The organism is Priestia sp. SB1 (assembly GCF_038898415.1).
The window spans coordinates 228,459-286,129 of the sequence record NZ_JBBJSS010000004.1 but is presented as its reverse complement, the minus strand read 5'-3'; the positions used below and the strand labels follow the sequence as shown (position 1 = coordinate 286,129).

The window sequence follows — 57,671 nt, the reverse complement described above, 5'->3', positions numbered from 1 at the left end:
CAGTTGTTACAAGCGTTTCTACAACCAATCATTCAAAATTGGTCGTCTCCACTCGTAATCAGCTGCTTTTAGTGGATAAAAACAAAAAGAATCATGAAGAGTATATCCGTTTAGATACTCTTGAAAAAAACATGCGTTTTAATGACGGGAAATGTGATCCATATAATCGCTTTTGGATTGGCACGATGAGTGAAGAAGATGAAGAAGGAAAAGCCCAGCTGTACGTAGTAGATGAAAAAGGTGTAATTAAGAGTGCTAAAGAAGGATTAAGCGTGTCAAACGGGCTAGCTTGGAATCGAACAGGAGACAAATTCTTTCTGGTTGATTCCCCAAAAAATAAAATTATGTCTTATTCATTTTCTAAAGAAACAACAAGGCTCGAAGATGAAAAAGTGGTGATTGACCTTTCAGATATAGACGGGTTTCCTGATGGAATGACAATTGATGAGCACGACCGACTGTGGGTAGCGCTTTGGGGAGGTTCGAAAGTTATTTGTGTAGATCCAGAGAAAGGAGAAATTATAGAATCTATTCATCTTCCTGTTTCCAATGTAACCTGCTGTACATTTGGAGGAGACGATTTACAAACTTTATTTATCACCACAGCTAAGGAAGAAGAAAAATACGAAGAAGCTGCCGGCTCTCTTTTTTCATGCCGAGTAGGAGTAAAAGGCTTACCGGCTTATACTTACGTATATTAGACCAGCACTTATCAAAATGTAATGATTCAGACCAGTAACGATAGATATTAAATGCAGTTTCTACAACTCCTTTGCACTGCGTTCATTCCCTTTACATTTTATTCATTATGAGGAAGAGGAATAAAACATGACGATAACGAATTCCCATAAAGAAGCCTTTCAAAGAATATGAATACTTGTATTGGGTAATAATGGTTAAAGGTACAAAAGGAGGAATTGTTTTGAAACAAACATTGTATGAAAAAGTGGGCGGACAAGAAGCGATTGAAAAAGTAGTAGACTATTTTTATTCTGAGCTTGTTTTAAAAGACGAAACAGTTAGTCACTTTTTCGAGCACACGGATATGGATAAACAACGTCGACATCAAGCTAAGTTTATAAGCTTTGCCTTAGGTGGACCGAATCAATATTCAGGAAAGTCGATGGCTAAAGCGCATGCAAATATGAATATTCAGCCCGAACATTTTAATGCAATTGCTAAGCATCTTCACGATGCACTTGCTCACTTTAATGTTGAAGAGCCTGATATTGACCAAGCATTAAGTAAAGTTGAATCCCTAAGAAATGATATTCAATATAAATAAATCATAAAAAAAGAAGGTTATTGTGACCTTCTTTTTTTTATGCGCAAAGCTGTGATGTATGAAGGAAACATGGAAAAGACATCGTAATATGATAAAAATGCAATAGGTGAAAATATTTATTGAAAGTCTGGGAGTGGGAGTATGTCAGCAATTAATGGGAAGCAATACGTAGAGAGAATCAATCAATTAAAAGCAAATGTATGGGTTGATGGCAAACTCGTAACAGGCAATATATCAGAACATCCGGCTTTTAAAGGAGCCATTAACAGTCAAGCTAAACTTTATGATCTTCAGCATGATAAAAAAATTAAAGATATCATGACATACCAATCTCCGGATTCCGAGGATTTTTTTGGTACATCTTATTTACAGCCTACAACAAAAGAAGAGTTAAAAAAGAGACGAGAGATGACTCAGGAGTGGGCTCGCTTAACTCACGGTATGATGGGGAGAAGTCCAGATTATATGAATACCGTATTGATGGCTTTTGCATCCTCTGCAGAACTCCTGAGAGGAGAAGAAAATTGCTTTCCTGAAAACATCATTTCTTATTATGAATATGTGAGAGAGCACGATTTATCGCTCACTCATACATTCATCGATCCTCAAGTCAATCGAATCCAATTTTATTACGAGCAAAACGATGAACCGATAGCAGCAAAAATAGTTGATAAAAACAATGAGGGAATCGTTATCCAAGGTGCGAAACTGCTTGCTACACAGGGCGGCATGACGGATGAGCTGCTCGTACTGTCTTCAGCGGGCATTCAAGGAAAAGAAAAAGGATTTGCTTTTTCGATTCCAAGTAATACAAAAGGAATTAAATTTATTTGTAGAGAATCATTTGCAGGAAAAGATTCGACGTTTGATTATCCATTAAGTTCTAGATTTGAAGAAATGGATACAATTGTTGTCTTTGACCATGTATTAGTACCGTGGAACCGCGTGTTTTTCTATGAAAATGTAGACGTATCAAATACATTCCTTGCTTCTAGTTCCTTCTCAGCTTTTGCACTGCATCAAGTAACTTCAAGGAGAATTGTCAAAACAGAGTTTGTATTAGGGATTGTACAATCTCTGATTGAAACCATTAACATTATAGACTATCCGCATGTACGAGAAAAAGCAACAGAGCTTATTATTGCGTTAGAAACGATGAAAGCTCTCGTGATGAAAGCAGAAGAAGAAGCGGAGATTGATACATGGGGATACATGCGTCCGAATGAAACTACACTTCGTATTGCCGCAAATATATTTTCAAAAACATATCCTACCTTTACAGAGATTATCCAGCTTTTAGGTGCAAGCGGACTAATGGCAATACCAACGGAAAATACGTGCCGCTCGTTGGTTAAAGAAGATATTACGCGTTATTTGCAAGCTAAATCGAGAGGTGCAGAAGATCGAATTAAGCTTTTTCGACTTGCATGGGATTTAACGATGAGTCCGTTTGGCACAAGGGAAACACTGTATGAACGTTTTTTCTTTGGAGAGCCTGTACAGTTAACCAGTTATCTGTACTTATCTTACGATAAAGAGCGCTATGTGCAGAGAGTAACCGATTTTTTGAAAAGTTAACGGAGAAAACGAATCTCCGCTGGATATGATAGTTTAGTTGCAAAAACAGCGGAGATGCTTATTGAATAAATTTGAAAAATCTGCAATAATTTTCAGGGAATCATTCTGTGAACACACTAAAGAATACTATAAAGATAGGATGTTACAATGAAGCAATTAATCTATTTTGGTTTAGAACAAGCAAAATCTTGTGTTTTTCCTGTTATTATTTTTCTTACATTGGCCATGACAAAAATAATTGAAGTACCGTTCATTTCTAGATATGACCTTATTTTATTAGTCTGTCTAGGAACTCAAGTTTTAATGGTGATGTTTAAACGAGAAACGCTTGATGAAGTAAAAGTCATTGCAGTATTTCATTTAATTGGACTAGCGTTAGAACTCTACAAAGTTCATATGGGCTCATGGAGCTATCCGGAAAAAGCTTTCACTAAAGTCTGGGGAGTTCCGCTGTACAGCGGATTTATGTATGCTAGTGTAGCCAGCTACATGTGCCAAGTGTGGAGAAGGCTTGAATTAAAGCTTACGAATTGGCCTTCTACGTGGATTGTCAGTATACTAAGTATGGCTATTTACCTTAATTTTTTCACGCATCATTTTATTTACGACTTCCGCTGGTTTTTAAAACTTTTTACTTTACTTATTTTTTATCGAACTTTTGTATATTTTACGGTTAACAAACGTACATATCGCATGCCTTTAGTATTGTCTTTTGTACTGATTGGCTTTTTCATTTGGATCGCTGAAAATATCGCAACATTTTTCGGAGCATGGCAGTATCCAGATCAACAGCAGCAGTGGACAATGGTTCATATAAGTAAAATTAGCTCTTGGCTTCTTCTTGTGATTGTTAGTTTCTTGATTGTTGCTTTACTAAAGCATTTAAAAGAAAATCAAAATCAATTTAAACAAAGTAAGAAATCAAAAGAAACAAACGAAATATATGAAAGATAGAAACATAACTATGTACATGCTGTTAATATAAGGTACAGAATCTTTGGAGGCTTATATGCAAGAATATATCTTTTATCTTCCCTATTTTAAATCAGCGGGAAAGACCGTAGCAGTTACAAATGAAAATGGAGAAAATGTCGGACAACTTAAGAGAGTGCATAAAAACATGTGGACTAAAAGTATTGATTTTTTAACTCGTGATGGACTTCCAGTGTTAGATTCTATTTCTTGGTTTCCTATCTTTTCCTGCGGCTTAAAGGTACATGTACAAGTTCAATGGGAAGGAAGAACGGTGTTTATTGATCACGTGAAAAAACACCGGTGGGTGATAAAAGAAAATGGAAAAATAATAGGGGATTTATTAGGTAAAGGAATAATTAAAAACGAAGGAGCACAAGAAATTAGATGGGGAAATAACGTCTACATGTTAAGCAGTCATGAAGCCGTAGAGGAAGCGTGTATTTTTAATCAAAAAAGAGAAAAAGTCGCGGAGTTTAAATCAGACCTTTTTCATTTTAAACAAGGAAAACACTCAATAAGAGTAACAGAAGAACTGCCCGTACCCATTTTTATCGCTTCTTACTATATAACTACTTTTATTATGCCATACATATAATCAGGCGCAGAATGATTCTGCGCCTGATTTTTATATCATGATTTTACAAATATCATTTGTGAATTCAACGGGATCACTAATAGATAAGCCTTCAATTAAAAGAGCTTGGTTATATAATAAATTTGTATAAAGGTCTAGTTTCTCTTTGTCATTTTCAAATGCATCTTTTAAAGAAGCGAATACATCATGATTTACGTTAATTTCTAAAACTTTTTCTGCTTTTACATGCTGATTATCAGGCATAGCACTTAAAATTTTCTCCATTTCAATCGTTACTTCACCATCAGCTGATAAGCAAACGGGGTGTGTTTTTAAACGTTTAGACGCGCGCACATCTCCTACTTTTCCCGCCAAAGCTTTTTTCATATAGTCAAATAGCTCTTTATTCTCTTTTTCCTCAGACTCATTGAGCTGTTCTTCTTCTGCTTCAATCCCTAAGTCACTACTTGAAACAGACTTAAATTCTTTTTCTTTGTACGTCATTAACATTTTAATCGCAAATTCATCGATATCTTCTGTAAAATACAGAATTTCGTACCCTTTATCTGCAACTAATTCTGCTTGAGGAAGCTTTTCAATGCGGTCGTACGATTCTCCTGATGCATAATAGATATACTTTTGATCCTCAGGCATGCGTGATACATACTCGTCTAGTGTTACGAGCTTTTTCTCTGTAGAAGAATAGAATAAAAGCAGGTCTTTTAATACATCTTTGTTGCTGCCAAAGTCACTGTAAACGCCGTATTTTAGCTGACGGCCAAATGATTCATAAAACTTCTCGTACTTTTCACGTTCGTTTTTAAGCAAACTTTTTAACTCATTTTTGATTTTCTTGCCGATGTTTTTGGCAATCAGCTGAAGCTGGCGATCTTGCTGCAAAATTTCACGTGAAATATTAAGAGATAAATCTTCAGAATCTACCATACCTTTTACAAAGCTAAAGTAGTCTGGAAGAAGATCTGCACATTTATTCATAATTAAGACGCCGTTTGAATACAGTTCAAGTCCTTTTTCAAATTCTTTTGAGTAGTAGTCAAATGGACTATTTTCTGGAATAAATAAAATGGCATTGTAGCGAATCGTTCCATCCACATTAATATGGAGGTGAGCGAGCGGTTTATCAAATCCGTAGCGTTTTTCTGAATAAAACTGCTCATAGTCTTCTGAAGTCAACTCATTTTTGCTTTTCTTCCAGATCGGTACCATACTGTTGATAACTTGTTCTTCTGTATAATCTTCTAGCTCGTTATCAGAACCTTCTTTAGGACGTTTTTCCGTTATGTCCATTTTAATTGGGTAGCGGATAAAGTCTGAATACTTTTTAATGATCTCTTTTAAACGATATTCTTCTAGATACTCATCATATGTTTCATCTTCTGTATTTTCTTTAATTTTTAAAATGATTTGAGTTCCAACCGTTTCTTTTTCGCACGGTTCGATTGTATAACCATCGGCACCAGTAGATTCCCATTTATAAGCCTTATCGCTGCCTAACGCTTTACTAATCACTGTTACGACATCTGCCACCATAAACGCTGCATAAAACCCAACACCGAATTGGCCGATAATCGTGTGCCCGTCCTTTGTTTCATTTTCGTTTTTAAACGCAAGAGAACCGCTTCTCGCAATTGTGCCCAAACTGCTTTCAAGCTCTTCTTGCGTCATGCCAATTCCAGTATCCGTAATGGTTAAGGTACGGTTAGTTTTATCTGGTGTTACTTTTATGTAATAGCTCTCTTTGTTAAAACGCAAGGAGTCGTCTGTTAAGGCTTTGTAATAAATTTTATCGATTGCATCGCTTGAATTTGATAGAAGTTCTCTCAAAAATACTTCTTTTTGAGAATAGATGGAATTAATCATCATCTCTAATAATCGCTTTGATTCGGCTTTGAATTCTTTTTTTGACATAAGAAGTTCTCCTTTCCAAATAGGGCTTATAAAATAATTAGCACTTGAGTGGATAGAGTGCTAATCACTCTTTTTATTTAACATGTATTAGGATATTTGTCAATATATTAGGAGATTCACTAAAGAGATTAAAAATTTGACTGAAAAAAGCAAACTTTTAAAAAAAGGTTGAACGTTCTGAAAGAGTTTGCTAGAATATACTTAATTTCAAAGACTATATGTGACTGGCGAAACGCGGATAACCGTGAGGAAGCATATAGTGACGTAGCCGTTCGCCTGGGCAGAGGTAAGGGATTAATACATATCTCTTACCTCTTTCTGTTTAGGGGGAGAGGATATAGAAGTTATCAGACATGTAGGCTAAAAAACCAGACTTTTAAAAAAATTAAAAATGAAGTTCCTTTATCCAAAGGTAAAAACATGTAAAACTACGATGATAATCAGAGGAGAGTACAAAATGAGCACATTAACATTAGAAAAAGTACAAACAATCAAAACATTAAACAACATTGCACAAAAAGGTCTAAATGTTTTTAATCAAGAAGGTTATCAAATTGACAACGACAGCGAAAATCCAGATGCGATTGTCGTGCGTAGCTTTAACATGCACAGCATGGCATTTGACCAAAATTTAAAAGCTATTGCACGAGCTGGAGCAGGGGTTAATAATATACCGGTGGACGCTTGCACAGAGCAAGGTATCGTTGTATTTAATACGCCAGGAGCTAATGCAAACGCAGTAAAAGAAATGGTTTTAACTACAATTATGGCTTCTTCTCGTAACTTATTTGCTGGAGTTGAATGGACAAAAGGATTAGACGGCCAAGGTGATCAAATTCCTAAGTTAGTTGAAGCAGGTAAAAAACAGTTTGTTGGAAAAGAAATCAAAGGTAAAACATTAGGCGTTATTGGTTTAGGTGCAATTGGTGCTCTTGTAGCAAACGACGCGCTTGATTTAGATATGGACGTAATTGGTTTTGATCCATTCATTTCTGTTAATACAGCTTGGAATTTGTCTCGCAACGTACAGCGTGCAATGTCTCTAGAAGAACTATTTGCAGCATCTGACTATATTACGGTTCACGTTCCATTAACGGACGACACAAAAGGTGTTTTCAATAAAGAAACGTTTAGCATCATGAAACCTGATGTTCATATTTTGAACTTCTCACGCGGTGAGCTTGTAAACGAAGAAGATATGAAAGCTGCTCTTGAAAGTGGAAAAGTTGGTCGATATATTACAGATTTCCCAAATCAAAATGTCTTGAACATGAAAAATGTTGTGCCAATTCCTCATTTAGGGGCATCAACTCAAGAATCAGAAGAAAACTGTGCGGTAATGGCAGCACGTCAAGTGAAAAATTTCTTAGAAACAGGAAACGTTAAAAATTCAGTGAACTTCCCGAATGCATCTCTACCTTACACTGGGAAAAAACGCGTAGCTGCTTTCCATCACAACGTGCCGAATATGGTAGGACAGCTTACGCAAGTATTCTCAAACTACAATTTAAACATCGCAGATATGGTGAACAGAAGCCGCGGTGAATATGCGTATACAATGATCGATATTGACAATCAAGTAAGTGACGAGATTGTGCCTGAGCTAGAAGAAAAAATTGGTCAAATTGAAGGGATTATTACAAGTCGTATTATCTAATTTGGTTATCATCATATTTTAGTGTTTCAGCCCTAACTTTTCTAAGTTAGGGCTGTTTTTACATGGTATTTATCCTCATATCATTTCCTTCAGTCCCATAGCATATAGAAATACCTTTAAAGAGGTGAACGTTTTGTCAGGAGAAATGATAGGGATTTTGATAGGGTCACTCATCGCGCTGGCAGGAACTTTCATTACGTCTGTCGTAGCTATAGCGATGTCGAAAGAGCAATACAAGCAAGAGCTTCGCAAAGCATTTATCCAAAAGAAAGTTGATGCCTATACTCATGTGTGTCAGGTTATTTTAGCTATAAAAAATGATTTACTGACAATAACCGTTTCTTCAGCCGGCTTAAACTGGACGGCCCAATCTATTAACAAACTAGCAGATGTATGTATTACGGAAGGACTGTGGATCGATGAAGAAGACAGCAAAAAGCTGGAGGTTCTGCAAAAGCAGCTTTCAAAGTTTGTATTGGATGAAATAGAACTGTCTAGACATGATATCCTCACAACCTGTTATGATATCGTTGAATATTGCGAAAAAAAGATTAAAATTCTTCATTTTATGACCGTAAAAGAATAGATGATTACTATGTTAAGAATAAGTGATTGTGGGAATATTAAATAAACATCGCAATATAAAGTCAAAAAAACAATCCGTTTATACACCAGCAGTCGACGAAGGCATTAGTAAGGAAAGGGCCAAGGGGAAATTTTTTGTAAAAACGATAGAAAAAGATAGGCTCAGTACCGGGTCTATCTTTTTGCGTTTATATAGAGATTAAATATATTTATATATGCATGTGTCCAAGCATTTACAGAAAAAACTCCTAAAATATAGTCCAGAAAGGAGACGATTGTATGTCAAATTACGAGTCGAGCAAACCGTATATTAAATCCGTTAATATACCTAATCCTTTATATCAATCGTTAAAAGGAGACTATTTTGTTGGACAAACTGAGCCTATTCGTTTTGATGGAAATAGAAACGCTTCGGGCGGATTAGTGAACCCTTCCGGCTCCGGAGTAGATTTATTTGTGAATGCTTTTACTATCACTAACTATTCAAACGAACCTTTTACTGCTGAAATTTGGTTTAATTCTATCCCCCCTGGAAAAGGAACAACTTCAGATAATGTGAGTCCAGCAAATACTACACTACGTTCAAAACCAAAAGGGAAAATTAAATTTGTAGAAATGGTAAAAGGCTTTCCTACTAAAGGGGTAAACGTATTTAACCGTGTTGTTCCGCCGAAAAGTACATTAGTAAGTGATGAAGACGGCAAATTTATCTTTCCAAACAACGGTTCATACGTTATTTTCTTAGTTTCTCCAGGAAATAAAGAAATTGAAGCTGAAATTGCATATGGATGGTTTGAGAAAAAACGTAAGAAGGACTGTTAACTGAATAGGTCTTAGCGATTGTATGAGAAGTGTATGAGCTATTTCATATTTAATACAGTTCTTAACAAACGGTAAGTGTTTATGAAAAGAACTTTGCAGTAGCATCCAAAGTTCTTTTTTATAGCTTGCGTTTTTTCGTTTGATTGTGGATATAACTAAAGAAAAACAAGCAAACGTATAATTCCGATTACGCAAGCGATTTGAACAGTATTTAAAGAAGTTGAGGACTCAAGAAGCAAAGCGATAATACATAAGTAGAATGAAGTAACTTTTTTGTCCAGGATATAAGCATGCTTAACATCTCACGTTCATGTCTACATTCACATTATCTTACGTTTCAATTCATACTGGCTTCATATAAATGAATCATACTGAATGTATTAATGAAAGATACGAGGTGAAACAATGTTAAACAAGGTTTTTAGACTATTTACACAAGAAACCGAGATATCTAAAGATAAAGAAGGAGATCTCCAAGAAGAGAACGATTTTAACGAAGTTTGTGATGATCATTTTATTATAGATGAGTATTAGAAACCCTATAAAACCCTGCAAAATTTAAAGAATTGATTGAGTATATCTGTATAAACAGTAATTGTATAAGGGTCGTAAAGGTATACTTTTACGGCCAATTAATATTGATAAATTGCTTTTTATATGAAACAATGCGAAAAAAATGGGCATCCTAGAAGCAAAAGGAGGGGATAAAATGAGCAAAGAACCAAACGATGAAACAAGTGAAGGGCTGAATCAGCTTTTTGAAATCATCAATGCAAAAGGCGACGAGGGCGAACTTAGAGAAATTGTAAGCAGGAGCAGTGAAAAGAATAATCATAAAAATCATGAGGATCAATCGTAAAAAGAAAATAAAAAACCTCTTCATGGAAATCATGAAGAGGTCAGATGAAATAGTATTACACCTATTCCATCCGGCAGAGTTTTAAAGTGTTTTAAACTCTTGATGCGACTGGTTTTATGGAACTGATGGGATTCGAACCCACGACCCCTTGTCTGCCAGACAAGTATTCTCCCACTGAACTACAGTCCCGCTTATGTAGAGTCTTTATTGCCTGTTGACTCTACTATATTTTAATACGTATGACGCGCGTTCGCAATAGTTATTTTCAGTGTTTTCTAATTTCTTCATATGAATATTAACTTCTAAAAAAATCATTTACTTCTTGTTTGTACGTATTAAAAAAACTTGGAATTTGGCTTGGTTCCAATCCTTTTTCAGCGTATTTGCTGATGGACTCGTAGTACCATTTCTGTTTTTCGAATCCTCTTTTGAAACTATTCCAAATTGTATCTCCTTGCTGATCGTAGCTTTCTTTTAAAGACCGTAAATTGTCTAATTTATCTGCTACAATTAAAGATTTCACTTCAAAAGAACCAGTTTTCACAATTTGAATTGTATGCTGTTTACGTTCTTCCCAGCTTTTGGATTTGTCTTCTGTATGAGCTTCAACAATCTCTGCTACCTCTAAGCCAAATCTTTGTACAATTTCTTCGAGTGTTACACTTGTATCTTCTACAGCATCATGCAGATAAGCTGCTGCTATTACTTTTTCACTAAAACCTGCTTTTTCTAAAATATTACCTACGTTAATAGGATGAACGATATAAGGTTTATCAGACAGCTTACGCACTTGGCCGGTATGAGCATGTTCTGCATACCTACGTGCTTCTTTTATTAAAGACATCATATTCCTCCATTTTTTATACAGTATATATTCATATTATTAGTATAAACGAATATAGCTCTCCTAACGTTATGAAATTGCACAAATTCATTTCTTATAATAAGGTAAGGCTACCAAAAGCCCTTCTTATTGTACGTTTTTTTATAAAGCCTAATATCTATTTAATAGGCCTGTATCAGTTGCCATTTCCTTTTTTATTCATAGTTTGTATGAAGGAGTGATAGCAATGCAAAACCGTAATAATCAAAATATTAAGGTCATTGATGTTTCTCATCACAACGGAACAATTGATTGGGCAAAAGTGGCGTCGGATGGGGTAAAAGGCGCGTATATTAAATTAACAGAAGGTACAACCTTCTTAGATAAAAAATCATATGATAATTATATAGGAGCAAAAAATGCAGGTCTACGTGTAGGCTTTTATCACTTTGCTCATGCTGATAATGATCCTATTGCGGAAGTTAATTTCTTTTTAAATAAATTAGGCAGCATGAAGGTTGATTTGCCTCATTGCTTAGATTTGGAAGAAAATAAAGGGAAAACAAAAGCGCAGGTCACAGCCTTTGCAGTTAGATGGATGGAATATATTGAAAGGAAAACAAGTATTACGCCTATTCTTTACACCGGGTATAGTTTTATTAAATCCAATTTTACAAGCGCCGTGGCAAGATATCCGCTATGGATAGCTCGTTACAGTGGAAGTAACCGTTCCAAGGGATTTACTAATCCAGGTGATACGGCCATTTGGGATAGATGGGCTATGTTCCAATATACAGATCAAGGAAAAGTAAAAGGAATTAACGGCAATGTTGATATCAATGAAATGGATCTGGACTTCTTTAATAGTATTAATACAGGCATTACGGTGGTGGATAATAATAATCCCTCAGCACAATTGCAGCAAGGTGATAGCGGACTAGCTGTAAAAGAACTGCAGCAAAACTTAATTAAATTAGGATTTGAGCTTTCCCAGCAAGGAACCGATGGCCAATATGGCAGTGAAACTGTTGCAGCTGTTAAAGCTTTTCAAGAAAAGTATGGATTAACGTCAACTGGAAAAGCTGATGAGAAAACATTAGCTAAAATGATGGAATTGCTTAAGGGTGTAAGTAATCCTATAGAAGAATCATTACCAAAGGTTACTTCACTCGGAGATAAATATTCTTTTCAAGTAAAAGCGAAGAAGGATATTGGAGTCTACAAGTATGCGAATGTAACAGAGAATTTCAGAACTATAAAAAAAGGCACGGTATTTAGCGTATATGGCTATACGAGTGCAGCATGGGCTGTTCCAGGCGGATTCGTGCAAATGAAAGACGTAGAACCTATCCCAGTTACAATTAAAACAGGCGGATTAAGTAAAGACATGGAAACAGAGTTTCGTGCTTTCTTAAAAAATGAAGGAATTGACAGTGAATTAAACGTACATGCAATAGGTAATCCGTCAGCTGAACTCACAGCAGCTGGACTGGATTTTGTAAAAGTTAAGCAATTTTTAGATAAAAAAGGCTGGTACTACAAGCAATAAACCCCCGCTCTGAAGAGTAGGGGTTTATTTTGAGGTTTTATAAAAAAGAAGAGCAGACATCAATTAAGTAATTAAAATATGTTCTAAATAACAAATCAGGTGGCAACAAAAAAGTTTTTATGTATAGTCGACCTCTAACAGTCATATTTTTAGTCAATGGCTCATGGAGGGTGAATGAATATGAAAAATACGCAGATTCGAATTGAAACACTATCCTATCACTATGAAAGCATTATGGTGAATAATGAAGTAGAGCGTGCGATAAAAAGTATTGAAGTGACGTATCGAGCATATAAACATAACCACGTTTTAAACGGGCACGTAGTACTTTCAGGAGAAGAGATTTACGATCTTCAGCAGCTGACTCACGCAGTGGCTGGGAAAATAAAAGCAGAATTAGAAACTATATAAAAAATCGCCTTTCTTTAAATTTCAAACATTAAAGAAAGGCGATTTTTTATATTAATTATTAATTAAACTGCAAAAAGAAGAAATTAAAGTATGTTCTAAATAAAATATATAAATAAAAAACATAGCATCTAAGAGAATTCCCTAAGCCCTACGCATTACCTTTGCATTGTGAACTTTCTCTCTTTTACTATGTGTAAGCAACACGCCGCATAACGTAATGATGCTTCCAACAATGGAAGCTGCACTCGGGATATCTTTTAAAAGCAGCCACGCTAAGAAAAAGGACAGCGCAGGAGTTAAGTAAAGAGAGATGGCAGCCTCAGCAGAACCTATACGCGATGTCAGATAAGCGAGTACCATATAGGGAATAACGGTTGGAAATAATCCTAAATATATCACGCTTATTGCTGATCTGACAGAGATATGTGCAAGTTCTGTTTCTAACCCAGGTAAAAAAACAAGCATAGAAATTGTAGCCCCCCAAATACTGTACGTCACAAAAGAAAGGAAACCATATTTTTTTAATAAATTTTTTTGATATACTATATAGACGCTTTCTGCAAGGGCAGCTAGCAGAACCAGTAAGATTCCATTAACTGAGTTTACAAAATTCTCTTTGCTGAAGGTTAAAAGTACAATACCCGCAAAGCTTACTGCAGATCCAATCCATTTTCTTTTTCCGAACGCCTCCTGAAAAAGAAAAATAGCTAAAAGCGAAGAAAAAATAGGAGTAGTCGAGATCAGTAAACTCGCAATACCCGCACTTACCGTTTTTTCTCCAATGTTTAAGGCCGTGTGATAGACGGCAAAACCTAAAAAACCGAGAGCTAAAAGAAATGGAATATCTTTTATGTCAGGCAAGGGCATGCGTGTGGCTATTGCAATAACTAACAGCACTACAGAAGCAATACTTAACCGAACAAAAGCGAGGTGCTGAGGAGAAAATGATTCCAGCCCTATTTGAATAACTGGAAATGCTGAAGCCCATAAGCTAATCATCAGTATATGTAAGAACACCAGACTAAACGTTAATTTCATACCTATTCATCTCCATTTTTCATTTTGAATCCAACCAGTATCTATTGTGGTTCCCATGTTAATAAACATTTGATAAAATGTCTTCAACCAGTTTGAAAGCAATTAACCCAACCACTTTAAAAACAGGAGTACGTGTATGAATCAAGAGAACAGTTCGAGTTATCCAAAATACAAGCAAATCATTGATTTTATGAAAGAGAAAATTGCGCGTGGAGAATGGCCGATTGGAAGTAAAATTCCTAGTCAGCGAAAGCTTGCTGCTATGTTTGATGTTAACCGAAGTACGGTCATCACCGCATTAGAGGAATTAACAGCGGACGGTTTAATTGAAGGTAAGATGGGAAAGGGAACCATCGTTATAAATAATACGTGGACACTTTTGGCTACAACTCCGCCCGATTGGGATGTTCATGTGAAATCAGGCATGCATCATCCGAGTCAAGCAATGGTACAAGATATTAATGAATCCGAATTTAACTCAAACCTTATTCAATTAAGCAAAGGAGAGCTTTCACCTGACATATTTCCTAAAAATAAAATGAAATACGCCGTAGAAAAAGTAGCAGAAAATATGGAGGTTCTAGGATACGAAGAACCAAAGGGGTATTTGCCTTTACGAAAAGAGTTAAGTGCATATATGAAAACAATAGGGATTGAATCTTCTCCAGATTCTATTTTAATTGTTTCCGGCGCTCTTCAAGCTCTTCAGCTTATTTCAATTGGACTGCTGCAAAGAAACTCTTCGGTTTTGCTCGAAAAACCTTCTTATCTATATTCCTTACATGTATTTCAATCAGCCGGAATGAAACTCAAAGGCCTTGCTATGGATGAGGAAGGAATAAAAGTAACAGCTATAAAACGCGCCGACCCTCAAGAAGGGCAAGCTATTTTATATACAAATCCATGTTTCCATAACCCAACGGGAACATTAATGTCACAAAATAGGCGTTACGATTTGTTGAAAGATTGTGAGGAACATCAGCTTCCTATTATTGAAGATGATTTATACCGCGAATTATGGCTAGATAAACGGCCTCCGCTGCCATTAAAAGCTTTAGATAAAAACGGACACGTGTTATATGTTAGCAGTCTTTCTAAAACATTAAGCCCGGGATTACGGATCGGATGGATAGTCGGCCCAGAACCAGTCATTGAGCGTTTGGCGGATATTAAAATGCAAACAGATTATGGATCTAGCTCATTATCTCAAAGAGTAGCAGCAGAATGGTTTAAAAATGGCTTATATCAACAGCATATGGAAACTGTACGAACGGAATTGCGAACAAGAAGAAAAGTGATGCTGAATGCTTTGGGAACATACGCAGGAGATATAGCAACATGGACGAATCCTGAAGGAGGCTTTTTTATATGGGTGCATATTCAACCTTCTATTTCAATGAAATCTTTATACTCTCGTGCTTTAAAAAGAGGGATATTGCTTAACTCTGGAAGTATTTATGCACAAGAAACCGGCAGTTATCTTCGGCTTTCTTACGCCTATGCCTCTTTACCAGATATCGATAGAAGCATTGAAATTCTTGCTGAACTGATTCGGGAATTGCAAGTAAGGAATAGTGGGTAATCCACTATTCCTTTTTATTTGTATCAAACTATTCTTCTCTTCTTATAAAAAACTTCAAGTAATAACTGACTATATATTACCATCTATAATACGTGTTATTTTTTATGGAAAAAATAAGTTAATAAAACTTTTAATTGACTTTCTGTACGTTTTACATGTAAATCGTGAATGGTTTTAACTACGTAATCATTATCAAACATTTCCAACACCTCAATTATTGTTAAGTTTCCTATTTGTTATAGTTTATGAAATCAGCAGACGCATATCATCGGCCATCAGCTGTAACTTTACGGTTTGTCTTTTACAACTAAAGGCTGAAACGTACGCTCATGATTGAACGCACGAATAACAGGATATGCAAAAAAATGAAAAGTGTGCACGTTTTGTTTTAAAAAAGCTATATCTTTAAAAAAAGAAAATTGTCACACACATTTATGAATATGTATCTACTAAGTAAGAAGACTTTTTTAGTTGGTGGGATTGAAGGTGAAAAAGATGGATGAATTATTTAAAGATCTTGATCTGTACAGAACGCAAGAAGAAATGAAGAAGTATTTTGAACATACGCAGCAAATGATTCATCAAAACAAAGAGTATATAAAATTAGCCAGACTTAAAAAAGGGCGTTTCAAAAAGTTTTTTGAAGAGTTTTATCCGCTTTATTGCTTCAGCCAATCTTCTTATTGTCCGAGGAATTCAAAATTGAAGCTTATTATTGGAAGTCAAGGATACGACGGATTAATTATTCAGCCGGATGGTACTGAAAAACGAATTGAAATTACCTCTTACAAAGATGGGAAACTGGAATTTGAAGATGCACAGAGGGTCAATTCAGGAAATTTTGCTCTACCCCGTATCCAGACGGAAGGTTCTGTGGAAGAGTATATAGAAAAAGTGCTAGAGAACATTCAAAAAAAGAGCAAAAAAGATTATAGTGGCGCATCCATTTTATTTGTTGTACACACGTTTCATTATTTTGAAGCCTATGGAAAAAGTTCAGCTGCCTTTATTCGTACCTTAAAAAAAGAAATGAAGAAGACAGATTTTCGAGCGGATGAAATTTATTTATTGGAATTAAATCAGCCAGAAAGTGAAAGTGTTAAGCAAAACATTCATTTCATTAAATAAGAAGACACGCTGTAGATGTTGAGGTGTGTCTTCTTTTCTGATAATAGAACTTAATGCAGGTGGATAATTTTGAAAATTACAACAATTAAGTGCTATAATTCAAGTGTGAATATGCATTCAGAGGAGGAAAACCAATGGATTTAGCTTATAGAGAGAAAGCGTACGAATATGCCAAAAGATTTGAATCTAGCTATGACGATTATGATGAACGCTATAAGGTGCACAATAATCCGACGGTATGGCGATTTATGCCGCTGGCTGATTTTCAAGATTTACTAGAAACCAATGCGCTTTTTTTCGCAAAACCTGATGCATTTTCGGATCCCCTTGAAGGATGCTCTTCGATGTGGAACATAGAAGAGTTAAGAAAAAAAGGCGAACGTCATAACCGTACCTCTAGAACCTATATAAGAAAAATCCATGAATTTTCTGCTGTTTCATCCTGGCATATCAATGATTACGAAGCCGCTGGAATGTGGGATCTATATTTAAAAGGGAATGATGGCGTAGCTATTAAAACCACCTATGAAAATTTATTGTGCAGTATTAAAGATTTACGCTATAAAATCTTCTCTGGAAAAGTGCAGTACATAGACTTCCAAAAAGAAATGATCAGTCACTCTGTATATGACACGTTATTTTACAAGCGCAAATCCTATCAGCATGAAAATGAATTGAGGCTTGTTATTGTAGCAAGTCGTATACACGCTTGGAAGCTGCAAAAGCTATTCGAAATTCAAGGTATTTCCGCAAATCAATGGCAAAAACGAATGGATATCCTCGAAAAAAGATCGTATGAGTTTTCTCACGAGCATGGCAACCTCCTTACATGTAATTTACATCAGCTTATCAACGATATTTACGTATCGCCAAGAAGCGCTCAAAGCTGTGTAGATGAGGTAAAAGCTCTTACTAAGAAACACGGTCTCGCTTATAAAAAGGTTATTCAGTCTGACTTGTATAAGGACTATATTTACTAAATGCTAGCGAAGTACACAAAGGCTTAATCAAAAAATGATTAAGCTTTTCGTGTTACACGTTTTATATTTCCATACATTTCCTCATATAAAATAAAACAAACCTCCAAAGCCTATATATACATATTAGACAAATCAGGAGTACAGTATGGTTAAAAAAATGCTGTTTATTTTAGTATGCGGGCTTTGTTTGTGTTTGTTTTTTCAATGGGACGTAAAAAAAGGCTATAACGCTTATGTTCGTGTACATCCGCTTATCGAAACGCCTGTTTACCAAGGCAAGATAGCGCTGTATACACAAGGAAGTAGTTTATATCCTACTTTATTTGAGGATATTAAAAAAGCAAAAAAGTACGTGTACATTCAATTTTTTATTATTCGAGCGGACAACATCAGCATGAAGCTATTTGAGCTATTGAAAGAGAAAGCAGCTGAAGGGGTAAAGGTTAAACTTTCTGTAGATCGTTTTGGAGGAAACGATCTCTCCCGAACACTCATAGATGATCTTAAGAAAAATGGAGTTGAGTTTACCTTTAGTCGAAAAGCAAGCAGGCAGCACTTTTTTTATAGCATTAATCATCGAAATCATCGAAAGTTTGTCGTAGTAGATGGCCAAGAAGCCTATCTCGGAGGTTTTAATATAGGAGAAGAATACTTAGGGAAGCATAAAAAATTGGGCTATTGGCGTGATTACCACTTGCGAATTAAAGGAGAAGGTATTTTTGAAATTGAAAAGCAATTTTTGAAAGATTGGGAAGAAGACACGGGACAACATATATCTCCTCAGCGAGTTCCTATCGCTCGCTCTCACGGAGCAAACTATCAGCTATTGTTTTCAACTGGAGAAGAACTTGAGCAAAAGATGATTGATCTAATCAACCGTGCCAAAGTAAAGCTTACCATTGCTACCCCTTATTTTATTCCAAGTGAACATTTAATGAATGCACTTATTTCAGCAAAAGAAAAAGGCGTTTTAATCGATATTATACTTCCGGACAATACCGATGCGTGGTTCACTAAACCGCCTAGTTACCCTAAAACAGAGCAACTATTAAACAAAGGTATTCGAATTTTCTTATATAAAAAGGGGTTTTTTCACGGAAAAGTAATGGTCATCGATCATACGATTGCCAATATTAGCACAGCCAACTGGGATCCCCGAAGTTTTTATTTAAATGATGAAGCGAGCTGTCTTATTTATGATCGCGAGATGATTGCACACATAGAACGAGAAATTAATGAAGATAAAACAAACAGCCGCAGATTAACCAAAACAGTAATAGATGAAATCCCTAAATGGGAACGTTCTCTTAAAAAAACACCGGAATGGATTTATTATTATTTTTGAAAAAATACCCAAATCAAGTTTTAATTATTTTTCCCCGGGTATATATTCTGTGTAAGGCCAATACAGGAAAGGAGAGACTGTACACATGCATTGTTTTACAGCGACTTCAAGAAACGTATTGAGCACCTTAGAAGGAAGATTTGCTTTAATTACAAAAGGAACATTGGTAAACAATCGTTATACTAAGTGCTAGGCTGTCTAATTCAGACAGAATACTCGACTATTCTATTCAAACATAACATTCAGTATAAAAAAGAAGATGCGTGCTAAGCGCATCTTCTTTTTTGTTGACTCTATTTTCTCTCTCTTTTGTACTTCGTCTTATTTTTACGCATAAAATAATAAAAAGGAGGGGGTTATGCTGTTTGATTATGAACGGGAGTTAACGATTGACCGAAAAGATGCTACTCAAAAGACTGCAGTCACTAATGCTGAGACTTATAAAAAAATAGACTGGGAACAAGTGAAATCAGAACAAAATCTTGCGGATGACCAAGCCCTTGTACGCGTACCTTTTCCGCTGATTTTCAAAAAAAATCAGCTGTATCCTGTATGGGATTTAAGAAAGTACGCTTTTTTATTTGAACAATCTACATCTGCTACTGTCCACCCTAAACTGTGGGAACAAGGAAAATTAAATGTACAAGCCGGTTTATATCAAGTAACTGAAAACATCTTTCAAGTAAGAGGCTTTGATATGGCTAATATTACATTTGTTAAAGGGAAAACGGGGTGGATTGTTATTGATTGCTTAACATCCAAAGAAACGGCAGAAAAAGCGCTTGAACTAGTAAACCAGCAGTGCGGTAAGCGTCCTGTTAGAGCTGTTATCTTCTCTCATTCGCATATAGATCATTACGGCGGAGTTCTAGGGATATTACCTGACTCAACACAAAATAAAACTAGTAAAGTTTATGCTCCTGCTGGATTTATGGATGCGGTTATTGATGAAAACGTCACGGCGGCAACAGCAATGACACGAAGAAGTCAATACATGTACGGTATTCGACTGCGACGCGATGAAAAAGGCCTAATTGACAACGGCATCGGAAAAGAAATTTCATTTGGAACAATCACGCTTATTAAAGGAATAGAAGAAATTCATCCTTCCGAACATCATTCTTATGTAAGTAAGAAAATTGACGGCGCCTCATTTCAGTTTCAGCTTACGCCAGGGACGGAGGCGCCTGCTGAAATGAACATCTATATTCCTAGTGAAAAGGCTCTTTGTATTGCAGAAAACTGTACGGCCACTCAGCACAACCTCTATACCCTTAGAGGAGCAAAAGTAAGAGACGCAGCAGCGTGGGCAAGGTACTTGCAGCAAGCAATCGATTTATTTGGCCAAGAACTAACAACTGTATTTGGGGTACATAATTGGCCAAGGTTCGGAAATGAGTCGTGTATTACCTATATCGAAAATCAACGAGATGTTTATCAATATATTCATGACCAAACATTAAGGCTGGTGAATCAAGGTTATACCATCGACCACGTCGGTCGAATGATGAAGCTACCGGAAACCCTATCTCACGAGTGGTATACAAACGGCTTTTATGGAACGGTTAACCATAACGCAAAAGCGGTTTATCAGCGCTATATGGGCTGGTATAACAGCAATCCTGTAGATTTAAATAAACTGTTTCCTGAAGAGTCAGCTAAGAAATATGTAGAGTATATGGGCGGAGCGGACAACATTGTCCAAAAAGCACAGCGCTGTTTTCAACAAGGCGACTATCAATGGGTAGCTGAAGTGACCAAACAAGTTATTTACGCTGATCCTCACCATGTGAAGGCAAAACTTTTATGCGCAGACGCGCTTGAACAATTAGGGTATATAGCTGAATCTGGTCCTTGGCGAAATGAATATTTAACAGGAGCCAAAGAACTTCGTTTAGGTAATATACCGCTGCCAGTCAACATTATTACAAAAGAAGTATGGGATACACTTCCTTTGAAAAATATTTTAGAACTATTTAGCATTCGCGTAGATGGATTAAAGGCGGGCGCATGTAACTATCGTATATTGTTTGTGATACCCGATCGTAATGAAGTAGCTCTCACAGAACTTAAGCATGGAATCTTTAGGTATCTTGGAGATACGCGAAAGAAAGCTGAGGTGACGGTAACGATGTGGCAAGATACCTTATACCGGCTAACAACTACAAATGATCACTCTTATAGCTCGGTCATATTTGTTCAAGGAGATAAATCAAAATGGGATTTTTTTTTGTTTTGTCAGGATTCTATTGATCCAAACTTTAATATTGTGACACCTGTTTCTAAAAAATAGAGTACCTGATTACAACTCAGAAAGCACATCGTTGACTTTTTGTTCAAAACAGCTGTCGCATGTGAAGATTTCTTTTTCTTGAAAAGATGTTAGCCTTTCTCCACAGATGGAACAGCATTCTATATAGTGATTGTTTCGCTCTTGTTCTTTTCTTTCATGTAACATAGCACTTTCCTCCTTTTCAGTATAAATAGTTTGTCTTATTTCTTTAAGTATATACTAATATCAGCCTATGCAGGGAATATAAGGCGTGCTAATGCAGATTATTTATAAAATAAAAGCGTTGTAAAACCGCTGAAATTGGCACAGGAATTGCATATTAAATCATTGAGAAATTTCAATGATTAATATGGGGTGAACAGAATGTCCATTACAAAAACAGCTAGTGAATTAAAAAAAGAACAGCAGCAAGAACAGGAATCACTTAATTTATTTTTATCTACTCAAACCGTTATTCAAGAAGCGCTTCAAAAACTAGGGTATGGTGAAGAAATGTATCATTTGTTGAAAGAACCGCTGCGCATGATGACGGTTCGTATTCCAGTTAAAATGGATAACGGATCGGTAAAAGTATTTACAGGCTACCGCTCTCAGCATAATGATGCTGTCGGGCCTACTAAAGGAGGCGTACGCTTTCATCCTGAAGTAAATGAAGAAGAAGTGAAGGCATTATCCATTTGGATGAGTTTAAAATGCGGGATTGTCGACCTTCCGTACGGCGGAGGTAAAGGCGGAATTGTATGTGACCCAAGAAACATGTCGTTTGGTGAACTAGAGCGACTCAGCCGCGGCTATGTAAGAGCCATCAGTCAAATAGTTGGGCCTACTAAAGATATTCCTGCACCGGATGTCTATACAAATTCTCAAATCATGGCGTGGATGATGGACGAATATAGCCGACTGCGTGAGTTCGATTCTCCTGGTTTTATTACCGGAAAACCTATCGTACTCGGAGGATCTCAAGGACGCGAAACTGCAACGGCTAAAGGAGTAACCATTTGTATAGAAGAAGCTGTTAAAAAGAAAAACCTTAACTTGCAAGAAGCACGGATTATTATTCAAGGCTTCGGAAATGCCGGCAGTTTTCTTGCTAAGTTCATGCATGACGCAGGAGCAAAAGTAATTGGCATTTCAGACGCGTACGGAGCTCTTTATGATCCGCTTGGTCTTGATATTGATTACCTGCTTGATCGACGCGACAGTTTTGGTACCGTAACGAATTTATTTACCAATGTGATGACAAACGAAGAACTATTAGAAAAAGAATGTGATATTTTAGTACCCGCAGCCATTTCGAATCAAATTACGGTTCGCAACGCTCATCGCATTAAAGCTTCTATTGTAGTCGAAGCAGCGAACGGACCGACTACACTTGAGGCTACGCGCATTTTAGACGAAAAAGGCGTGCTTTTAGTGCCGGATATTTTAGCGAGTGCTGGAGGCGTAACGGTTTCATACTTCGAATGGGTGCAAAATAATCAAGGCTACTACTGGTCTGAAGAGGAAGTAGCTTACAAATTACGCAAGGTAATGGTGGATTCATTTGAAACGATCTATCAAATCGCTCAAGAAAATGATGTAGACATGAGACTTGCTGCTTACATGGCAGGAATCAAAAAATCAGCTGAAGCTTCTCGTTTCCGCGGCTGGGTATAAGATAAAAAAACGATTTGGACTACATGTTCCAAATCGTTTTTTATTTACCGGAACTGCCAAATAATTAAAAGAAAACCTGCTAAAAAAACAAACATGCATAAAAAATTGGCATATTTATTTATCGCAACCCGAATGATGGCAAAACAATTGACAGTGAGAATGATTTTCAATTATTCTATATATAAGATATATACATACCTATACTAATAAATTGAATGTAGAAAAGGAGACAGAAAGCATGAGTGTATTAGATATTATTAAAGCCAGAAGAACGATTGGGGCTATGCAAGACAAAGACGTATCAGAAGATGCTATCAACCTTATGTTAGAAGCAGGCACTTGGGCTCCTAACCATAAAAAGACAGAGCCTTGGAAATTCCGAGTGTTTACAGGGGATTCACGCGTTCGTTTAGGAGACGAAATGGAACGTATTATGAAGCAAAAAACTGCTCACTTAAGTGAGGAAGAAGCGTTGAAAAAAACAACAAAAGCTAAAAAAGGCCCGCTTCGTGCTCCTGTCATTATTGCTGTAGCAGTAAGTCCTTCAGGAAAAGTGCCTGAAATTGAAGAAATCTCTGCCGTAGCGGCAAGCATACAAAATATGCTATTAGTAGCGGAAGAACAAGGTTTGGCTACAATTTGGAGAACGGGTGATATTGTCTATCAGTCAGAACTGAATGACTTTTTATCTCTAGAAGAAGACGATAAGCTCTTAGGCTTAATTTACGTCGGACACCCTAATAAAGAAGCTTCATCAAAACGTATTCCATATCAAGATAAAACGATTTGGTATCGTTAAAAGGTTCTTCCTGTGCTTCTATAAATATTAAAGTAAAAAGGGGCAGTCACTTATACAATTGTGAGCTGTCTTTTTTATTGTTTTTAAGAAGTGGCAGAAGGGAACTTAACGGGAATATCAAATGATTATTTATGATAAAACAACAAAAGAGAAAGATAAGATACCTTAGATATTTTTCTTTTGTTTACTTTGTAATTAACGCTTTACTGATAGTTAATGCCTTTACAGAAGCAATAGATGGAGGTAGTCTCTTTGGGTAAGGGGAATAATTTTATGTGCCATTATGTTATCATTTCCCTTTGCTTACATGATTTTAGGAGCTCTGATATTCGTCCCATAACTTATTTATAAAATTGAATAGTAGAAAAGATAATGGTTAGGAACCGATAAAACAGTTCATAACATCTTATTCTCCCGAGTGACTAACCTGTATCTCTGTCGTCGTAATTTATAGCTCTTGCCTAGACTTAGGTAGGGGCTATTTTTAACGGGGTGAAAAGGGGAGGAGTGTCAATAAAATTTAAAATTCCAAGCTAAGTAACCGCTGCTTTTTTTCTTCAAAGTTATTGTATAACTTTTTAATATCTTAATATATGGAACGGAATCATAGTCCAATTCTATCTCAATGTGTTGCAGGTGAATAACCTCTATCTAGAAGTGAAGTTTGCTTGAGATCCTATATAAAGCTGTCCTTTACTGGCTGTATGCTTTGCATTGACTGCTTTTTAAAATATAATGTATAGTAAAAATATACTGTATATTCCAAGGTGATTCCAATGAGATTTTTAATTGAGTATAAGGATTTTAAAACGAAAGAAGAAGATAACTTTTCTTTGCAATTATTAGATACTTTTTTAAATGAACATTTAATAGGAGAGTTTCACGGAAGCACGTTTGAGTGTATTTTAATCCGTTTTATAAACAATCCTACCTCTAAGAAGAAGTACAAATTACGTGTTCTCTATGAAAATATAGCCGAAATTGAGTTGCCTGGAAATTTTATCAATAACAAAAATCTTAATATAGAGGATTTCTTAACAGGTCTACATAGAGTTGAAGAGGCTATTGTGCTAGTTAAAACTATAAAACTAAAGTCAGAACTCGACTTTAGTGAAGATAAACTTCTATTAGAGTTTCAACAATCGATAAAAGATGCACCGCGTACACTCGAGGAGCTAAAGGCATACTTCAAGAAGCAAAAGCAAACAGCTCAAAGTAACTGGGCTAAACTAGCTGACCTTTCAATGAAAAGGTCTTTGGCTAATCCAAAACCGCTAACAAAGCCATTAACAACGATTAGTATTTCTGCTCCTATCGAAGAAACAGAACCAAACCACTCTTTTATCTACACCGAAGTTTTCAGCAACCTGCTAAGGAAAGCAGAAGTGATGCTGCCGGGTTATAGTCACATCTTTATACATTTAGCGGATACACTAGTGGAAGCTAAACAAGAGTTTGCCCCGAATCACCGGATAAAAGATGCATTTTCGATAATAGATACTAAAAAATATATGGCGAGTGACAACGAAACTAAATCAAATATGATGTTTAATAGTATAGTTTCAGCATTAAGAAGCGTTACGAAGTTTGATCACTTAGAAGAGCATAAAATAGAATCTGTTATTGAAAAAATAAAAGAAGAAGGCACCGACATTGAGCTCACATACTTCTCGAAACAAAATGGTAAGTATTTAGCCGAGGTCATTTATACAGTGCCCAAATCTCATCTTACAAATGCTCCATTTAAACTGCGTGTTACGGACCTTAATTCTAACGTTGTTAAAACTACAAAAATAGATGATATTAATTTATTTTGGTGCCCGTATAGCTTCGGAAGCATAAATATAAAAAAAAATTCAGTTGTTATTAACGGGAGAAAGAGCCAGAGAGCAGAGATTTCAAGGAGAGCTGACAAATTACCGGATGAATACATTTTTAAGATTAAAGATATATTTATTTAACTTTTTATAATGACTAGGAATAAATTTACAATCAGGAACAAAATAGTAGTAAGGATGACCGTTCTTATCCCCAATTTTTTATAAATATCTTATACCCTAAAAAACAAAACAAGCTGGCATTTTAAATGCGCAGCTTGTTTTGTCTGTTTTCGTATTCTTTAAAAACGATTAATACAGGCATCTAATATATCTTCATACTGTGCTTTTGTGTCATCTTTACTAAACTTTGTTCTTCTCGAGAAGTATGAAAAACTCCTTTTCATTATCTTTTTGCAGGATTACTAATAGCTAAGAGATGCTCGTATCTTTTTTATTTGTTACTAGCTATTGGTATCTCTACTATGATTGGCATCCAAACATTTGTTAATCTTAGTGCAGTCTCAGGAATCTTACCAATCACCGGAGTAACACTTCCTTTTGTCAGTTACGGTTTTTCCTCAATTACTTTGCTATTGTTTACAACTGGTGTACTTCCCGAAATCTCTATGTTGGACAAGTTTAAAAATAAGTACAAACAAACTGGTACAGAACCAACTCAATTGAAAAGTGTCTGATTAGAAGATAGCGGCTTACTTCATACCACTATCTTTTTTATACTAAAAGCGAACTAAAGAGACGATATCTTGTTGTGTTTCTTATAAATAATTAAAACTTTTTTACCTATTTTCTTTAAAATGTAAAACTATTCCTGTTTTGAAACGTACTAGATATAGTAGAAATTTACAAAAGGAGAGGCGATATAAGAGTTAACTATCTTTGTTACTACAGAAAAAAACTTACTTCGAGGTGAAGGCGTGAAAAATAAACATATTTTAGAGGTGAAAAATTTAACTAAAGTTTATAAAGGAGAGGGTTATGAAGTTACTGCACTAAATAATATATCCTTTCAGTTAAGAGTAGGTGAAATGGTTGCTGTTATGGGAACAAGTGGTTCAGGAAAAAGCACACTGCTGAACATTTTAGGAGCACTGGATGAACCAACTAGTGGAACAATTAAATTAAAAGGAATGTTTTCAAAAGATATGTTCCAAGAACCTCAAGCTTCAGCGTACAGAAGAGATAATATTGGATTTATCTTTCAATCATTCCACTTATTAAAGGATTTATCTGTAGAAGAAAACATAGCTCTGCCGCTTGTTTTAAAGGGACTTACATCGGATGTAATTGATTTAAAAGTAAATAACGTTGTCGAGCTCTTGGGCTTAACAGCTTGGAAAAAACACCGTCCTGTACAACTATCAGGTGGACAACAGCAGCGCGTAGCTATAGGAAGGGCTATTATAACTGACCCACCTATTATTCTGGCAGATGAACCTACAGGTAACCTTGATTTTAATACTTCCGAAGGCATACTAGACACACTGGTAACCACAAAAAACGAACTTAGCCAAAGCATACTTCTTGTTACTCACGACCCTAATGTAGCTACTTATGCAGATCGCGTTCTATTCTTTCATGATGGCTCTATTGTCGATACGTATATCTGTAGTGGAAATAGTGATTTGGATCATATACTAGAGAAGTTTAAGCTGATTACAAAAGCCGAGAGTCTTAAGATATGAAAACACTACGAGGTTTAGCTTTTCGTTTATTTAAGTCCAATAAATTCATTGTGTTTTCGTCTATTGTAAGTATAGCTATTTCTACCATGCTTGTACTTAGTATGGTTTTATTCTCTTTTAATGCGCAGGACACATTAAAAAGTCAATTAAAACAAACTTACGGTGCGATGGATTTGTCCGTAGGGTTTGATATGAATCAAGGCAAAATTTTGACATCAACTTTAGTTGAAGAAATTCACCAGGATAAAATGGTAGATAAGGTATCAAAAGTATCTATTGCTCATTTAAACCTAAATCAACTACATGCCTCTATCTATACAGTAGGTGTTGAAAATGATTACTTAGCTAAAAGTCGATATCACTTTTCCAAACCTCTAAATAGTAGCTCTGTGGCAATGAATAAGAGCTTAGCCCAAGATTTAGACATAAAAACTGGAGATAAAGTCCTTATTGAAAACAGAACATACACATTAGCGGAAACCGTAAATGATTTATCCGCTACTGGAGTAGCACCGGATATGCTGATACTTAATCAAAAGAATGTAAAACGCTATATTCAAACAAAAGAAAAAAGCAGCGCAGAAGCGACTTATTTATTAATAAAGGCACAAAAAAACGAGAGCGCCTTAAAGTTGGCCAATCATATTAAATCATATAACAAGGACTTACGTATTGATATAGCTGAACAAGATGCAGGCGTGCAAAATAATTTACAATCCTTACATACATTTATTATGGTTTTATCGGCATTGGTATTAATCATCACGTCTCTTATTCTCATTTCAAACTTTGAGCTTTTGCTTTACAAAATGAGGAATCAGTTCGCCATTATGCGGTCGATAGGAGCCACTGCTAAACAGATTAGCGAGATTATCACACTTCAAAGCACCGTTATAAACACCGTAGGTACAGGTGTCGGGTTTTTGCTAACCTTTTGCAGTCAAAGGTACTTATACAGCTGGTTAGGAAAAGTGTCGAAAATAGCTTCCTCTCCATCTGATTTTAACGTAGGTACTGCCGTTATCATTACAGTTGTAATGTTTGTTATTATTCAATTCTTTTTACTCATTCCAGCTTATCGAAGTACAAAAGTATTGCCACTAAAAACAATGCAGAAGAACGAGAAAATTAACTATGGTTTTTCCAAGACAAGAATAGTAATTTTCAAGGTACTAATAGCAATGTCCTTATTTTTAGTTATAGGAAGCCAGGTATTTCCTACAAGAGGCACATACGGACCTGGGATGTTACTAATTACAGTTATTTTAGTCTTGTTTGCCTTTATACTAATCTTTCCTATCCTAGTGACTAAAGGATTAAAATGGTTTTTACCATATGGACAAAAAATATTTAGCAAAGAATTTTATATTGCAGTAAAAAACCTAGTTCCTCAAGTTAGAAAAAATACAATGATTATTTTAATAATATGCGGATTAATGATCATTACTGTATTTGGGTCAATTACATTTAGAACCATACAAATTAATGGACTAACCTACTTAAAAAAAGAATATGTAATGCCGATTATTGTGGAAGCTCGTTCTGACAATTTAAAGATAGATACGGAAGAACTGATTAAAAAGGTAGAAGAGTTACCTAATGTAAAGAGTGTTAGTAATATTAGTTCTCAAAGTACAGCTCGACTTCTAACGTCAGAAAAAAACACAGGTATTAATTACTCGGTAGTCGATATTAAAAGGTTACAACAACAAGGTCTGTTAGAACAGTTTCCTTACAGTAAAAAAACAACTTCGAATAACAAGATTGTACTTTCAAAAAAGTTTGCTGAAAAGAATAACTTAAAATTAGGACAGACAATACATTTAGGATTATACGCACAAAATCAAAACGGATTTTATATAACGGAACAAATAATACCTAAAGGCGATTATGTAATATCCGCTACACCTGACCACCTTCTTGACCATAACCAAGCATTTTTAGACTTAAAGAACAACTTTGAAGGTTTAGAGTTCTATCGATTATATGTGGATTCAAAGAATGTAAAGGCCGCTGTAAAAGAAATTGAGGGCTTAAAAAGCCAGTATCCCGAATTAAAGGTAAGCAGCTATGATCAATCTTTTAAAGAGACAAACGAAATGTTTTATCAGCGTTGGGGAATTTTTATAGTTGTTATTTCCACATTGGTTATTTCTACCATGTTAGGAGTATTTAATTCATTGGCAAATAATATTTATTCAAAACGAAAAGAATTTGCTGTTTTACGCGCGATGGGCATGACGCCAAAATCCATTCGTAAAGTCATTCTTTCACAGGTGAATTTATATATTACGATTGGAGTAATATGTGGAATTGTAATGGGGCTTCTAGTGACATTAATTCTGCTATTAATGGATCCAGGGAAGTTTGTTATAGATTATAAAACAATTCTTTCTGTAGTAGTATCAATGCTTGTAGTTAGCACTTTTTTATTCTCATACGTAAGTCGAAAAATATCTGGACAAGATCTTTCTATAGAGCTTACTAATGATAATAAGTAACTTCTCATATAGATATATTATAATATTAATAAAACCCAATCTCTTTGTAGAGGTTGGGTTTTATTAGTTTCTATAGTTAGTTGCGACTAATAAAAACATTGCTGCTTAATTTCTTGGAACAGGGGAGAGGTAATAATAAATATCATATTCTTTATCAATATGAGGGACTACTTCAGTATCGGTACGGGTTTCAATTGTCATATTTGATTTTGTTGGGGTACCGGCATAAAAATCGTACTTTACACCTTTTGGAGTCGTTATTTCACTAGTGATATCTGTATTTCCCTTTGATTGTTTGATAATAGCTGGATTCCCATTAAAATACCAACGAATTTTTTGATCCTTTTGAGTTAATGTAGCTGTTCCTACACCTACATTCGATTTTTCTTTAATTGTATAGATAACAATCTTTTCGTTATCTACATATTTGCTTTCACCGATAATATCTTGTATTCCTGTAGACTCTTTTTTGGCATTTTCAAAGGCTTCATCTTCACTCGAATAAAATTCTCCGTCTTTTTTACCGTTTACGTTCATTGCTGAACAAGCCGTTAGTATACTTGCTGACAGTAGAGCTGCGAGTAATGCAGAATATAACTTTTTCATACAAACCCCCATTTTATTAATTTCTTTAATTTTAATCTTAATATAAATAGTTAAAATAATCCATTTATGTGATATAGTTGTTCAGTATGTAAAAGTTAAACAACAAAGAAATGGAGTTTCACAATGAAGAATTCAAGGAAGATAGCAGCAGGAGCAGCTGTTCTAACTGTTGCTTTTAGTTTAATGGGATGTACCTCAAAAGAATCAATTAGCAAAAATACAAAACAAGAAGAAGCCCAAAAAGAAATAAAAATAGAGTTAACGTTTCTCCAAAATGAATGTGATCGTCTTATTAATAAAGATGAGGACATAGAAAAAACGTTTCAAAGTTATAAAAATGATTTTAATTTGTTATCTACGTCCGTTAACAGTACTGCAAAGGTTAATAAAATGAATAATGACGAGTTAGAAATAAGTATCAATAACCTTGAAAAAGATGTTGATAAACTAAATGGAGAAGAGGCTTTAAAAGCTTATACGAAATACACTTCCCCTAAAACAATATATAAAGTGACAATGATGAAAAATATGCATTCGGTTATCGAGGCCACCAGAGGTTGGGATGACGGCAAGGATCTAGGTATATCATTCTTCTACGACCACCTCCATTCTTCTCAAGAAGATATTAATAGAGATATAAAACCTACAGTTAATGACATAACAAACGGACCAGTATACAAACTGCATATAATAAAAGATGAATTACAAAAGCATCGAGATGCTTTTAGTAAGGAACAGCTTGAAGAATTAGAAACAGCAATGAAAGGTTTTGATTATTCCTTGGATACTCAATTAAAAACCATCAGATAAAAACCATCAGATCATATAAAAACATTGTTAACAATCCGTACACAAGTAATAATTATGACTATGAAGAAGAAGAGAAATATAACGGATCCCGCACGTACCTTACTGATTTTGAATCGAATTTAGGTGTTGCTAAGCCTGAGTATTAAAAACGCATCCTTCCTATAAAGTTTTTGGAGTTTGAGGGGATTAACAAAAAGTGCGTGGATATTTAAATATCCACGCACTTTTTGTATGAATTATTTTAACTAGAAAGATTAATTAGGTGGCAGATACCTAAAATTTAGTTAGGTGTACGTTAAACAGAAGTAATTTCTATAGGGGGGATAGTATGAGTTTAAAAGAGAGAGCAACTAAAGAGTTTAAAGAAAGGGTAGATAGCGACGAAGAAATTAGAGAATCTATTTTAACTTACTATGAATGTGAAAGTGGATTTTCGGGACTTGTAGGTGTACCAAATGGAAATTCTGTACCTATTCGAGGTGTTTTAGCTTATACAGAAAAAAGCCTACTTTTTTACGGAGAAGTTTTCTCTAAGCTGCCTATTGTATTACATATCCCATTTAATAAAATCAGGGAAATAAAAACAGGAAAGCAAATCCTTACAATTTTCAAATCAACTTTTACGATGGTTGTTGTTCATGATGATCAAGAAGTTTTCTCTACACGGGGAAACAAGGAGGACTTTTCTAGGTTGGAGTCGTTTTTTGAAAATGTGAATGAAGAAGTATTTCTTGCTAAATAGGTAGTACCAAGATAAGCCTAGACTTAAAAATTAGGCTTATCTTGGTATGGCGTTCGCTAATAACGTACTTTTAAGAAAGGATTTGGTTGTGTATATAGAAAATACGTTAGACGTTAGGATGCTATTTCAGTTCAGAGAGAGGTGGTAAGTATGCGCAAAAGAGATAAAGGGTTTTGGATAGCTTACCTTGTGTTTGCAATTATTATGCTATTAATCTACAAATATATACCGGCTGAAAACGGGTTTCTCGTTATCGTTTTATTTCCTCTAATTTATTGGTTCATCTACGAATTTATATTAAGACCTAAGAAAAGAAGAAGCAATGGTTAAGGAGGGGCGATTTGCTTGTTTTGGAATTATCTTAACATGTCAACAGGACGTATAATAGCTTTAGCAAACATTTTTAATTCTGCATTCCAAGGAAGTATGCGTTGGATTATGGTTGGGTGTGGTTTGTTAATTTTTATATACAATTTAATAGTAACTTTTGATCAAAAACAAAGTGAAGCGGCTAATCAAAATACTGTAGGAATTGTATCTAGAAAAAAGCGTTAATTGTTTTAGGCAGTTCAAAGTACTTAAATTTACTTTTTTTATAAGTGACGCAACGAAGATTCTGGAGTGAAAATTTTATAAGAAAGAGGGAAGTAATGGACGTTCAAAAGGTAGCAAATTTATTTTCGATTTTTGTCTTAATTGCAGCAGGCATTTCATTGGTAATTGGCTTTGTTGTTGCTGTGAGAAGTACAAACTATAAGAAGGGATATATAAGTACTTTTATATCCAGTGTTGTCTTTTTAATAATTATTGTGAGCTGGTATGATAAAGCATCTTCAAACGTTTTTATGGGGACAATACCTTGGATTTTAAATGTTATTGCCGTCATTATTGTGTTACCACTGTACGTGTTAGTTGCTCGCTTTATATTTAAAAAGGTGACAAAAGGACAAAAAGGAACAAATGAAAAAATTAGCGGTTAACTTATTTTTTTTATCGTTTTTCCTAATCTTCACGATTTTAAATAAATGAAGATACACAAAATAATTTTTTATCAATATCCTGTTAGAGAAGGTGATTGATATCATTTTCTGTAAAGGAGAGAACGTCTATGATTAAAGTTAATCAACAAATTGTGAAAATAAGCGATTTAAATAATAGTTCGTTAACAAAAGAAAAAGCAGACATTTTAAAACAAATGGATGCCTATAGGGAAGTGTATGAGTATGCTACATTTGACCAGCTTGATTTTGATGTATCTGTTAAATTACAAATTATTGAATCGTCTGTGTTGCTGCGCAAAAGCGGCGCTAGGTTTGCTACATTCGCCCGTTCTAGGTGCAACGAAAAGTATTGGAAACGAACCGATAACGGAGGGTTTCAGCTACTGCCTACCGTTTCTCCTCATCAGGCCATCGATGATATTTTTTACAACGGACACGAATACGCGTTTGAGTGCGCGACGGCTGTTATCATCATCTTTTACAAAGCTGTATTAAATAATATTGGAAAAGCAAACTTTAACAGGCTTTTTGCTGATCTTTACTTACACGATTGGCAATACGATGAAGATCTTGAGCTCCATGGTTATAAAGGATCTGACTACTTGCCCGGAGACTGTGCGTATTTTAAAAACCCTGATTATAACCCTGATACTCCCCAGTGGAAAGGTGAAAACACCATTGTATTAGATGAAACTCTATATTTTGGTCATGGAATTGGAATTACGACGCGGGAAAGAATTATTGAAGTGTTAAATTTAAAGAGAAAAGACAACGCAAAGCAATCAGCTTACCTGTCAGATGAAATTGTCAGGCTTCACACCGCTCACCTCAGTTATTTGGCGGTTAGATACGAACCTGTTGTTTGGTATGACAGAAACAGCGCTATTATTTCCACTATTGGATCGATTACGTATGTAGCTTGAATGATCAAAGTTTTGATACTTTGGTCTTTTTTTGTAAAAAGGAAAGAATTACATGAAGGTAAATTTGAGAATTCAAAAGGATTTTATGTATAAAAGAAGAATCCATTTAATACACAGGTCTTAAAACTAAAAGGAAAGGAGGAGATTACTATTAAAAATCGTGATAAAAGACGCAAGAGAAAACGCGGCGCATTAAAAGATTATCTGAAAAATAAGCTTGGTCAGCTAAAACCGAAGCCAAACAAAGGACCTGTCTCAAATTTAAAGTCTTCTGCTTAAAACATCCCCCTAGTTTTTATATAGGGGGATTTTCTTTTGAATTTTCTTTTATTTTAATCTTTAAATGTTATGAGTGGCATTTAAAGATTAATTTGTGCACAATAGACATTGAATAGTTTATCTAATACGACAACGTAAGGAGAGATTAGACGATGGAAAACCTGATTTTAAAACATATGGACGTTGTAAGAGGGATTACGATTAGTATCCTCGAAAAAACAACAGAAGAGGTAGCGGACATCACACCAAAAGGATTCAATAACAATATCCGCTGGAATCTCGGACACATTGCCTTTATTCAAGAAAAACTTGTGTTTGGCTTAGCTGGTGAACCGATGCAAACGCCAGAGAGTTATGAAAGCTTTTTCGGCGCAGGAACAAAACCTGCCGATTGGACGGAGGCTGCTCCATCTCTTGAAGAAATTGCGAATGTGTTGAAAGACCAAGCACATCGTATTAAAGAGTTCATGCCGGGGCAGTTTGATAAGCAGTTAATCACACCTTTTACAAATAAAGCGGGTATCAACTTTACAACAGTTGGCGAAACGTTTTTATTCAGTTTCTATCACGAAGCGATGCATGTAGAAACGATTAAGCAAATTGGGAAAGCAGCAGCTGCACAATAAGGAAATAAAAAATAATAAATCACATATTCTTTATAACTATTTTACATAGCGCCTATGCATATACTGATCTATACAGCGCATAAGATGTAACATGAGCTGCTTTTCCTAATGCAGTTCGCAAGGAGGTGACAACGTGAAATTTCTTTCAGGTTTAACGACTCTTCTTGTGATTTTAGGCGGTTTAAATTGGTTAGCTGTAGCATTAGGCGTGAATGTAGTAGAAGAGCTATTTGGCTCTTGGGATTGGTTAGTAACAACGATTTATTGGTTAGTTGGCCTGTCTGCTCTTTATCAAATTTTTGATAAGTTCTTCGGAACGGGAGCAAGTGTCAAAAGCAAAGCGCTATAATAAATATTATTTTTTATTATCTCTTTAGGGAGTTTGAATGTATATTCAAACTCCCTTTTTCATGGATAAAAGACGTGACATCTTTACAAAATACGGTAAAATAAGGTAATAACCAAAAAGTAGGAGGGATGAGATGGAGCTTTGGGGTGTAGTACCTATCTTAGTGTTTGGAGTTCTTTATATAGGAATCATTGCTGGTATGATAGCTGTTATTGTTATAGTGTTACAGCGAATGAAAGAGAGAAATCAATATTTACGTGAAATACGGGATGAACTGAGAAATCAAAACAAGATAACTATAGCAGAAAATAAAGAATAGAAGAGGGTTTAATAGATGAATAAAAGTGTACTTCCTATCTTTTTTATCGTAAATCTTTTTTTTATTTACTGTTTATTATTTAATCAAGGATACATCTTTCAACTAAAGAATCTACCTTACATATGGGCTATTTATTTACTTATTGGCACCCTTTTAGCTTTTTATTATATGCTGCGATACAAACAAAAAAGAGACGGACAGGTGCTGCTTTCAATCGGTATTTTAACTACAAGCATTAGTTCACTAGGCTGTTTGGGTTTCTTTTATTTCTTTTATCGTGCGATGGGTGGATAAGAAAGAGCACCAAAAGCAGAGACTTCAGTGAAAGTCTCTGCTTTTTATATGGAAATCTATTGTATAATAGAAAAAAAAGAAATGGATGCAGGAGGGGAAATATGCGAATTGTTTCGCTTTGTCCAAGCAATACAGAACTAATAGCGTATTTAAAATGTGAGCATTTGCTCGTAGCAATTGATGATTATTCCGATTGGCCGCAGTCTATTCAGAGTCTGCCGCGTTTAGGTCCCGATTTATCTATTAATATGGATGCGGTGGAAGAAGCTAAACCAGATTTAGTCCTAGCATCACTAAGCGTTCCTGGAATGGAGCGAAATATTGAAGAACTAAAAAAACGAAAGCTTCCTTACGTCGTATATAATCCTAATTCGCTAGAAGATATCCGTCAAAATCTACAGGATTTAGGTCAGCGATTAAACATTGAAACAAAAGCAGCTGAACTGTTAAAGCGTTATGATCAGTTTCTTTCTACATATAAAGGGATTGCAAATCAAATTGACGAAAAAGCCACTGTATACTGGGAATGGTGGCCAAAACCTGTCTTTACTCCTGGCAAAGCAAACTGGCTGACTGAAATTAGTGAGTTAGCGGGAGGAGAAAATATATTTGCTGATCACAAAGAAGCAAATGTACAGAGTGATTGGGAAGAAGTGCTCCAACGAAATCCACATCACGTGTGTTTGGCTTGGGTAGGCGTACAGACAAACAAAGTAAATCCAACGATTTTACACAAGAGACCGAACTGGTCTGACATGCCGGCCATAAAAGAACATCGTGTATATGTACTAGAAGAATGGCTGTATTGTCGTCCTTCACCTCGATTGCTGTTAGGGTTAAAAAAACTCGCGCCGCTTCTTCATCCAGATACGTTTCCTGCATTTGACGGTAAGGACCCTTTATTATAAGAAAAAGGAGCGATACATATGAAAGATATTGAACAAATAAAACATACCCTTCAACACCGCTATCCTTTTTTACTTGTTGATCGCATCTTAGAGCAAGAAGAAGGAAAGCTTGCTGTAGGAATCAAACAAGTAACAGCAAATGAACCTTTTTTTCAAGGTCACTTCCCGGACTACATGGTAATGCCTGGTGTACTTATTGTGGAGGCTCTTGCTCAGCTCGGCGGATTTGCCATGGCTACGGATGACCACCAAAAAGGAAGACTTGCTTTTTTAGCAGGAATAGATGAATGTCGCTTTAAGCGTCAAGTAAGGCCAGGAGATACACTACGCTTAGAATTTGAGATTCTTAAACAGCGCGGAAAGATTGTAAAAGGAAAAGGAAAAGCATTTGTAGACAGCGAATTAGCTTGTGAAGCGGTCATTACCTTTGCTCTTGATGTATAAGCGTATTGAAGGAAACCGCCTTATGGCATAAGGCGGTTTTTTGTAAATACCTTAGTCAAACTTCCTTTTGATGAAAGAAGAAACGGGGTATAGAAGAAAAAAGGGAGAGGGGAGAATGCGGTGAGAACACTAACGGAAATTGTTGTATTACTCACACTATTGGGTACGTATATAGGCATCTCACTACTTGTCTACAAACGGAAAAGAACGAATCCGTTTTTCTACAGCATTTACTTTTATTTAGCTACCAGCGTCATTTTGATTTGCTTGGTTATCTTTTGGCTTCAGCTTCGTTTTGGACTCACTGATAAGCAAGTAGGAGGATTGCTTATCAGTGTGGTGGCATTCTTTTTACTTATTTATGGTTTGTTAAAAACAAGACAAAAAGACAGGTAGCCGGTGCTATCTGTTTTTATTTATATTTATGTTATATATTTTTATCAATTGTAGTGTCAATTCAATACATCTCTTCATATAATAAAGATAACAGCTTTCTTTTGCAGGTTAGTTGACATCGCAGCTTATAACTCGCTATTCTTTTGATAATTCATTTTGTGAAAGGAAGTGGACGTATGGATGCATCCCGCATTATAGCTAAGTTAGAAAACCGGATGCCGACAATCCTTGGGATGGAGCAGTTCTCCCGCTTCGGCATTCTTGTTCCGCTTATTGAAAAACAAGGGGAACTACAAGTCTTATTTGAAGTAAGAGCGCTCGATTTACGTAGACAGCCCGGAGAAATTTGTTTTCCAGGAGGGCGTGTTGAAAAGACGGATGCAGATGAAAAAGAAACGGCTATCCGTGAAACCTCTGAAGAGTTAGGGATTACACCCCAATCTATTCAGCACGTACAAGCTTTAGATTATATTGTTTCTCAATTCGGAACAATCATTTATCCTTATGTAGGTTTCATTGATGAGTCGCTTGAACTTCGACCGAATCCTTCGGAAGTAGCAGAAGTATTTACCGTGCCTCTTTCTTTTTTTCAGCGTACCGAACCTGATATACACAATATTAATTTCAGAGTAGAACCCGAACATAATTTTCCTTATGACGCGATTATTGGTGGTGAAAATTATAATTGGCAAACAAGAGAGATGGAAGAACATTTTTATTACTATGAAGATCGAGTCATATGGGGACTGACAGCAAAAGTAATTTATCATTTAATACATGTATTAAATGATAAATAAAAAGCAGCGAATACGCATTCGCTGCTTTTTTATATTAAATAGATTGAATAGCTTCTGTGATAGGTGTATCACCTGAAACTAAATCAAAAGAACGTCCGAATGTATGATCTTCACTTAACGTTTCTACTACCACACGCGCGACATCTTCACGAGGAATGGATCCGCGCTCTTTGTTCTCACCGGCATCTACACGTCCTGTTCCTGGTTCGTTTAACAATCCGCCTGGACGAACAATTGTATATGTTAATCCGCTTGCTTCTAAGATTTTATCTGCATAATGTTTGGCTACATAGTAAGGAATTAGTGAAGTATTCCAGTTTTCACGGTGATGTGCTTGAAGGGCGCTTACCATCACAAATCGTTTAATTCCTAAATCTTCTGCAGCTTCCATCGCTTTTACTGCTCCATCTAAATCAATTAAAAGTGTCTTATCATGACCTGTGCTGCCGCCTGATCCTGCGCTAAAGATAACGGCGTCACAGCCTTTCATCACTTCCTTAATTTCATGCACAGTGCCTTCTAAGCTCGCAAAAGCCGTTTCTACACCTCTTGCTTCAAGCTCTTTTGCTTGTTCTTCTTTACGAACCATCGCACGTACAGTGTGCACATCACTTTCATTCAAAATGTTTACAATATGTTTGCCTACTTGACCATTCGCACCAATTACAAGAACTTTCATGTCTAAATTTGCTCCTTTCAAATCCAAATACTTATATATTATTGTTTCATATTCACCGTTTTCATTCAATGAATGAGCTCAAAATCCGGTGAATAAGGGGAAAGTAAGAAAATATATTAAAAAAATGAAAAACAAGAAATAAAAACTAATTTACAAACAAAAAAAGGAAAAAAATAGTTCATTAAACCCAGTGTCTGAACTGTTTAAATTTTGTAAATTTTTCTCAAACCCTTGGTAATACAACACTTATTAAAAACAGCATCTCTTTTAACATTTCCCGATACAACCTATATAAACACATTTTGATAATTTTAAACTTTTACTTCGGAAAAATTTTTTGTTATTATGTTTTAGTCATTAAAATATTCACGAACGAAATATTTAGTCCGAGCGGACAAAGGAGAGGATAAAATGAACACATTACAATACTTAGTCGCAGAACGTGCAGAGATTTCTCCTCAACATGAAGCACTAGTTGAACATAATGAACGTTATACATTTAATGAATTTCATGAAAAAGTAAATCAATTGTCTCATTACTTCTTAGAGAAAGGAATTCAAAAAGGAGATCGTATTGGTATTTTAGCTCATACAAGCATTGCTTACCCAGTTGTTACAATGGGAATTTTACAAGTGGGAGCAGTCGTTGTTCCATTAAGTAAGAGCATGACACCTTATGAGCTTGATAGCATTATTACAAGCGGACAGTTAAAAGCGATTATCCACCACAATGAATTTACGTCTGTATTAGAAAAAGCGGAACAAACGGCTGGACTTAGCTTTACGTTAAAAATTGAGGATGCAAAAGAATTTACAACTCAATTCTCAGCGTATAACACAAACACACCAGAAGCACTTCCTGAAGTACTTCCTGAAGATTTAGCATTAATGATGTTTACATCAGGTACAACAGGTAAATCAAAAGGATGTATGATTGCACACGGATCGGTAAGTGCCTTTTTAAACTCTGGCGGACAGGAAGAACGTGCAAATATTGATAAAAGCATGCGCTATTTATTTGTTCATCCATTCTTCCACATGAGTTCGATGAGCATTTTATTTATGTGCATTAACACAGGAAACACAATGGTATGTTCTGAAGAAACAGATCCAGCTAAAGTAATTGAGGTAATCGAAAAAGAAAACATTAAAATGCTGTTTGCACTACCACCAGCATTAAAATACATCGTAGAAGAGCTTGAAAAAGGAGATCACTATGATTTCCCTCTAAAACTTGCTGTGTCAGGCGGAACAAAAGTATCAGAGTCTTTAATCGAACAATATGACCGTAACGGAATGATTTTAGCTCAAGGATACGGAAGCACAGAAGCTTGGATTATCAGTTCATGGCATCCTCAAATGGGATGGAAGAAAGTAAGCTCAGCTGGGAAACCGGCTCCACATGTGGAAGTTAAAATTGTAGACCCAGAAACACGTCAAGAAGTTCCAACTGGAGAAAAAGGTGAAGTGCTTGTACGAAGCCCTTATCTATTTAAAGGCTACTGGCAAAACGAAGAAGCAACAAATGCTGTCTTACAAGATGGCTGGTTAGCGATGGGCGATGCAGGTCGATTAGATGAAGACGGATTTCTTTATATTGAAGGACGCTATAAAGATGTAATTGTATATGGAGGAGACAACATCTACCCAGATCAAGTAGAAGAAGTTGTCCTAGCAGCAGACGGTGTGTTAGAAGCGACAGTTGTCGGCATGCCTGATGATGTGTACGGCGAAGTTCCATATGCATTTGTTGTTAAACAAGCAGCGTCAGCTCTAACTGAAGAAGACGTAGTGAATTTCTGTAAAGAACGATTAGCACCATATAAAGTGCCAACTGTTGTATTTGTTTCATCACTTCCTAAAAACAGTGTAGGAAAAGTGTTGAAAAACGAAGTGAAAAAACAAGCCTTAGCACACGCATAATAAAAAAAGCGGCCTTATAGCCGCTTTTTTTTATATTTATTGCTGTAATTTTTGAGATATTTTTTTCATAATGTGAAAGTATTGATCTCTTTCTTCTTCTGATAAGTGTGAAAGTAAATCTGACCAAAAATCGACACGAGTAGCTTGCAATATTTCGACAACTTTTTCGCCTTTTTCCGTCAACTCTACCCACACGCTTCGGCGGTTTTGCTTTTTATATATACGATTCACAAGCTCATCATCTTCTAATTGATTTAATACAATGGTGATAGCACCGGGTGAGAGCCCAAGTACTTTTGTGATATCGCTAACAATACAGCTTTTTTTATCGTGAATCGTCTTTAAGATTGCCTCTTTTGTTGAAGTTAAATGGTAGGGAAGCAAATCATATTTCTCACCGATTACGGTGTTTTTATATTTTAAAAGAGCTTCTTTTACATGATCTATACTTTCTAGCTGATGACTAATCTCTTCTTTGCTATAACGTTCAGTCAAGCGTAAATCCTCCTCATAAAACAAATTCCATTTTTACCATTATACCATGTATAATGCCCATAGAAAAATGAACAACACCGCGAAAATTGTCAGAAAAATTTTAAAATAATTACCATAATTCGTTAAAAAATCCTTGTTTTCGTGCTATTATATATAAGAATAGTAATAACAGGAAACGCATACAACATTTGTTTTCTATTGAGTTCATAAGAAAAAATGGGGTCTATGAACATCATTCCGCTTTACCTCATGTGTTGAATAAAGAAAAAAATATAAAAAATGGTGATTATTCACTTTGGCAGATCGTCTTTTATAAGATGTTTGTATAAAATGAATGTATACATATTTTTATAGAAAAAACATATTGAGGTAAAGCCGAGATATGGGGGGATTCAATTACATGAAGAAAGTCTTAGGGGCGCTCTTGCTTGGCGCGACAATTGTTAGTGCGTTTATTGCGTACGGCATGTATACAAATCATTCCGCAAAGCAAACAGCTGCGATAGAACAAAAACAAGCGGCTAAAAAACCAGAAAAAAAGGCTGAGAAAAAGAAAAAGCCAGTCCTTAAAGTCGAAGAACTGACGTATCAGTTAAAAGATTCCCGTACAGGAGAAGTAATGAAAGAATTCAAGCCGGTTCATTACAAGGATAAAGGTGTATATGATCAAGAAATTAAACAGTTAGCGTCTGAGCTGGCAAAAGGGATCGATACACCTATGCAAAACATAAAAATAGATGAAAATGGATCGTTGACTGGCGGATCCAAGCAAATCATCTTAAAAGAAGCAGAACTTGTTAAAAATCTGCAGAACTTAAATACGAAACAATTGGAGGTAAAGGTTCCGATATACGAAACCGCTCCAAATGTCACGGCAGCATCTGCTCAAGGGATCGCCGATGTATCATTAGCTTCGTATTCTACACGTTTTCGTCCAAGTGATACAAGCAGAAACAGAAATGTTCAGCTATCAGCAGAAGCAATTAATAACGTTGTGTTAGGACCAGGAGATTCATTTTCTTATAATCAAACAGTTGGGGAGCGCACAGCAGAAAGAGGCTATCAGCCTGCTCCTGAAATTATCAATAAACAGCTGGTGATGGGAATTGGCGGAGGTATTTGTCAAACATCTTCTACGTTATTTAATGCGATTGACGGCGCTGGTCTTCAAGTGACAGCTAGGTCTCACCATTCAAAACATGTAGGTTATGTACCTGCGGGAAGAGATGCGACCGTATCGTGGGGAGGACCTGATTTTAAGTTCACAAACAACAAAGATTATCCTGTCATCATTAAAGCATATGCAAACGTAAATACAGGTGTTTTAACGGTAGATGTTCGTACTTCACAGCGTGCTATCTAATAAAAAAAGACGTATCCTAACAGATACGTCTTTTTCTTCATTTATTATGCTTTTTGTTGCTCGCGTTCACGAAGTTCCACACGTCGAATTTTACCTGAATTAGTTTTTGGCAATTCATCAATAAATTCAATTACGCGAGGATATTTGTAAGGTGCAGTTAAAGTCTTTACGTGATTTTGCAGCTCTTTAATAAACCCTGCATCTGTTGTTTTTGCATGATCGACAAGAACCACATACGCTTTTACAACATGGCCGCGATCAGCATCTGGGCTAGCTATAACGGCACATTCTTTCACCGCTGGATGCTTAATTAATGCATCTTCAACTTCAAATGGCCCAATTGTATAGCCGGAACTGATAATGATATCATCTCCGCGTCCTTGGAACCAGTAATAGTTATCTTCATCTTTAGAAGCGCGGTCGCCTGTTAAATAGTAGTTTCCTTTATACGTTTTCTCAGTGCGCTCCATGTCTTTATAGTAGTGCTTGAAAAGAGAAGGGAGATCTCTACGAACGGCAATGTCTCCAACTTCTCCAGGCTTACAAGGCTCGCCGTCTTCATTAATGATTTCTACAAACCCTTCAAGCATCGGTTTACCCATTGAACCAATCTTCGTTTTTACACCTTTTAAGGTACCAATCAAAAGGGTATTTTCCGTTTGGCCGTATCCATCACGTACTTGGATATTAAAATATTTTTTAAACACATTAATCACTTCTTCGTTTAGCGGTTCTCCGGCAGATACAGCGCTATGAAGGTGAGACAAGTCAAAACGTTCAAGCTCATCAATTTTAGCCATAAAGCGGTACTCTGTTGGCGTGCAGCACAGTACGTTTACTTGTTCATCTTGTAAAATTTCTAAAAACTTTTTAGGTTCAAAACGTCCGTTATAGATAATGCCTGTTGCACCTTGTCCAAGTACAGATAAAAACGGAGTCCAAATCCATTTTTGCCAACCAGGACCTGCTGTTGCCCAGACCGTATCGCCTTTTTTAATATCTAACCATTCAGCAGCAGCGATACGAAGGTGAGCATAAGCCCATCCATGAGTATGAACAACGCCTTTTGGCTGTCCTGTTGTACCAGATGTATAAGGAAGGAATGCCGTATCATCCTTAGTTGTGTTAGCTGCTTGGAACTGTTGTGATGCATCCGCTGTAAGTGACTCTAAGCGCGTCCACGACGTAACATCAGCACCAAATGTAATTTTATGTTGTAGAGAAGTAGGGAAGTTTTCAATCTTATCGATCTCATTGCAGAAAGGATGGTAAGAAATAATCGCTTTTGCTTCAGCGTGATGTAAACGATATTGGATATCTTTTGCGCGTAATAGTTCTGAAGAAGGAATTACAATAATACCTGCTTTTAAACATGCTAAGTAAATAGCATACGATTCAATAAGGCGAGGTGCGATAACCAACACGTGATCGCCTTTTGTTAATCCTAGCTCCGTTAGCCCGTTTGCCACCTTATTTGCTTTTGCTAACAGCTGGTTATATGTAATTTCCTCACGCACACCGTCAGCGTCCTGCCACTTTAGCGCAAGCTGATCAGATGCATGTTTTTCAATTTCCTCTGTTAAGTTGTAATGTTCACTTGGAACTAAATCTTTTAGTTGAATCATAAAAACGACTCCTTATATTATAGATATCAATGATTTTTTATCATTACTATTATTATATTACTAACTATTAGTACTTGCTACTAATTTGTTTTGGGTTTTAGTAAAAAAGCAAAAAAAGACCCGCTTGTCTTATTACGACAGCGGGTATAACATATGTTATTTAAATAAGCTCCATTTTGTATGAATAGGTACTAGCTCTTCTTCAGACTCGTCTTCTTCGTATAAACCACGTTCTTTTAAGTATTCCACAAAATATAAGTCTGCTTCCTTACGTTCATCATAAGGCTTAATCGATAAAACAAACCCTACTTTATGCTGATCTTCATTTTCAACGCCTGAGAGATACGCTTTTACATTATGCTGCAAGAATAGCTCTTTAGCAGGAATAATTAAGTCCTTGACGAACTTCGACAGTAATTCTAACTCAAAGTCGAAGGTGAACTTAGCAATTTTTTCTAGATCTGCAAATACCACGCCGATAAAACTCGTATTATGTATTTCGTAGTCTTTCGTTTTTTCATCCCATTCAATATGTCCGATTTCCTTTAAGTAATTAATAAAATACCCAATGCCTTCATCGCGGCCAAAAGGTTGTTTAGAAAGAACCAAACCGATCTTTTTGTACTTAGGCAGATACACGCATGAGATAGCGGCTTCAACTTTATGCTGTTGAAATAAGTGCGTTGCCCCTTGAAGCAAAGCATCTAAGACATGATGGGTAATTTTCATTTGTTTACGAGGAAAGTGATATTCGTTGCGTGCTAATTCATCTGTATCAGCAAACGTTGCTCCAATAAAGCCTGTATTGGATAGGGTAGGAGGGAGCTTCTTTCTTTTTCTTTTTCGTACCGTCATTCAAAAACACTCCTTGTGATCATCAATACGATAAAAAATAAATCGAACATATGTTCTTATCTAATGATACAAAAAATGTGTCGAAAAGTAAAGAGAAGTTAAAGGAGAATTTGAAATTTTATAATAAAAGTAGCTAATGATCTTAAAACGCAGCGGTCATTAAAAGGTGGAAAAGAAGAGGGGGAGCAAAAAAATAAAAGGCTGCAGATGAAAAGCATCCACAGCCTTTTATATATTCATTAACGAGCTTCTGTTAAAGCTACCATATCTTCATCATCTAAATCGATATCTACGTGACAATCCATTGTGTGAATTGTTTTATCTTCATGATTTCCATAATAAATTGTAATGTTCATGAGTATCGCTCCTTTAAAACTGGATAATGACATCCAATTTATACCGTCATCTATTTGTTTAATATTATACCCGATGAAAAAGGAAACTACAACTAAAATCACTAAAAAGCTGATAGGAAAGGGGTTTATAGTGATTTTAACAAGGAATTAAGTAGAATAAAAATACTTATAACTGTATTTTATTACAGAAAATACGAGGTTTTTACTTTTGTTGATGAATAAAAATCCATTTAATGCAAACATATGTACTAAATGAAAAATATACGTTCAGTAGCAAATAAATCCTTAAGATATTAATTACAAACAGATTTCATCGTTTTGCAAAAGGTTCATTGAGAATACGATGAGAAAAAATGAATGAGTGTAAAATTTAATTTATATAAGTCATTCATTTTTCAAACTCTCTAAATATAATCTAAACATCAATCGAACTGATCAATCCTAAAAATAAACTGGTGAAATTCATATGTATTTCTATAAAATCATATCTGCAATTGTTCAATTAGAACAAATATTGATGCTAATTAGTTTAGTGAGTTAGATCATATAAATACGAACCCTATCTCATTTTTAAATTCTGTCTCACTATCATAAGTATACTTTTATAATGAGACAGAATTTGTGTTTTATCAATTGATTCCTAGAATATATATTATGTAAACTAGAAAAAGAAATAAAATCGTTAGGGTCTCCCTTGCTCTTAGATCCTTGGAATACTTTGCTTTTCCTTTAAAATGTGTAGGTTCCTTTTAAATCAGCTGTTTTTGCTTTCGGGATTTTAATTTTTGGGTTGTGAACAGAACTCTCAAAGATCGCCTGAATGACGCGCTTAAGGTCAAATGAATTAAATTATGTACAAGCTATGGATAGATTATATCTTAGAAATGGTTAAAATGACCGCTCACTTAATCGCAATCTCCTGAATACGCCAGTACGTATCATTTTATATGTAATTAAGTAATGCCTTATGCTTTATCCTAGAACTTTACAATTTTGCATCCCAAGTTTAAAGTAGCTATGAATCAGTGTGATAGTAGTTGATTTAATGTAGAAGCGAAAAAAAGGAAAAAGAACAACTTCTTCCCCTCCATCCGCTTGTCATACAAACTTTTCGAGTTACTAGTTTCAAGGCTTCACTCACTAAGGTACGTTTCCTAATCGTAGTCATGAATTTTATCAAATAGCCCAAATTTATTTCTTTTGTAAGTAAACAATGGTGATTCATTAAGAATACAAACTGATTGAACATTAAGTGAAAAATAGCACATGGTGTAACCAGAACACCATGTGCTATTTTTAATTATTTCGTTAATCCGCAAAAACCTGAATCATCCACTTCCTGCATACCATTATCTAGCGCGTACCGAACTTGTGAACACTTCCATAAAGTTCTACTAAATCCAGAAGGGTTTTCCTTCTTTTCCTCTGCCACTTTTTTCTGTGTTTCAGTAGGTAATTTTGGAATAAGATAAGCCGCTGCTTTTTCTTCTTCTACCATGACGGGTGTTACTTTAATGAATAACCCATCTTCGGCAATAGACTTTTCTTCATCTTCGGCACGATCACGTTCACTTTTTTCTTCCGCTTTTCTAGTTCGTTCTTGCTCCTCTTCTGCATGTTTCGCGATAGCTGCTGAATCTTCCCACAATGGTGCTTCTTCTTCAGAGGGAACAGTCTTGTCTTCTCCTTGTAGGGAGGATTCTGAAGAATAATGATCGCTCTTTGATTGTTCCTTTTCTACTGAATTACTTTTAGGGTGTTCTGTTGCGGACCCATGGGCATTACCTGCAGGAGTGTTTCCTTCTTTTGATGAAGGTGTCTCTTGTTTATACGTTGGAGACTGCTCCGCTACATGAGTTGAATTAGTTTTATTGTTGGTTGTTTCTTCTTTTTTAACTTTCTCTCTCTCTGTTTGGTCCGATGACGTAATTTCTTTTTTTGCAGTATTTGATTGATTTTCTTGAGATGTTTGCGCACCTTCCCCACAGCCTGCCAAAAATCCTAGTGTTAAAAACGGAAGTGCCAGTAAGCGTTTCATCTTCATAACAAGTTCCTCACCTTCTTATTCATTGGATGATTGACTTCAATGCAGCGAACTACTTAAGTTCGTACCTACCTTTGTTTCGTTTGCTTTATAGGTTGGATCAGGTGTTTTTAGACTTCGCATCTATTTTTTATATAAAGGAAAATCAACTGAAATTCACTTGCATATAAGCTTATTCTAAGATGAATTTGTAATTATATTTTTCCGCAACATTAACTAATTGTTGCATCTGCTCTGGAGTTGGACCTTGGAAATCTGGTAGCCCAGAATCTTTTGGAACTTGTAAGCCTAATTCTTTTACAAAGCTGTCAAATTTAGCTGGTGATGCTGTGACAATCATTTCTCCACCGTCAATTCCGGCCTCAAATCGATGTGGAATTCCTTTAGGAGCAAAAACGTACTCGTTTTCATTTACCTCAAAGATTTCATCACCTACAAAAAATATAAATCTCCCTTTTTTTATATAAAAAGTTTCATCTTCATTTTCGTGGACATGCAAAGGAGGCCCCATTTTGGGAGGTTCTACAAGGTGAACAACTGAAAAGGCACCATTAGTATCTTCTCCTGAAGCTAATATCGTAATTGTCTCTTGCATAAAATGATACGTATTTTGGTCATTTGGAATTCCGTGTAAAGGTTTGATTACTATATTTTTTAACTCACTCATAAATTATCCCTCATTTGTAATTTAATTTTAAAGGTATTCATCTATCATCTAAAAACCTACTACAGTATTAGTAACCATCTACCGTAACATCAGTAATGGACCCATCACTAGGACTTACTTGATACCAACCTTGTGTAGCTGTATGTTCCTCTCCTGTTTCTTCATTATCTACAACGCTCTCATAAACATGGATAATATAGTTTCCTGAATCGTCAAGGTGATCGTATTCTACAAGAAGAGGTGAATCTTCAGATATGCCTTGTTGGTCACGAACTAGCTGGATAGCTTGCTCTTGGGAAACTGTTTGTTCGGCTGGTTCCTCTTCCTCAAGGGTTTCTGTATCTTCTTCTTGCTCTGATTCTGATTCTGTTTGCGCCTCATCTTCCGAATCAGCCTGAGCTTCTTCCTCATCCGCTTTTGCCTGAGCTTCCTCTTCCTCCTGCTGTTTCTTCTCTTCTTCTGCTAAACGTTCTTCTTCCGCTTTGCGATCTGCTTCTGCCTGAGCTTCAGCTTCTGCATCAGCCTTGGCCTGCGCCTCTTCTTCTTTTTGTCGGTCTTCTTCTAGCTGCGCGTAGTAATCATCTAATTCTTTTTCCATTTGCTGCTGCTCAAGGTCTGATAATTGCTTTTGTTGTTCTTGTATTTGGTTTTGAAGCAAAGCAATTTGTTCTTCTGAAGCATTATCAACAAAATTGATGTTTTCTACATAATCACCACTGGCGTCAAAATTAACTTCCATCATACAAAAAACATTTTGCTCTTGATTAATCCCGTAGTAAATATACTGATTGTCACCTACTTGGATATACTGATAACCATTCATTACGTTTAATAAGTAATCGCGATCAGCTTCTTTAGAATTAACTGCTTTTTTAATGGTTGATGCTTTTGTTTGTAATGTATTCGGCGATGATTCTTTTACAGCCGTTTTATTGCCATTTTCTTTCGTATGAACCGCTGTTGATTTCTCTGTAGGCTCTTCTTTTTGCGATACAGTCTCACTGGACTCCTCGCTACAGGCTGCTAGCAATATAGCTAACAGTGGAATACCAAAAGCAAGTTTCAACATTTTCATAGACTATTATCCCCTTTTTTTATCTTTTTTAGGTTTTATATAATTCTAAAGAACTATAAAACCTTAGGGGTTATTATACCAAAATTAAGAAAATATAAGAATATTTTCTTGTTTGATTTATGGTATTTTTTTGAAAAGATTATCTTTTTATGCATAAAAAAACACAAAGCCATGTACTTTTCATAACACGGCTTTGTGTGTTCGTAATCGATGTTAATGATGAAATCCATTGTCGTATTTCGTGTCTTTAAGAACAGGTCTATCCAATGAGTTAAGAAATTCAACGGCTTGTTTGAAATTAACCATAAATAAATGAGCAAGGTCTCTTGAAAATCCATTTCTAACAACAATGCGCATGATTGTGATTTCTTCCATGTCTGCTGGGAGTGGATAAGCAGGCACTTGCCATCCATACGTGCGCAATTGTCTAGACAGGTCATAAAGAGTCCAGTTTGGCGTGTATCCTTCTTTTAGTTTCCAAGCAAGAACTGGGATATCTGAACCATCGGCGATAATTTCGAATGCGTCCATTTCTCCAATTTCTTTGCTGAGAAACAGCGCGTTTTCTTGGGAGGTTTTTTGCACGGCATAATAGCCCTCTTTACCTAAACGTAAGAAATTGTAGTACTGTAAAAGGACTTGTGCTCCTGGTCTAGAGAAGTTAAGTGCAAAAGTTGGCATGTTGCCTCCTAAGTAAGAAACGCGGAAAATAAGATCTTCAGGCAAGTCTTCTTTTTCTCTCCAAATCACCCATCCTAAGCCAGGATAGACTAAACCGTACTTGTGTCCCGATACGTTAATGGACTTTACTCGCGGCAAGCGGAAATCCCAGATAAGGTCTGGTTGAAGAAACGGAGCGATAAAACCTCCAGAAGCAGCGTCTACATGGATAGGAATATCTAATCCTGTCTTTTCCTGTAACTCATCCAATGCTTTTGCAATAGCAGCAATTGGTTCGTAAACTCCTGTATATGTGACTCCAAGAATCGGTACGACACCAATTGTATTTTCATCAACCGCATTAATGACGCCTTCTGCATCTAAATAAGGATGATCTTCATTAATGTTCACATAACGAGGCTCTACGTCCCAATAGTTTGCGAATTTCTCCCATACCACTTGAACGGATGAACTAAATACAATGTTCGGCCGTTCTGTTGATAGCCCTTTACTTTTACGCAGTTTTTGCCAGCGTCTTTTTAACGCAAGTCCGCCAAGCATACATGCTTCAGATGAACCCGTAGTTGAAACGCCCATCGTTGTATCTGGATTAGGAGAATTCCACAAATCCGCTAAAATACGTACGCATCTCTCTTCAATAGCCGCTGTCTGCGGATACTCATCTTTATCAATCATATTTTTATCAAAAGATTCGCCGTACAAACGCTTTGCATCAGGCTCCATCCACGTAGTAACAAAGGTAGCTAAATTTAAGCGGGCATTCCCGTCTAAAGCAATTTCGTCATGAATGATTTGATAAGCTGTTTCGGGAAGCATACCTTGATCACTAATACGAAGCCTTGGAATCGTCACTTCTCCTTGTCGAGAAAAAAGCGGATTAACAGGAAATTCATCAGGTAAATTTTTTTGTTCACGATGCGGATGCCATTGAGGCATAAAGTATCATCTCCTTATGTATATCTAACAAATTGCTTTACGTTCCACCTGGTGTTGTAACAAGCAGGTCTCCTTTACACATTATGAGCTTTGAAACCTATTTTCATTCTTTTCATTATTCGCAGCACGTAAGGACGAACTTTATTTAATAATACCCATGAAAATAGTCTTATCAAACTCAAAAGGTGTAAGATATAGTAATATATTCTAAAGGAGGTTTTTAGATGGAGAAACAAGGAATTATTTTGCAAGACAAGTTTTTCGAATTAGGTGAATCTCCTATTTATAATGAATCACAAGACATTGTTGGAAATTTCGCATATAAGTTATCTATTGCTAATAAATTTGAGATTTTGAAAAACGAAGAGATCGTGTTTACAGGTAAATCTAAAATGTTTGCCCTTATGCCAAAGCTGATTATTTCAGATCACCACGGAAATGAAGTTGGAATGATTCAACGGAAATTCACTTTTTTTAAAAAGAAGTATCTTTATATTAGAAACGACGGCGATACATATGAAATTACGGGGAATATAACAGATCGTAAATTTGACGTTTTGCGTTCCGGCGTTCCTGTCATTCAAGTCCGCACACTTTCTTCATTTCTGTCATTACGTCCACACACGTTTGCTTTAGAATTTCTCGAACCTGATCTTGATAAGTGGGAAGGAATTGCGGTTGTACAAGGTGTAAGGATGATGGTAAAAGACGAAAACAGCAGTACAGCTACTGCTCCGGCTCAATAGTGGTTATGTGATATCAAAAAACGAACAAACTTTATATTGAAGTTTGTTCGTTTTTTGATTAAGGACCGAATACTAACGTACCGATGACATGGTAGCCAATTGGTACAAGAAACAAGATGATATTTAAAATAATCGCCCATAGACAGAGCTTGTCTTTTTTTATAAAAAAACCAATAATTGCAGGAACAACCATGAGCGGAACTAAAAAGATAGGTGCGATAATAGGAAGACCTTGAAGCTTTTCAGCCGCAATAAGTCCTGTAAAAAAGTTAAGGATCAATAAAGTATTAATAATGACATATAAAAGTGAAATTCCTCCGAGAATTCCACCTATTATCCCGCTTTTAGTTGTTTTAACAGTAGTATCCATGCTTCTATCACCTCATTTCTAGAAATATAAGTAAACTATACTATAATGTGGTTTTTATTGTAAAGGTATGGAGAAAGCAGCTGGTGAAAGCATATGACGAAAAAAACACTGTAGCGATTGCTACAGTGCTTGTTATAAACAGTGCATTTTTTCTTCTGCTTCTTTCCAAGGAACCGTATATCCCTGTCCTTTGGCGCAAAAGACAGAGGATGAGCTGTATTCCGGATCTGCCTCTTTATTGTAGCGGATTCGTTCAATCACTTCTTCTTCATTATGACAACGTTCATACCCTCCGAATAATAGAGACATCGCTCCTTTTCCGTGCGTAAAAGATGCTAGCGTCGAACCGTAGTTCATAAAAGTAGCAACAGGAACTTTTCCTGTAATAACCGCTTTGTTTTCGGTTGTTACAGGAGAATCAAAGCGACCGTGTGCACTTTGAACATCAGCTAATACTCTGCCCATTTGATCAATATCCACTTTAATTTTAAAATCATAATACGGTTCTAGCACAATGTTTTTGGCTTTTTCTAAGCCTTGTCGCAGTGCACGGTACGTTGCTTCTCTAAAATCTCCTCCGCTTGTATGCTTATTATGAGCCCGTCCAGTACATAACATCACTTTTAAATCAGTAATAGGCGACCCCGTTAGCAAACCGTGATGCGGCTTTTCAAATATATGCTGACGGACTAGATTTTGATACCCAACGGATAAATCATCGGCGTGACAAGCATTTTCAAAGGTAATTCCGCTGTTTCGTTCCGCTGCTTCTATTTTCAAGTGAACTTCTGCATAGTGTTTCAACGGTTCAAAATGCCCGTAGCCCATCACTGTATTTTCAATGGATTCTTTGTACAAAATTTCTGGTTCTTCAAACTGTACGTTTATATTAAAACGTTCTTTTATCAGTTTTTCGAGAACTTCAAGCTGAATGGCTCCCATCACATGAATATGAAGCTCTTGAGTCCTTTCTTCCCACGTCACATGTAAAGAAGGATCTTCGGCATCTAATAGTTGAAAAAGTTTAATTCCTTCTTTTGGATGAACAGAAGGCTCAAAAACAACTTTTGATTTTAACGTAGGCAAAAGTTCGTAGGAGCGGCTTTCTTTTAACGTTCCAAGACCGTTTCCAACGGATGCTGAAGTCAATCCTGTAACTGCAAAAAGTTCGCCGGCTGAACCTTCATTTACGTTTTTGAATGCGCTTCCGTTATAAGCACGAATTTGAGTGATTTTTTCTTCGTATAGCTCTTCGTTTTTTTCATAAGCCACTTCATCACGCACTTGCAGTGTCCCGCTTAGAGCTTTGATAAACGTGATGCGCATGCCGTTTTCATCGTGCCGAATTTTATATACACGCCCTGAAAATGCTTCTTCCTGCGAGTAGTGGGTTTCTGATAGCAAATCGAGCTTTTCTAAAAAACTTTCAATACCGATGTCTTGCAAAGCTGAGCCACAAGCACACGGGAAAATCCGATTGGCTTGAATAAGCTTTTGCATAGCCGCTTTCCAATAAGCTTGATCATTCTTGCCTTCCATAAATGCATCTAAAAGCTCTTCATCTTTTTCAGCTGTAAATTCAATAAGTTCCTCACTTAACGAGCCGTCTATAAGCTCTGAAGTTATGTCAAAAACATCAGGGGTTAAGTTATGTTTAATATCATTTATAACACGTTCAGGATCTGCTCCTACACGATCGATTTTATTGATGAAAAAGAATACGGGCACACGATGTTTTTGAAGCAGCTGCCAAACCGTTTCTGTATGCCCTTCCACTCCCTCGACTGCGCTTAAGATAACAATCGCATAGTCCATCACTTGAATAGAACGTTCCATTTCAGGTGAAAAATCGACGTGGCCAGGCGTATCAATTAAATAATAAGTAGAACCGTTATATGAAAAAGTTCCTTGGTCAGCAAATACCGTAATGCCCCGTTCTTTCTCAATCGTATGAGTATCAAGAAACGAATCTTTGTGGTCAACTCTTCCTCGCTGTTTAATACTTTTTGTGTGGTAAAGAAGCTGCTCGGAAAACGTAGTCTTCCCTGCATCCACATGCGCTGCAATACCGATTGTTTTGTTAGATTGTTTCATTGTTAAATACCACCTTACTGCTGTATGTATAGCTGTTATTCTCTATTTTATAATAATCGTAAGAAAAAGTGGACGACAAAGGCCTAGAGCTGCTTACATCAAAAAAGAATGCGTGATTAAACATCGCATTCCTTTTTTTTACGGTGTTTGATATCTTTTTTGCCTTTTGCTATAAAAATAGCTGCTATAAGGCACCCAATTCCAGCTAAATGCATGATGTTATTACCTGTTGCGCCTAGACTGTTACTAGTCAAACCAACTAAAATACTACCAAGTATAATCAATAAAACAGCAAGCATGAACTTCATCTTTTCACTCTCCGTTAGCGTTAGTAAGTTATTAAATATGATTTGCATATGAATCATATAAAACAGTAAGTAGTACTAGATATTCAATTGCGAATGTATTAATCAACATCTAGTCAACCATAATATTATTATGAAAATAATAGTGTGGATTCAAACGCTCATGGTACCATATTCTAATCGATTTATATGTTATCATACATAAATTGTTAAAAGTACATTTTTTCACCTTTCACTATCAAAAAAGCAGCCTCTTTACTAAGAGACTGCTTTTTTAATGACAACTGATAAATCCTGATTAAGAAGCTTTTTTTAATCGTTCTTTTTGTTTCTGTTGATAAGAAGAAAAATAAATAAGACCTACAAATACAGCTCCTCCTATCATATTTCCAATAAAGGTAGGGATAATATTTGTCATAAAATCAATCCATGTAAAGTGACCTGCAAAAATAGCGGCGGGAATAATAAACATATTGGCTACAACGTGCTGAAAGCCAATCGCAACAAATGCCATAATCGGAAACCAAATACCAAGAATTTTCCCCGTAACGTCGTTAGCGCCGTATGAAAGCCAAATAGCTAAACATACAAGCCAGTTGCAGCCCACGGCAGAAATAAGCGTTTTAAAAAATGAGTCGTCAATTTTAGCTTGAGCAATTGCTACCGTTTTATCTAAAAAAGGCCCCGTTTCTGTTAACCCGACAATATGTCCAAAGAAATACGCAATAAATACGGCACCTAAAAAGTTAGCAAGCGTGACCCAAAACCAGTTATGAAGCAAGTGACGAAGCGAAATTTTTCTTGCATACAGGGCAATGGAGACAGACATCATATTCCCCGTAATGAGCTCTGCTCCGCCAAGTACTACCAGCATAAGACCTACAGGAAAGACGGCCCCTCCTAAAAGATTTGATAAACTTCCCCATTCAGTTGGTAAATTACCAATGACGCGCACATCTAGTAAAAAACCAAGCGCAATAAACGCGCCTCCTAAAAACCCAAGCATAAGAATAGAAGAAAGGGATAACTTCGTCTTTGAAACCCCTGCTTCTAAAGCGATGTTTAACATTTTATCCGGCTTGTGAAATGCCATAAAACTCCTCCTTAATTAAAAAAGGCAACACTCAAAAACACCTTTTACACAAGGTTTTTGAATGCTGCCTAATAATCCTGCACTTTCTTTACAGTATATCAGTCATCATTATTTATAATAAAACTAAATAAAAAACAAGCAGATCCTACTTCTCTTTCATTTAATTAAATTATGTATTTTACATTCTTCTACTGAATATTGGTTTCAAACACAAATACGGAAACGGCGATATCTTCTTCCACTTTGATATCGGAAAATAAATAGCTCAGCTTAGCTCCTAACAAGTCTTCAAGTCCTTTTGGAGGAGATGAAGCATAAAGGTTTTGAATAAGCTTCGTTCTTGCCATATGTACCGTCTCTTTACCTTCGGTTGTTCTCGCGATAAATTGTTCAGCTGGCGTTAAGTTGCCGTACAAAGTTGAAATAGCCATGTTTTGAACGAATACAGTATGAATTCGTTCTGGACCTTTTCCAAAAAGTTTTTTGCGCAGCTTTCGGATAATATCATTAAAATCATGTATTTTTTTAGACACCGGTGTATGCCTCCGCTTATCTCGAGTATGTCTGTCCTGCTCATTCAAGTTTTCAACTAAGAATAAGTTACATTATACATGACGACGTTTACATTGTATACAATGTATCTGTTTTATCCCCGTTAATCCAAACAATCGCAAAATCATTACGAAATGATAAAAAAATCCTTCACTTATTAAAGTGAAGGATTACCTTTATATCTCTACTTAAAGGTTACAAATGAATTCTCAGTTATCAAAGAAATAACTAAGAACTTTGACAAGATAGCATGTCAAAATAGTCAAGTGGTATGTTTGTACCAGTACTTAATGCTATCACGTTAAAGTCATGGAATCCACTTAGTTTACTTTCATAATACTTTATTTAATTTAAATATTCTTTTTTGATAGGTAGCCCTTAATCTTCATCACGATCTGCTCTAAATTCATCATCAGATAATGAATTTAGTTGATGGCTAAGCTTTTCGTAGTTATCTTGTTTTTGATTTTGTTGTACATCATTAGATATAGGAGTTTTACTAGAAACAGTAGATTTTTTTCTAGTCTCTTCGCTTCCGCTAACTCCAAACCCAACATTGTTATCTGTCATCGGATTCACCTCTTTAACTGTTATTATGGAGAATTGCTCTAAAAAAATAACAGGAAACAAAAGGGACTCCCACTTAGCTAATAGCGGTCCAAGCTTCCTTATTTAACCTAAACCGTATTTAAATAAGAAAATGACCCGCTTTAACTCCATAGACAATACCGATAAAAAAACTTGCTATACCTAGTGTTTGACTTTTACATAAATACTTTATAGTTAAGCCTGGAATCAGACCCCATATAATGATGAAAATAGCGAACGATACTATAATAGAAGACCATGCATCTTGCCCTGATATACTTATACCTTGCATAAACGTTTCTCCTTTCAGTACTTATATCGGGAGAACATAAATTTTTTATAGTATCTTACTGTACGAACTAAAAAATTCAGGTGACCTGTCCATATATGCTTTTACAGCGAATGGTGGCGTTCAAGCTCGATTGTTTTTGGTTTTTGCCATATTAATACCCCTGCCGCTACGTACATAAACGAAGTGATGTAAAAAAGGCTTCCGATTGTCAGAAAATCAATGATATACCCTGTTGCAATAACGGCCAAGGCTGCCCATATAGAGGTCCATAAATGATAGTGTCCTACTTGTTTTCCTGTGTGATCACGATCTGTCTGCCTAGATAACGCTATTTTTTCTGCTGTTTTTTGAAGAGCTCCAAGCAGACCCATTATAATTTGAATGATATACACCTGTGTGATCGTTGTTAAAACAGGAATCACAATCATAACAACGGCCATCCCAAACGTATATAAAAGAAGCAAGCGCTTTTCTCCTACTCTGTCACTCCATGAACCGATCAACGGATGACTCAAAGCTGCGGTTAAAGCAAAAATTCCGTAAGCT

The 57,671-nt window shown here is 35.9% G+C and carries 59 protein-coding genes, 1 tRNA gene, 1 pseudogene and 1 riboswitch (2 of these 62 cut by a window edge); of the genes and pseudogenes, 39 read left to right on the top strand and 22 right to left on the bottom strand.

Annotation, left to right across the window (positions count from 1 at the left end):
* The 5 genes from WKH56_RS16625 to WKH56_RS16605 all read left to right on the top strand — a co-directional run.
* A protein-coding gene (locus WKH56_RS16625) for an SMP-30/gluconolactonase/LRE family protein (protein WP_034266244.1) crosses the window boundary here: on the top strand, positions 1 to 701 show its 3' portion. It extends 157 nt beyond the left edge of the window; the window shows 701 of its 858 coding nt (coding positions 158-858); its start codon lies off the left edge, out of view; the stop codon is at positions 699 to 701.
* 221 nt (positions 702 to 922) lie between these two features.
* Complete coding sequence (locus tag WKH56_RS16620; protein ID WP_080968656.1) at positions 923 to 1,285, top strand: group I truncated hemoglobin; 363 nt, start codon at positions 923 to 925, stop codon at positions 1,283 to 1,285.
* Between the two features lie 141 nt (positions 1,286 to 1,426).
* Positions 1,427 to 2,863: a 4-hydroxyphenylacetate 3-monooxygenase, oxygenase component gene (hpaB, locus tag WKH56_RS16615; protein ID WP_063247980.1), complete on the top strand. Its 1,437-nt coding sequence runs from the start codon at positions 1,427 to 1,429 to the stop codon at positions 2,861 to 2,863.
* Between the two features lie 147 nt (positions 2,864 to 3,010).
* Positions 3,011 to 3,817 carry a DUF817 domain-containing protein gene (locus tag WKH56_RS16610; RefSeq protein ID WP_168760784.1) on the top strand — a complete coding sequence of 269 codons (807 nt, stop codon included), beginning with the start codon at positions 3,011 to 3,013 and terminating at the stop codon, positions 3,815 to 3,817.
* Between the two features lie 55 nt (positions 3,818 to 3,872).
* Entirely contained in the window at positions 3,873 to 4,433 is a 561-nt protein-coding gene (locus tag WKH56_RS16605) for a tubby C-terminal domain-like protein (RefSeq protein WP_048020863.1), read from the top strand.
* Between the two features lie 30 nt (positions 4,434 to 4,463).
* Here the strand turns inward: WKH56_RS16605 and htpG are convergent, their stop codons facing one another.
* Positions 4,464 to 6,341 carry a molecular chaperone HtpG gene (gene htpG / locus WKH56_RS16600; RefSeq protein WP_310884473.1) on the bottom strand — a complete coding sequence of 626 codons (1,878 nt, stop codon included), beginning with the start codon at positions 6,339 to 6,341 and terminating at the stop codon, positions 4,464 to 4,466.
* A 210-nt stretch (positions 6,342 to 6,551) separates the two neighbouring features.
* Positions 6,552 to 6,630, top strand: a riboswitch (ZMP/ZTP riboswitch).
* A gap of 168 nt (positions 6,631 to 6,798) precedes the next feature.
* Between htpG and WKH56_RS16595 the strand changes: the two genes are divergently transcribed.
* The 4 genes from WKH56_RS16595 (at position 6,799) to WKH56_RS16580 (ending at position 10,264) form a co-directional block, all read left to right on the top strand.
* Positions 6,799 to 7,998, top strand: a complete 1,200-nt coding sequence (locus WKH56_RS16595) for a phosphoglycerate dehydrogenase (protein ID WP_013057119.1) — start codon at positions 6,799 to 6,801, stop codon at positions 7,996 to 7,998.
* Positions 7,999 to 8,131: 133 nt separating this feature from the next.
* Positions 8,132 to 8,584 carry a hypothetical protein gene (locus WKH56_RS16590; protein ID WP_335707682.1) on the top strand — a complete coding sequence of 151 codons (453 nt, stop codon included), beginning with the start codon at positions 8,132 to 8,134 and terminating at the stop codon, positions 8,582 to 8,584.
* 278 nt (positions 8,585 to 8,862) lie between these two features.
* Positions 8,863 to 9,405, top strand: coding sequence for a DUF6143 family protein (locus tag WKH56_RS16585; protein ID WP_310884475.1), 543 nt, complete (start codon positions 8,863 to 8,865; stop codon positions 9,403 to 9,405).
* A 709-nt stretch (positions 9,406 to 10,114) separates the two neighbouring features.
* A complete protein-coding gene (locus tag WKH56_RS16580; protein ID WP_016764191.1) occupies positions 10,115 to 10,264 on the top strand; it encodes a hypothetical protein in 150 nt (49 codons plus the stop codon).
* 117 nt (positions 10,265 to 10,381) lie between these two features.
* On the opposite strand, the gene WKH56_RS16575 is transcribed toward WKH56_RS16580, so the two are convergent.
* Both WKH56_RS16575 and WKH56_RS16570 read right to left on the bottom strand, forming a co-directional pair.
* Positions 10,382 to 10,453, bottom strand: a tRNA-Ala gene (locus tag WKH56_RS16575).
* A 106-nt stretch (positions 10,454 to 10,559) separates the two neighbouring features.
* Complete coding sequence (locus tag WKH56_RS16570; protein WP_221833315.1) at positions 10,560 to 11,108, bottom strand: HD domain-containing protein; 549 nt, start codon at positions 11,106 to 11,108, stop codon at positions 10,560 to 10,562.
* Between the two features lie 226 nt (positions 11,109 to 11,334).
* On the opposite strand from WKH56_RS16570, the gene WKH56_RS16565 reads away from it, so the two are divergent.
* Together WKH56_RS16565 and WKH56_RS16560 are read left to right on the top strand one after the other, a co-directional pair.
* Positions 11,335 to 12,636, top strand: a complete 1,302-nt coding sequence (locus WKH56_RS16565; RefSeq protein WP_310884476.1) for a GH25 family lysozyme — start codon at positions 11,335 to 11,337, stop codon at positions 12,634 to 12,636.
* 180 nt (positions 12,637 to 12,816) lie between these two features.
* Positions 12,817 to 13,047, top strand: coding sequence for a hypothetical protein (locus WKH56_RS16560; protein ID WP_310884477.1), 231 nt, complete (start codon positions 12,817 to 12,819; stop codon positions 13,045 to 13,047).
* 141 nt (positions 13,048 to 13,188) lie between these two features.
* Here WKH56_RS16560 and WKH56_RS16555 read toward each other — a convergent pair whose 3' ends face one another.
* Positions 13,189 to 14,085: a DMT family transporter gene (locus WKH56_RS16555; protein WP_310884478.1), complete on the bottom strand. Its 897-nt coding sequence runs from the start codon at positions 14,083 to 14,085 to the stop codon at positions 13,189 to 13,191.
* A gap of 136 nt (positions 14,086 to 14,221) precedes the next feature.
* On the opposite strand from WKH56_RS16555, the gene pdxR reads away from it, so the two are divergent.
* The 5 genes from pdxR to WKH56_RS16530 all read left to right on the top strand — a co-directional run bounded on the left by pdxR (position 14,222) and on the right by WKH56_RS16530 (position 21,413).
* The gene (gene pdxR, locus WKH56_RS16550; RefSeq protein ID WP_310884479.1) at positions 14,222 to 15,667 is read left to right on the top strand and encodes a MocR-like pyridoxine biosynthesis transcription factor PdxR; all 1,446 of its coding nucleotides are present in this window, start codon (positions 14,222 to 14,224) and stop codon (positions 15,665 to 15,667) included.
* Between the two features lie 495 nt (positions 15,668 to 16,162).
* Positions 16,163 to 16,795, top strand: coding sequence for a hypothetical protein (locus tag WKH56_RS16545; protein ID WP_255900960.1), 633 nt, complete (start codon positions 16,163 to 16,165; stop codon positions 16,793 to 16,795).
* A gap of 134 nt (positions 16,796 to 16,929) precedes the next feature.
* A complete protein-coding gene (locus tag WKH56_RS16540) occupies positions 16,930 to 17,775 on the top strand; it encodes a DUF2971 domain-containing protein (RefSeq protein WP_028413295.1) in 846 nt (281 codons plus the stop codon).
* A gap of 145 nt (positions 17,776 to 17,920) precedes the next feature.
* Positions 17,921 to 19,120, top strand: coding sequence for a phospholipase D-like domain-containing protein (locus WKH56_RS16535; protein WP_310884480.1), 1,200 nt, complete (start codon positions 17,921 to 17,923; stop codon positions 19,118 to 19,120).
* 358 nt (positions 19,121 to 19,478) lie between these two features.
* Positions 19,479 to 21,413, top strand: coding sequence for an alkyl/aryl-sulfatase (locus WKH56_RS16530; protein WP_221833303.1), 1,935 nt, complete (start codon positions 19,479 to 19,481; stop codon positions 21,411 to 21,413).
* Positions 21,414 to 21,422: 9 nt separating this feature from the next.
* On the opposite strand, the gene WKH56_RS16525 is transcribed toward WKH56_RS16530, so the two are convergent.
* On the bottom strand, positions 21,423 to 21,578 hold the full coding sequence (locus WKH56_RS16525; RefSeq protein WP_162871471.1) for a hypothetical protein: 156 nt from the start codon (positions 21,576 to 21,578) through the stop codon (positions 21,423 to 21,425).
* Between the two features lie 198 nt (positions 21,579 to 21,776).
* Between WKH56_RS16525 and WKH56_RS16520 the strand changes: the two genes are divergently transcribed.
* The 6 genes and pseudogenes from WKH56_RS16520 to WKH56_RS16495 all read left to right on the top strand — a co-directional run bounded on the left by WKH56_RS16520 (position 21,777) and on the right by WKH56_RS16495 (position 29,892).
* Entirely contained in the window at positions 21,777 to 23,069 is a 1,293-nt protein-coding gene (locus tag WKH56_RS16520; protein WP_033579029.1) for a Glu/Leu/Phe/Val family dehydrogenase, read from the top strand.
* Between the two features lie 238 nt (positions 23,070 to 23,307).
* The gene (locus WKH56_RS16515; RefSeq protein WP_014460005.1) at positions 23,308 to 23,868 is read left to right on the top strand and encodes a nitroreductase family protein; all 561 of its coding nucleotides are present in this window, start codon (positions 23,308 to 23,310) and stop codon (positions 23,866 to 23,868) included.
* Between the two features lie 776 nt (positions 23,869 to 24,644).
* Positions 24,645 to 25,829, top strand: coding sequence for a hypothetical protein (locus tag WKH56_RS16510; protein WP_310884481.1), 1,185 nt, complete (start codon positions 24,645 to 24,647; stop codon positions 25,827 to 25,829).
* A gap of 278 nt (positions 25,830 to 26,107) precedes the next feature.
* A pseudogene (locus WKH56_RS16505) lies at positions 26,108 to 26,383 on the top strand (FtsW/RodA/SpoVE family cell cycle protein); the annotation flags it as partial.
* A gap of 240 nt (positions 26,384 to 26,623) precedes the next feature.
* Positions 26,624 to 27,391 carry an ABC transporter ATP-binding protein gene (locus WKH56_RS16500; RefSeq protein WP_255900968.1) on the top strand — a complete coding sequence of 256 codons (768 nt, stop codon included), beginning with the start codon at positions 26,624 to 26,626 and terminating at the stop codon, positions 27,389 to 27,391.
* Positions 27,388 to 29,892 (top strand): FtsX-like permease family protein, encoded by a 2,505-nt coding sequence (locus tag WKH56_RS16495; protein WP_310884482.1) that lies wholly within the window; start codon positions 27,388 to 27,390, stop codon positions 29,890 to 29,892. Before WKH56_RS16500 ends, WKH56_RS16495 begins: the two co-directional genes overlap by 4 nt.
* A 105-nt stretch (positions 29,893 to 29,997) precedes the next feature.
* Here WKH56_RS16495 and WKH56_RS16490 read toward each other — a convergent pair whose 3' ends face one another.
* Positions 29,998 to 30,498 carry a hypothetical protein gene (locus WKH56_RS16490; RefSeq protein ID WP_063247970.1) on the bottom strand — a complete coding sequence of 167 codons (501 nt, stop codon included), beginning with the start codon at positions 30,496 to 30,498 and terminating at the stop codon, positions 29,998 to 30,000.
* A gap of 123 nt (positions 30,499 to 30,621) precedes the next feature.
* On the opposite strand from WKH56_RS16490, the gene WKH56_RS16485 reads away from it, so the two are divergent.
* The 14 genes from WKH56_RS16485 (at position 30,622) to WKH56_RS16420 (ending at position 38,386) form a co-directional block, all read left to right on the top strand.
* A complete protein-coding gene (locus tag WKH56_RS16485; protein WP_310884483.1) occupies positions 30,622 to 31,308 on the top strand; it encodes a hypothetical protein in 687 nt (228 codons plus the stop codon).
* A 328-nt stretch (positions 31,309 to 31,636) separates the two neighbouring features.
* On the top strand, positions 31,637 to 32,050 hold the full coding sequence (locus tag WKH56_RS16480) for a hypothetical protein (protein WP_033579036.1): 414 nt from the start codon (positions 31,637 to 31,639) through the stop codon (positions 32,048 to 32,050).
* 150 nt (positions 32,051 to 32,200) lie between these two features.
* Positions 32,201 to 32,380 carry a hypothetical protein gene (locus WKH56_RS16475; protein ID WP_033579037.1) on the top strand — a complete coding sequence of 60 codons (180 nt, stop codon included), beginning with the start codon at positions 32,201 to 32,203 and terminating at the stop codon, positions 32,378 to 32,380.
* A gap of 15 nt (positions 32,381 to 32,395) precedes the next feature.
* Positions 32,396 to 32,605: a hypothetical protein gene (locus tag WKH56_RS16470; RefSeq protein ID WP_063247968.1), complete on the top strand. Its 210-nt coding sequence runs from the start codon at positions 32,396 to 32,398 to the stop codon at positions 32,603 to 32,605.
* A gap of 95 nt (positions 32,606 to 32,700) precedes the next feature.
* Positions 32,701 to 33,030: a hypothetical protein gene (locus WKH56_RS16465; protein ID WP_063247967.1), complete on the top strand. Its 330-nt coding sequence runs from the start codon at positions 32,701 to 32,703 to the stop codon at positions 33,028 to 33,030.
* A 128-nt stretch (positions 33,031 to 33,158) separates the two neighbouring features.
* The gene (locus WKH56_RS16460) at positions 33,159 to 33,974 is read left to right on the top strand and encodes a protein-glutamine gamma-glutamyltransferase (protein WP_033579040.1); all 816 of its coding nucleotides are present in this window, start codon (positions 33,159 to 33,161) and stop codon (positions 33,972 to 33,974) included.
* A gap of 431 nt (positions 33,975 to 34,405) precedes the next feature.
* Positions 34,406 to 34,879 carry a DinB family protein gene (locus tag WKH56_RS16455; protein WP_310884484.1) on the top strand — a complete coding sequence of 158 codons (474 nt, stop codon included), beginning with the start codon at positions 34,406 to 34,408 and terminating at the stop codon, positions 34,877 to 34,879.
* A 133-nt stretch (positions 34,880 to 35,012) separates the two neighbouring features.
* Positions 35,013 to 35,228, top strand: a complete 216-nt coding sequence (locus WKH56_RS16450; RefSeq protein ID WP_013057146.1) for a DUF378 domain-containing protein — start codon at positions 35,013 to 35,015, stop codon at positions 35,226 to 35,228.
* Positions 35,229 to 35,361: 133 nt separating this feature from the next.
* Positions 35,362 to 35,547, top strand: a complete 186-nt coding sequence (locus tag WKH56_RS16445) for a hypothetical protein (RefSeq protein WP_255900987.1) — start codon at positions 35,362 to 35,364, stop codon at positions 35,545 to 35,547.
* A gap of 15 nt (positions 35,548 to 35,562) precedes the next feature.
* On the top strand, positions 35,563 to 35,841 hold the full coding sequence (locus tag WKH56_RS16440; protein WP_048020820.1) for a hypothetical protein: 279 nt from the start codon (positions 35,563 to 35,565) through the stop codon (positions 35,839 to 35,841).
* A gap of 101 nt (positions 35,842 to 35,942) precedes the next feature.
* A complete protein-coding gene (locus tag WKH56_RS16435) occupies positions 35,943 to 36,749 on the top strand; it encodes a cobalamin-binding protein (RefSeq protein ID WP_255900990.1) in 807 nt (268 codons plus the stop codon).
* An 18-nt stretch (positions 36,750 to 36,767) separates the two neighbouring features.
* The gene (gene fabZ / locus WKH56_RS16430; RefSeq protein WP_310884485.1) at positions 36,768 to 37,193 is read left to right on the top strand and encodes a 3-hydroxyacyl-ACP dehydratase FabZ; all 426 of its coding nucleotides are present in this window, start codon (positions 36,768 to 36,770) and stop codon (positions 37,191 to 37,193) included.
* Positions 37,194 to 37,313: 120 nt separating this feature from the next.
* Positions 37,314 to 37,589: a hypothetical protein gene (locus WKH56_RS16425; protein ID WP_048020814.1), complete on the top strand. Its 276-nt coding sequence runs from the start codon at positions 37,314 to 37,316 to the stop codon at positions 37,587 to 37,589.
* A 176-nt stretch (positions 37,590 to 37,765) separates the two neighbouring features.
* The gene (locus tag WKH56_RS16420; protein ID WP_033579046.1) at positions 37,766 to 38,386 is read left to right on the top strand and encodes an NUDIX hydrolase; all 621 of its coding nucleotides are present in this window, start codon (positions 37,766 to 37,768) and stop codon (positions 38,384 to 38,386) included.
* Between the two features lie 34 nt (positions 38,387 to 38,420).
* Here the strand turns inward: WKH56_RS16420 and WKH56_RS16415 are convergent, their stop codons facing one another.
* Positions 38,421 to 39,065, bottom strand: a complete 645-nt coding sequence (locus tag WKH56_RS16415; RefSeq protein ID WP_028413280.1) for an SDR family oxidoreductase — start codon at positions 39,063 to 39,065, stop codon at positions 38,421 to 38,423.
* A 411-nt stretch (positions 39,066 to 39,476) separates the two neighbouring features.
* Between WKH56_RS16415 and WKH56_RS16410 the strand changes: the two genes are divergently transcribed.
* A complete protein-coding gene (locus tag WKH56_RS16410; protein WP_033579047.1) occupies positions 39,477 to 40,988 on the top strand; it encodes a class I adenylate-forming enzyme family protein in 1,512 nt (503 codons plus the stop codon).
* 36 nt (positions 40,989 to 41,024) lie between these two features.
* On the opposite strand, the gene WKH56_RS16405 is transcribed toward WKH56_RS16410, so the two are convergent.
* On the bottom strand, positions 41,025 to 41,483 hold the full coding sequence (locus WKH56_RS16405) for a MarR family winged helix-turn-helix transcriptional regulator (RefSeq protein WP_013057155.1): 459 nt from the start codon (positions 41,481 to 41,483) through the stop codon (positions 41,025 to 41,027).
* Between the two features lie 400 nt (positions 41,484 to 41,883).
* On the opposite strand from WKH56_RS16405, the gene WKH56_RS16400 reads away from it, so the two are divergent.
* Positions 41,884 to 42,846 carry a VanW family protein gene (locus WKH56_RS16400; protein WP_033579048.1) on the top strand — a complete coding sequence of 321 codons (963 nt, stop codon included), beginning with the start codon at positions 41,884 to 41,886 and terminating at the stop codon, positions 42,844 to 42,846.
* Positions 42,847 to 42,890: 44 nt separating this feature from the next.
* Here the strand turns inward: WKH56_RS16400 and mbcS are convergent, their stop codons facing one another.
* The 6 genes from mbcS to gad form a co-directional block, all read right to left on the bottom strand.
* A complete protein-coding gene (gene mbcS, locus WKH56_RS16395) occupies positions 42,891 to 44,471 on the bottom strand; it encodes an acyl-CoA synthetase MbcS (RefSeq protein WP_342836103.1) in 1,581 nt (526 codons plus the stop codon).
* Positions 44,472 to 44,627: 156 nt separating this feature from the next.
* Positions 44,628 to 45,326 carry a hypothetical protein gene (locus WKH56_RS16390; protein WP_014459981.1) on the bottom strand — a complete coding sequence of 233 codons (699 nt, stop codon included), beginning with the start codon at positions 45,324 to 45,326 and terminating at the stop codon, positions 44,628 to 44,630.
* A 1,656-nt stretch (positions 45,327 to 46,982) separates the two neighbouring features.
* Positions 46,983 to 47,726, bottom strand: coding sequence for a hypothetical protein (locus WKH56_RS16385; RefSeq protein ID WP_048020804.1), 744 nt, complete (start codon positions 47,724 to 47,726; stop codon positions 46,983 to 46,985).
* Positions 47,727 to 47,898: 172 nt separating this feature from the next.
* The gene (locus WKH56_RS16380; protein ID WP_048020802.1) at positions 47,899 to 48,393 is read right to left on the bottom strand and encodes a cupin domain-containing protein; all 495 of its coding nucleotides are present in this window, start codon (positions 48,391 to 48,393) and stop codon (positions 47,899 to 47,901) included.
* Positions 48,394 to 48,460: 67 nt separating this feature from the next.
* Positions 48,461 to 49,468, bottom strand: a complete 1,008-nt coding sequence (locus WKH56_RS16375; RefSeq protein ID WP_342836102.1) for a hypothetical protein — start codon at positions 49,466 to 49,468, stop codon at positions 48,461 to 48,463.
* A gap of 213 nt (positions 49,469 to 49,681) precedes the next feature.
* Positions 49,682 to 51,085 (bottom strand): glutamate decarboxylase, encoded by a 1,404-nt coding sequence (gene gad / locus WKH56_RS16370; RefSeq protein ID WP_033579053.1) that lies wholly within the window; start codon positions 51,083 to 51,085, stop codon positions 49,682 to 49,684.
* Positions 51,086 to 51,309: 224 nt separating this feature from the next.
* On the opposite strand from gad, the gene WKH56_RS16365 reads away from it, so the two are divergent.
* Positions 51,310 to 51,831 carry an LURP-one-related/scramblase family protein gene (locus WKH56_RS16365; RefSeq protein WP_342836101.1) on the top strand — a complete coding sequence of 174 codons (522 nt, stop codon included), beginning with the start codon at positions 51,310 to 51,312 and terminating at the stop codon, positions 51,829 to 51,831.
* 58 nt (positions 51,832 to 51,889) lie between these two features.
* Here WKH56_RS16365 and WKH56_RS16360 read toward each other — a convergent pair whose 3' ends face one another.
* The 8 genes from WKH56_RS16360 to WKH56_RS16325 form a co-directional block, all read right to left on the bottom strand.
* A complete protein-coding gene (locus tag WKH56_RS16360; RefSeq protein ID WP_048020795.1) occupies positions 51,890 to 52,201 on the bottom strand; it encodes a hypothetical protein in 312 nt (103 codons plus the stop codon).
* A 132-nt stretch (positions 52,202 to 52,333) separates the two neighbouring features.
* On the bottom strand, positions 52,334 to 54,295 hold the full coding sequence (locus tag WKH56_RS16355) for a GTP-binding protein (protein ID WP_342836100.1): 1,962 nt from the start codon (positions 54,293 to 54,295) through the stop codon (positions 52,334 to 52,336).
* A gap of 116 nt (positions 54,296 to 54,411) precedes the next feature.
* Positions 54,412 to 54,603, bottom strand: coding sequence for a hypothetical protein (locus tag WKH56_RS16350; protein WP_257042660.1), 192 nt, complete (start codon positions 54,601 to 54,603; stop codon positions 54,412 to 54,414).
* A 295-nt stretch (positions 54,604 to 54,898) separates the two neighbouring features.
* Complete coding sequence (locus tag WKH56_RS16345) at positions 54,899 to 55,693, bottom strand: formate/nitrite transporter family protein (RefSeq protein WP_310884502.1); 795 nt, start codon at positions 55,691 to 55,693, stop codon at positions 54,899 to 54,901.
* Between the two features lie 188 nt (positions 55,694 to 55,881).
* Complete coding sequence (locus tag WKH56_RS16340) at positions 55,882 to 56,226, bottom strand: Na-translocating system protein MpsC family protein (protein WP_310884503.1); 345 nt, start codon at positions 56,224 to 56,226, stop codon at positions 55,882 to 55,884.
* Between the two features lie 397 nt (positions 56,227 to 56,623).
* Positions 56,624 to 56,815, bottom strand: coding sequence for a hypothetical protein (locus WKH56_RS16335; protein WP_033579060.1), 192 nt, complete (start codon positions 56,813 to 56,815; stop codon positions 56,624 to 56,626).
* Positions 56,816 to 56,933: 118 nt separating this feature from the next.
* Complete coding sequence (locus WKH56_RS16330; protein WP_033579061.1) at positions 56,934 to 57,125, bottom strand: hypothetical protein; 192 nt, start codon at positions 57,123 to 57,125, stop codon at positions 56,934 to 56,936.
* Positions 57,126 to 57,226: 101 nt separating this feature from the next.
* On the bottom strand, positions 57,227 to 57,671 hold the 3' portion of the coding sequence (locus tag WKH56_RS16325) for an MFS transporter (protein ID WP_048020783.1). The gene runs 119 nt beyond the window's last position; only the last 445 of its 564 coding nucleotides appear in the window; the start codon falls outside the window, past its right edge — the gene reads right to left on this strand; the stop codon is at positions 57,227 to 57,229.

What these genes read in the sequence shown, in the direction of transcription:
- hpaB (WP_063247980.1), top strand. Translation starts at nt 1,427, where the DNA reads ATGTCAGCAATTAATGGGAAGCAATACGTAGAGAGAATCAATCAATTA.
- WKH56_RS16610 (WP_168760784.1), top strand. Translation starts at nt 3,011, where the DNA reads ATGAAGCAATTAATCTATTTTGGTTTAGAACAAGCAAAATCTTGTGTT.
- WKH56_RS16605 (WP_048020863.1), top strand. Translation starts at nt 3,873, where the DNA reads ATGCAAGAATATATCTTTTATCTTCCCTATTTTAAATCAGCGGGAAAG.
- htpG (WP_310884473.1), bottom strand. Translation starts at nt 6,341, where the DNA reads ATGTCAAAAAAAGAATTCAAAGCCGAATCAAAGCGATTATTAGAGATG.
- WKH56_RS16595 (WP_013057119.1), top strand. Translation starts at nt 6,799, where the DNA reads ATGAGCACATTAACATTAGAAAAAGTACAAACAATCAAAACATTAAAC.
- WKH56_RS16585 (WP_310884475.1), top strand. Translation starts at nt 8,863, where the DNA reads ATGTCAAATTACGAGTCGAGCAAACCGTATATTAAATCCGTTAATATA.
- WKH56_RS16580 (WP_016764191.1), top strand. Translation starts at nt 10,115, where the DNA reads ATGAGCAAAGAACCAAACGATGAAACAAGTGAAGGGCTGAATCAGCTT.
- WKH56_RS16570 (WP_221833315.1), bottom strand. Translation starts at nt 11,108, where the DNA reads ATGTCTTTAATAAAAGAAGCACGTAGGTATGCAGAACATGCTCATACC.
- WKH56_RS16565 (WP_310884476.1), top strand. Translation starts at nt 11,335, where the DNA reads ATGCAAAACCGTAATAATCAAAATATTAAGGTCATTGATGTTTCTCAT.
- WKH56_RS16560 (WP_310884477.1), top strand. Translation starts at nt 12,817, where the DNA reads ATGAAAAATACGCAGATTCGAATTGAAACACTATCCTATCACTATGAA.
- WKH56_RS16555 (WP_310884478.1), bottom strand. Translation starts at nt 14,085, where the DNA reads ATGAAATTAACGTTTAGTCTGGTGTTCTTACATATACTGATGATTAGC.
- pdxR (WP_310884479.1), top strand. Translation starts at nt 14,222, where the DNA reads ATGAATCAAGAGAACAGTTCGAGTTATCCAAAATACAAGCAAATCATT.
- WKH56_RS16545 (WP_255900960.1), top strand. Translation starts at nt 16,163, where the DNA reads ATGGATGAATTATTTAAAGATCTTGATCTGTACAGAACGCAAGAAGAA.
- WKH56_RS16540 (WP_028413295.1), top strand. Translation starts at nt 16,930, where the DNA reads ATGGATTTAGCTTATAGAGAGAAAGCGTACGAATATGCCAAAAGATTT.
- WKH56_RS16535 (WP_310884480.1), top strand. Translation starts at nt 17,921, where the DNA reads ATGGTTAAAAAAATGCTGTTTATTTTAGTATGCGGGCTTTGTTTGTGT.
- WKH56_RS16530 (WP_221833303.1), top strand. Translation starts at nt 19,479, where the DNA reads ATGCTGTTTGATTATGAACGGGAGTTAACGATTGACCGAAAAGATGCT.
- WKH56_RS16525 (WP_162871471.1), bottom strand. Translation starts at nt 21,578, where the DNA reads ATGTTACATGAAAGAAAAGAACAAGAGCGAAACAATCACTATATAGAA.
- WKH56_RS16520 (WP_033579029.1), top strand. Translation starts at nt 21,777, where the DNA reads ATGTCCATTACAAAAACAGCTAGTGAATTAAAAAAAGAACAGCAGCAA.
- WKH56_RS16515 (WP_014460005.1), top strand. Translation starts at nt 23,308, where the DNA reads ATGAGTGTATTAGATATTATTAAAGCCAGAAGAACGATTGGGGCTATG.
- WKH56_RS16510 (WP_310884481.1), top strand. Translation starts at nt 24,645, where the DNA reads ATGAGATTTTTAATTGAGTATAAGGATTTTAAAACGAAAGAAGAAGAT.
- WKH56_RS16495 (WP_310884482.1), top strand. Translation starts at nt 27,388, where the DNA reads ATGAAAACACTACGAGGTTTAGCTTTTCGTTTATTTAAGTCCAATAAA.
- WKH56_RS16490 (WP_063247970.1), bottom strand. Translation starts at nt 30,498, where the DNA reads ATGAAAAAGTTATATTCTGCATTACTCGCAGCTCTACTGTCAGCAAGT.
- WKH56_RS16485 (WP_310884483.1), top strand. Translation starts at nt 30,622, where the DNA reads ATGAAGAATTCAAGGAAGATAGCAGCAGGAGCAGCTGTTCTAACTGTT.
- WKH56_RS16480 (WP_033579036.1), top strand. Translation starts at nt 31,637, where the DNA reads ATGAGTTTAAAAGAGAGAGCAACTAAAGAGTTTAAAGAAAGGGTAGAT.
- WKH56_RS16475 (WP_033579037.1), top strand. Translation starts at nt 32,201, where the DNA reads ATGCGCAAAAGAGATAAAGGGTTTTGGATAGCTTACCTTGTGTTTGCA.
- WKH56_RS16465 (WP_063247967.1), top strand. Translation starts at nt 32,701, where the DNA reads ATGGACGTTCAAAAGGTAGCAAATTTATTTTCGATTTTTGTCTTAATT.
- WKH56_RS16460 (WP_033579040.1), top strand. Translation starts at nt 33,159, where the DNA reads ATGATTAAAGTTAATCAACAAATTGTGAAAATAAGCGATTTAAATAAT.
- WKH56_RS16455 (WP_310884484.1), top strand. Translation starts at nt 34,406, where the DNA reads ATGGAAAACCTGATTTTAAAACATATGGACGTTGTAAGAGGGATTACG.
- WKH56_RS16445 (WP_255900987.1), top strand. Translation starts at nt 35,362, where the DNA reads ATGGAGCTTTGGGGTGTAGTACCTATCTTAGTGTTTGGAGTTCTTTAT.
- WKH56_RS16440 (WP_048020820.1), top strand. Translation starts at nt 35,563, where the DNA reads ATGAATAAAAGTGTACTTCCTATCTTTTTTATCGTAAATCTTTTTTTT.
- WKH56_RS16435 (WP_255900990.1), top strand. Translation starts at nt 35,943, where the DNA reads ATGCGAATTGTTTCGCTTTGTCCAAGCAATACAGAACTAATAGCGTAT.
- fabZ (WP_310884485.1), top strand. Translation starts at nt 36,768, where the DNA reads ATGAAAGATATTGAACAAATAAAACATACCCTTCAACACCGCTATCCT.
- WKH56_RS16420 (WP_033579046.1), top strand. Translation starts at nt 37,766, where the DNA reads ATGGATGCATCCCGCATTATAGCTAAGTTAGAAAACCGGATGCCGACA.
- WKH56_RS16415 (WP_028413280.1), bottom strand. Translation starts at nt 39,065, where the DNA reads ATGAAAGTTCTTGTAATTGGTGCGAATGGTCAAGTAGGCAAACATATT.
- WKH56_RS16410 (WP_033579047.1), top strand. Translation starts at nt 39,477, where the DNA reads ATGAACACATTACAATACTTAGTCGCAGAACGTGCAGAGATTTCTCCT.
- WKH56_RS16400 (WP_033579048.1), top strand. Translation starts at nt 41,884, where the DNA reads ATGAAGAAAGTCTTAGGGGCGCTCTTGCTTGGCGCGACAATTGTTAGT.
- mbcS (WP_342836103.1), bottom strand. Translation starts at nt 44,471, where the DNA reads ATGATTCAACTAAAAGATTTAGTTCCAAGTGAACATTACAACTTAACA.
- WKH56_RS16390 (WP_014459981.1), bottom strand. Translation starts at nt 45,326, where the DNA reads ATGACGGTACGAAAAAGAAAAAGAAAGAAGCTCCCTCCTACCCTATCC.
- WKH56_RS16385 (WP_048020804.1), bottom strand. Translation starts at nt 47,726, where the DNA reads ATGAAGATGAAACGCTTACTGGCACTTCCGTTTTTAACACTAGGATTT.
- WKH56_RS16380 (WP_048020802.1), bottom strand. Translation starts at nt 48,393, where the DNA reads ATGAGTGAGTTAAAAAATATAGTAATCAAACCTTTACACGGAATTCCA.
- WKH56_RS16375 (WP_342836102.1), bottom strand. Translation starts at nt 49,468, where the DNA reads ATGAAAATGTTGAAACTTGCTTTTGGTATTCCACTGTTAGCTATATTG.
- gad (WP_033579053.1), bottom strand. Translation starts at nt 51,085, where the DNA reads ATGCCTCAATGGCATCCGCATCGTGAACAAAAAAATTTACCTGATGAA.
- WKH56_RS16365 (WP_342836101.1), top strand. Translation starts at nt 51,310, where the DNA reads ATGGAGAAACAAGGAATTATTTTGCAAGACAAGTTTTTCGAATTAGGT.
- WKH56_RS16360 (WP_048020795.1), bottom strand. Translation starts at nt 52,201, where the DNA reads ATGGATACTACTGTTAAAACAACTAAAAGCGGGATAATAGGTGGAATT.
- WKH56_RS16355 (WP_342836100.1), bottom strand. Translation starts at nt 54,295, where the DNA reads ATGAAACAATCTAACAAAACAATCGGTATTGCAGCGCATGTGGATGCA.
- WKH56_RS16350 (WP_257042660.1), bottom strand. Translation starts at nt 54,603, where the DNA reads ATGAAGTTCATGCTTGCTGTTTTATTGATTATACTTGGTAGTATTTTA.
- WKH56_RS16345 (WP_310884502.1), bottom strand. Translation starts at nt 55,693, where the DNA reads ATGGCATTTCACAAGCCGGATAAAATGTTAAACATCGCTTTAGAAGCA.
- WKH56_RS16335 (WP_033579060.1), bottom strand. Translation starts at nt 56,815, where the DNA reads ATGACAGATAACAATGTTGGGTTTGGAGTTAGCGGAAGCGAAGAGACT.
- WKH56_RS16330 (WP_033579061.1), bottom strand. Translation starts at nt 57,125, where the DNA reads ATGCAAGGTATAAGTATATCAGGGCAAGATGCATGGTCTTCTATTATA.